41 protein-coding genes and 3 riboswitches (2 of these 44 only partly in view) are annotated in these 57,671 nt (G+C 67.5%); of the genes, 16 read left to right on the forward strand and 25 right to left on the reverse strand.

What is annotated here, in order from left to right:
• Positions 1 to 616, forward strand: partial view of an arginine--tRNA ligase gene (argS, locus tag ACWGL1_RS01370; RefSeq protein WP_452110967.1) — the end only. It extends 1,184 nt beyond the left edge of the window; the window shows 616 of its 1,800 coding nt (coding positions 1,185–1,800); its start codon lies off the left edge, out of view; it ends in the stop codon at positions 614 to 616.
• 36 nt (positions 617 to 652) lie between these two features.
• A complete protein-coding gene (locus ACWGL1_RS01375) occupies positions 653 to 1,663 on the forward strand; it encodes an adenosine deaminase (RefSeq protein ID WP_452110968.1) in 1,011 nt (336 codons plus the stop codon).
• A gap of 170 nt (positions 1,664 to 1,833) precedes the next feature.
• On the opposite strand, the gene pncA is transcribed toward ACWGL1_RS01375, so the two are convergent.
• Together pncA and ACWGL1_RS01385 are read right to left on the reverse strand one after the other, a co-directional pair.
• Complete coding sequence (pncA, locus tag ACWGL1_RS01380) at positions 1,834 to 2,466, reverse strand: bifunctional nicotinamidase/pyrazinamidase (RefSeq protein ID WP_452110969.1); 633 nt, start codon at positions 2,464 to 2,466, stop codon at positions 1,834 to 1,836.
• 4 nt (positions 2,467 to 2,470) lie between these two features.
• A complete protein-coding gene (locus ACWGL1_RS01385; protein WP_338576642.1) occupies positions 2,471 to 3,439 on the reverse strand; it encodes a class 1 fructose-bisphosphatase in 969 nt (322 codons plus the stop codon).
• Between the two features lie 114 nt (positions 3,440 to 3,553).
• Positions 3,554 to 3,650, forward strand: a riboswitch (glycine riboswitch).
• Between the two features lie 160 nt (positions 3,651 to 3,810).
• On the opposite strand from ACWGL1_RS01385, the gene gcvT reads away from it, so the two are divergent.
• The 6 genes from gcvT (at position 3,811) to ACWGL1_RS01415 (ending at position 9,641) form a co-directional block, all read left to right on the forward strand.
• Positions 3,811 to 4,920, forward strand: a complete 1,110-nt coding sequence (gcvT, locus tag ACWGL1_RS01390; RefSeq protein WP_452110970.1) for a glycine cleavage system aminomethyltransferase GcvT — start codon at positions 3,811 to 3,813, stop codon at positions 4,918 to 4,920.
• A 133-nt stretch (positions 4,921 to 5,053) separates the two neighbouring features.
• Entirely contained in the window at positions 5,054 to 5,419 is a 366-nt protein-coding gene (gcvH, locus tag ACWGL1_RS01395; protein ID WP_123155206.1) for a glycine cleavage system protein GcvH, read from the forward strand.
• A 118-nt stretch (positions 5,420 to 5,537) separates the two neighbouring features.
• Complete coding sequence (gcvPA, locus tag ACWGL1_RS01400; RefSeq protein WP_452110971.1) at positions 5,538 to 6,884, forward strand: aminomethyl-transferring glycine dehydrogenase subunit GcvPA; 1,347 nt, start codon at positions 5,538 to 5,540, stop codon at positions 6,882 to 6,884.
• Between the two features lie 15 nt (positions 6,885 to 6,899).
• Positions 6,900 to 8,477: an aminomethyl-transferring glycine dehydrogenase subunit GcvPB gene (gcvPB, locus tag ACWGL1_RS01405; RefSeq protein ID WP_291777582.1), complete on the forward strand. Its 1,578-nt coding sequence runs from the start codon at positions 6,900 to 6,902 to the stop codon at positions 8,475 to 8,477.
• A 171-nt stretch (positions 8,478 to 8,648) separates the two neighbouring features.
• The gene (locus tag ACWGL1_RS01410) at positions 8,649 to 9,053 is read left to right on the forward strand and encodes a PGPGW domain-containing protein (RefSeq protein WP_312219998.1); all 405 of its coding nucleotides are present in this window, start codon (positions 8,649 to 8,651) and stop codon (positions 9,051 to 9,053) included.
• Between the two features lie 117 nt (positions 9,054 to 9,170).
• Positions 9,171 to 9,641, forward strand: coding sequence for a DUF6789 family protein (locus ACWGL1_RS01415; protein WP_291777576.1), 471 nt, complete (start codon positions 9,171 to 9,173; stop codon positions 9,639 to 9,641).
• Positions 9,642 to 9,753: 112 nt separating this feature from the next.
• On the opposite strand, the gene ACWGL1_RS01420 is transcribed toward ACWGL1_RS01415, so the two are convergent.
• From ACWGL1_RS01420 to ACWGL1_RS01465, 10 genes are all read right to left on the reverse strand, one after another.
• Positions 9,754 to 10,269 carry a F0F1 ATP synthase subunit B gene (locus ACWGL1_RS01420; protein WP_452110972.1) on the reverse strand — a complete coding sequence of 172 codons (516 nt, stop codon included), beginning with the start codon at positions 10,267 to 10,269 and terminating at the stop codon, positions 9,754 to 9,756.
• A complete protein-coding gene (locus tag ACWGL1_RS01425; RefSeq protein WP_452110973.1) occupies positions 10,269 to 10,841 on the reverse strand; it encodes a F0F1 ATP synthase subunit B family protein in 573 nt (190 codons plus the stop codon). The genes ACWGL1_RS01420 and ACWGL1_RS01425 overlap by 1 nt, the downstream gene beginning before the upstream one ends.
• Positions 10,842 to 10,922: 81 nt before the next feature.
• A complete protein-coding gene (locus tag ACWGL1_RS01430; RefSeq protein WP_003168985.1) occupies positions 10,923 to 11,147 on the reverse strand; it encodes a F0F1 ATP synthase subunit C in 225 nt (74 codons plus the stop codon).
• Between the two features lie 58 nt (positions 11,148 to 11,205).
• Positions 11,206 to 11,994 carry a F0F1 ATP synthase subunit A gene (locus ACWGL1_RS01435; RefSeq protein ID WP_452110974.1) on the reverse strand — a complete coding sequence of 263 codons (789 nt, stop codon included), beginning with the start codon at positions 11,992 to 11,994 and terminating at the stop codon, positions 11,206 to 11,208.
• Positions 11,995 to 11,999: 5 nt separating this feature from the next.
• Positions 12,000 to 12,371, reverse strand: a complete 372-nt coding sequence (locus ACWGL1_RS01440; RefSeq protein WP_291777558.1) for an AtpZ/AtpI family protein — start codon at positions 12,369 to 12,371, stop codon at positions 12,000 to 12,002.
• A 154-nt stretch (positions 12,372 to 12,525) separates the two neighbouring features.
• Positions 12,526 to 13,200, reverse strand: coding sequence for an SMC-Scp complex subunit ScpB (gene scpB / locus ACWGL1_RS01445; RefSeq protein ID WP_452110975.1), 675 nt, complete (start codon positions 13,198 to 13,200; stop codon positions 12,526 to 12,528).
• Entirely contained in the window at positions 13,197 to 14,021 is an 825-nt protein-coding gene (locus ACWGL1_RS01450; RefSeq protein ID WP_452110976.1) for a segregation and condensation protein A, read from the reverse strand. The genes scpB and ACWGL1_RS01450 overlap by 4 nt, the downstream gene beginning before the upstream one ends.
• Positions 14,022 to 14,038: 17 nt before the next feature.
• Positions 14,039 to 15,088, reverse strand: a complete 1,050-nt coding sequence (gene nagZ, locus ACWGL1_RS01455) for a beta-N-acetylhexosaminidase (RefSeq protein ID WP_452110977.1) — start codon at positions 15,086 to 15,088, stop codon at positions 14,039 to 14,041.
• 13 nt (positions 15,089 to 15,101) lie between these two features.
• Positions 15,102 to 15,911 carry an SPOR domain-containing protein gene (locus ACWGL1_RS01460; RefSeq protein ID WP_452110978.1) on the reverse strand — a complete coding sequence of 270 codons (810 nt, stop codon included), beginning with the start codon at positions 15,909 to 15,911 and terminating at the stop codon, positions 15,102 to 15,104.
• A gap of 86 nt (positions 15,912 to 15,997) precedes the next feature.
• Positions 15,998 to 17,185 (reverse strand): deoxyguanosinetriphosphate triphosphohydrolase, encoded by a 1,188-nt coding sequence (locus ACWGL1_RS01465; protein ID WP_452110979.1) that lies wholly within the window; start codon positions 17,183 to 17,185, stop codon positions 15,998 to 16,000.
• A 108-nt stretch (positions 17,186 to 17,293) separates the two neighbouring features.
• Here ACWGL1_RS01465 and ACWGL1_RS01470 point away from each other — a divergent pair, with 108 nt between their 5' ends.
• Entirely contained in the window at positions 17,294 to 17,641 is a 348-nt protein-coding gene (locus ACWGL1_RS01470; RefSeq protein ID WP_312220022.1) for a HesB/IscA family protein, read from the forward strand.
• 23 nt (positions 17,642 to 17,664) lie between these two features.
• Here the strand turns inward: ACWGL1_RS01470 and ACWGL1_RS01475 are convergent, their stop codons facing one another.
• Positions 17,665 to 18,273: a type 1 glutamine amidotransferase domain-containing protein gene (locus tag ACWGL1_RS01475; protein ID WP_452110980.1), complete on the reverse strand. Its 609-nt coding sequence runs from the start codon at positions 18,271 to 18,273 to the stop codon at positions 17,665 to 17,667.
• Positions 18,274 to 18,388: 115 nt separating this feature from the next.
• Between ACWGL1_RS01475 and ACWGL1_RS01480 the strand changes: the two genes are divergently transcribed.
• On the forward strand, positions 18,389 to 18,784 hold the full coding sequence (locus ACWGL1_RS01480) for a hypothetical protein (protein WP_452110981.1): 396 nt from the start codon (positions 18,389 to 18,391) through the stop codon (positions 18,782 to 18,784).
• A gap of 93 nt (positions 18,785 to 18,877) precedes the next feature.
• Positions 18,878 to 19,729: a KPN_02809 family neutral zinc metallopeptidase gene (gene ypfJ / locus ACWGL1_RS01485; protein ID WP_375855305.1), complete on the forward strand. Its 852-nt coding sequence runs from the start codon at positions 18,878 to 18,880 to the stop codon at positions 19,727 to 19,729.
• A gap of 22 nt (positions 19,730 to 19,751) precedes the next feature.
• Here the strand turns inward: ypfJ and ACWGL1_RS01490 are convergent, their stop codons facing one another.
• Entirely contained in the window at positions 19,752 to 21,053 is a 1,302-nt protein-coding gene (locus tag ACWGL1_RS01490) for a DUF418 domain-containing protein (RefSeq protein WP_291777532.1), read from the reverse strand.
• Between the two features lie 65 nt (positions 21,054 to 21,118).
• On the reverse strand, positions 21,119 to 22,063 hold the full coding sequence (locus ACWGL1_RS01495) for an aspartyl protease family protein (RefSeq protein ID WP_452110982.1): 945 nt from the start codon (positions 22,061 to 22,063) through the stop codon (positions 21,119 to 21,121).
• A 177-nt stretch (positions 22,064 to 22,240) separates the two neighbouring features.
• Between ACWGL1_RS01495 and thrC the strand changes: the two genes are divergently transcribed.
• Both thrC and ACWGL1_RS01505 read left to right on the forward strand, forming a co-directional pair.
• Entirely contained in the window at positions 22,241 to 23,629 is a 1,389-nt protein-coding gene (thrC, locus tag ACWGL1_RS01500; protein ID WP_291777526.1) for a threonine synthase, read from the forward strand.
• A gap of 62 nt (positions 23,630 to 23,691) precedes the next feature.
• Entirely contained in the window at positions 23,692 to 24,438 is a 747-nt protein-coding gene (locus ACWGL1_RS01505) for a glutaredoxin family protein (protein ID WP_291777523.1), read from the forward strand.
• Between the two features lie 3 nt (positions 24,439 to 24,441).
• On the opposite strand, the gene ACWGL1_RS01510 is transcribed toward ACWGL1_RS01505, so the two are convergent.
• Positions 24,442 to 25,404, reverse strand: a complete 963-nt coding sequence (locus ACWGL1_RS01510) for a homoserine kinase (protein ID WP_452110983.1) — start codon at positions 25,402 to 25,404, stop codon at positions 24,442 to 24,444.
• A 2-nt stretch (positions 25,405 to 25,406) separates the two neighbouring features.
• Positions 25,407 to 27,143, reverse strand: coding sequence for an amino acid kinase family protein (locus ACWGL1_RS01515; protein WP_452110984.1), 1,737 nt, complete (start codon positions 27,141 to 27,143; stop codon positions 25,407 to 25,409).
• A 455-nt stretch (positions 27,144 to 27,598) separates the two neighbouring features.
• Positions 27,599 to 27,725, forward strand: a riboswitch (SAM riboswitch).
• An 82-nt stretch (positions 27,726 to 27,807) separates the two neighbouring features.
• Between ACWGL1_RS01515 and metX the strand changes: the two genes are divergently transcribed.
• Positions 27,808 to 28,872, forward strand: coding sequence for a homoserine O-succinyltransferase MetX (gene metX, locus ACWGL1_RS01520; protein ID WP_452110985.1), 1,065 nt, complete (start codon positions 27,808 to 27,810; stop codon positions 28,870 to 28,872).
• Positions 28,869 to 30,047, forward strand: a complete 1,179-nt coding sequence (metB, locus tag ACWGL1_RS01525) for a cystathionine gamma-synthase (RefSeq protein ID WP_452110986.1) — start codon at positions 28,869 to 28,871, stop codon at positions 30,045 to 30,047. Before metX ends, metB begins: the two co-directional genes overlap by 4 nt.
• A gap of 285 nt (positions 30,048 to 30,332) precedes the next feature.
• Here the strand turns inward: metB and ACWGL1_RS01530 are convergent, their stop codons facing one another.
• From ACWGL1_RS01530 to ACWGL1_RS01565, 8 genes are all read right to left on the reverse strand, one after another.
• On the reverse strand, positions 30,333 to 32,156 hold the full coding sequence (locus ACWGL1_RS01530; RefSeq protein WP_452110987.1) for a methyl-accepting chemotaxis protein: 1,824 nt from the start codon (positions 32,154 to 32,156) through the stop codon (positions 30,333 to 30,335).
• A gap of 97 nt (positions 32,157 to 32,253) precedes the next feature.
• Complete coding sequence (locus ACWGL1_RS01535) at positions 32,254 to 33,078, reverse strand: sulfite exporter TauE/SafE family protein (RefSeq protein WP_452110988.1); 825 nt, start codon at positions 33,076 to 33,078, stop codon at positions 32,254 to 32,256.
• A gap of 182 nt (positions 33,079 to 33,260) precedes the next feature.
• Positions 33,261 to 34,295 (reverse strand): tRNA dihydrouridine(20/20a) synthase DusA, encoded by a 1,035-nt coding sequence (dusA, locus tag ACWGL1_RS01540; RefSeq protein WP_452110989.1) that lies wholly within the window; start codon positions 34,293 to 34,295, stop codon positions 33,261 to 33,263.
• Positions 34,296 to 34,685: 390 nt separating this feature from the next.
• On the reverse strand, positions 34,686 to 47,132 hold the full coding sequence (locus ACWGL1_RS01545) for an autotransporter-associated beta strand repeat-containing protein (RefSeq protein ID WP_452110990.1): 12,447 nt from the start codon (positions 47,130 to 47,132) through the stop codon (positions 34,686 to 34,688).
• A gap of 168 nt (positions 47,133 to 47,300) precedes the next feature.
• A riboswitch (cyclic di-GMP riboswitch) is annotated at positions 47,301 to 47,379 on the reverse strand.
• A gap of 982 nt (positions 47,380 to 48,361) precedes the next feature.
• Positions 48,362 to 49,876 (reverse strand): CRTAC1 family protein, encoded by a 1,515-nt coding sequence (locus ACWGL1_RS01550; protein ID WP_452110991.1) that lies wholly within the window; start codon positions 49,874 to 49,876, stop codon positions 48,362 to 48,364.
• Between the two features lie 11 nt (positions 49,877 to 49,887).
• Positions 49,888 to 52,050: an acylase gene (locus tag ACWGL1_RS01555; protein ID WP_452110992.1), complete on the reverse strand. Its 2,163-nt coding sequence runs from the start codon at positions 52,048 to 52,050 to the stop codon at positions 49,888 to 49,890.
• Positions 52,051 to 52,116: 66 nt separating this feature from the next.
• Positions 52,117 to 54,627 carry a TonB-dependent receptor plug domain-containing protein gene (locus ACWGL1_RS01560; protein WP_452110993.1) on the reverse strand — a complete coding sequence of 837 codons (2,511 nt, stop codon included), beginning with the start codon at positions 54,625 to 54,627 and terminating at the stop codon, positions 52,117 to 52,119.
• Positions 54,628 to 54,739: 112 nt separating this feature from the next.
• Positions 54,740 to 56,023, reverse strand: coding sequence for an MFS transporter (locus ACWGL1_RS01565; RefSeq protein ID WP_452110994.1), 1,284 nt, complete (start codon positions 56,021 to 56,023; stop codon positions 54,740 to 54,742).
• Between the two features lie 309 nt (positions 56,024 to 56,332).
• On the opposite strand from ACWGL1_RS01565, the gene ACWGL1_RS01570 reads away from it, so the two are divergent.
• Positions 56,333 to 57,671, forward strand: the 5' portion of a protein-coding gene (locus ACWGL1_RS01570; protein WP_346485984.1) for a sensor histidine kinase. Its footprint extends 419 nt past the window's final position; 1,339 of the gene's 1,758 nt are visible here — the first part of the coding sequence; the start codon lies at positions 56,333 to 56,335; its stop codon lies beyond the right edge, outside the window.

Genomic DNA, 57,671 nt, shown 5'->3' on the forward strand with positions numbered 1-57,671 from the left:
CGGCGCGGACGGCAAGCCGTTCAAGACGCGCGCGGGCGGCGTCCTGAAGCTGCGCGACCTGATCGATCAGGCGACGGAAAAGGCGCGCGAGCGTCTGCACGAGGCCAAGCTGGGCGACGACCTGCCCGCCGAAGAGTTCGAGGACATCGCCCACAAGGTGGCGGTCGCCGCGCTGAAGTTCTCGGACCTGTCGAACAACCGCACGACCTCCTACGTCTTCGACCTCGACCGCTTCATGAGCTTCGAGGGCAAGACCGGCCCCTATCTGCTGTATCAGGCCGTGCGGGTGAAATCCCTGCTGCGCAAGGCGGCGGAACAGGGCGTGGCCCTGGCCCCCATCGTCATCGAGGAAGCCGCCGAGCGCGACCTGGCCCTGACGCTGGACGCCTTCGACGCGGCCACGGCCGACGCCTATGACAAGCGTTCGCCCAATCTGATCGCCGAGCACGCCTACCGGCTGGCTCAGAGCTTCTCGAGGTTCTACGCCGCCTGCCCGATCCTGGTCGCGCCGGACGAGGCGACCAGGGGCTCGCGCCTGGCCCTGGCCGCCGGGACCCTGCACCAGCTGGAGACGGCGCTTCGCCTGCTGGGCATCGAGACCCCCGAGCGGATGTAATGTGATAAGGGGAGGCGACCGCCAAGGAGCCCCCCCATGTCCCTCGACGCCTTCATCGCCGGCCTGCCCAAGGCCGAACTGCACCTGCACATCGAGGGCTCGCTCGAGCCCGAACTGATGTTCGAACTGGCGCAGCGCAACGGCGTCGCCATTCCCTACGACAGCGTCGAGGCCGTGCGCGCGGCCTATGACTTCTCGAACCTTCAGGACTTCCTCGACATCTATTACGCCGGCGCCGCCGTGCTGCTGACGCGTCAGGATTTCGAGGAGCTGGCCTTCGCCTATTTCCAGCGCGCCGCCGCCGACAACGTCCGCCACGCCGAAATCTTCTTCGACCCCCAGACCCACACCGACCGGGGCGTGCCCTTCGGCGTGGTGGTCGAGGGCCTGATCGCGGGCATGGACCGGGCCAAGGCGGAGCTGGGCATGACGTCGGGCCTGATCCTCAGCTTCCTGCGCCACCTGTCCGAGGACGAAGCCTTCGCCACGCTGGAGATGGCCAAGCCCTATCTGCACCACTTCATCGGCGTCGGACTGGATTCGTCCGAGGTCGGCCATCCGCCGTCGAAGTTCCAGCGCGTCTTCGCCGCCGCGCGCGAACTGGGCCTGAAGCTATGCGCCCATGCGGGCGAGGAAGGTCCCCCCGAATATGTGCGCGAAGCGCTGGACCTGCTGCACATCGACCGCATGGACCACGGCAACCGCTCGATGGAGGACGAGGCCCTGATCGCCCGTCTGGCCGCCGAACAGATGACGCTGACCGTCTGCCCCCTGTCGAACCTGAAGCTGTGCGTGGTCAGGGATCTGAAGGACCACCCGATCCCCGAGATGCTGCGTCGGGGCCTGCACGTCACCCTGAACTCGGACGATCCGTCCTACTTCGGCGGCTATGTGAACGCGAACTATATCGAACTGGCCAAGGCGGTCAGCCTGACACGCGAACAGGTCGTGCAACTGGCGAAGAACAGCTTTGAGGGCAGTTTCCTCAGCGACGCCGACAAGGCCGCACGGATCGCCGAGGTCGAGGCCTACGCGGCGACGAACTGACTCTTCCTTTCGTCATCCTCCGGCGAGCGGAGCGAGACCGGGGGACCCAGCGGCGCCCGTCAGGGCGAAAGCTCCGCGCGCCGCACCTGCCGTAAAGATCGCCTTCGGCGCCGCTGGGTCCCCCGGTCTGCACCGCTGCGCGGCTTGCCGGAGGATGACGAAGGAAGTGGTCAGCCGAGGAGCGACGCCGCCTCAATCTCCGCCAAGCCCAACGTCGCAAACCCGGCCTTGGCCGCCGCCGCCGTGTCCGGGTCGATGGCGCGGCAGGCGTCTTCGATGACCACGGCCTCAAAGCCCTCGCGCACCGCGTCCTCGGCGGTGAAGCGCACGCAGTAGTCATAGGCCAGGCCGCACAAGAAGACGCGCTTCACCCCCAGATCGCGCAGCAGGCCCGCCAGACCCGTCGCCGTCCTGTGGTCGTTCTCATAGAAGCCGGAATAGGAATCGACTGCCGGATTATAGCCCTTGCGGATCACGGCCAGCGCCTTGGTCACGGCAGGCGCCGCGTCGGGGTGGAAGTCCGCCCCCGGCGTGCCCTGCACGCAGTGATCCGGCCACAGCATCTGAGGCCCGTAGGCGACCTCGATCTGCGTGAACGGCGCCGCGCCCGCGTGGTTGGAGGCGAAGCTGATCTGGTCCGGCGTGTGCCAGTCCTGGGTGGCGATGACGGTCGTGAACCGCTCGGCCAGCCGATTGATCAGGGGCATGATCGCCGCCCCGCCCTGAACCGCCAGGGCGCCGCCCTCGCAGAAATCGTTCTGGGCGTCGATGACCAGAAGGGCGTCAGAAGCGGCGATCTGCATGGCCTCAGGCCGCCGCGATCTGGTCGACTTCGTTGGCCGAGCCGAGCACGACCGGCACCCGCTGGTGCAGCTCGGTCGGCGTCACGTCCATGATGGCCTGCTTGCCGTCGGTGGTGGACTTGCCGCCCGCCTGCTCGACCAGGAAGGACATGGGGTTGCCCTCATACATCAGGCGCAGCTTGCCTGGCTTGTTCGGTTCGCGCTTGTCCCACGGATAGAGGAAGACGCCGCCGCGCATCAGGATACGGTGCACGTCAGCCACCATGGCGGCGACCCAGCGCATGTTGAAATTCTTGCCGCGCGGGCCGTCGGCGCCCTTCAGGCAGCCGTCGACGTAGCGCTGGACGCCCTCGGCCCAGTGGCGCTGGTTCGACATGTTGATGGCGAACTCCTTCGTATCGGCCGGAATGCACACGTTCTCATGCGTCATCAGCCAGCGGCCGTCGGGCGCCAGGGTGAAGCCCGCCACCCCCTTGCCCGTGGTCAGCACCAGCATGGCCTGACCGGCGTAGACGGCGTAGAGCGCCGCGACCTGCTGACGGCCCGATTGCAGGAAGTCGGCCTCGCTCGGCTGGGCCGACGGCGCCTTCAGCACCGAGACGATGGTGCCGACCGGCGCATTGATGTCGATGTTGGACGAGCCGTCCAGCGGATCGAACAGCACCAGGTATTCGCCCGCCGCGTTCGCCGAGGCCTGCATCGTGTCCTTTTCCTCGGACGCCACGCCCGCCACGGCCGGGCAGGCCAGCAGGGCGTCGGTCAGGATGTCGTCGGCGATGACGTCGAGCTTCTTCTGCTCTTCGTCCTGCACATTGACGGCGCCCGATGCGCCCAGGGCGCCGACCAGGGCGCCGCCCGCCACCACCTGGCGGATCTCGACGCAGGCGGCGGCCGCCGTCGTCAGCGTCTCGACCAGACCCTGCGGCAGGTCGAGGGAGGCGAGGTGGGCGGCGAGATCGGTGCGGGCGGTCATGACGTCCTTCAAATCCTGTGGGCGAAGCGCGGTTCCGCCCCTCATGGCCCTTAGGATCGACGGCGGCAAGTCCGGCGCCGCTTGACTCTGCGCCGGAGTCGGGGCCTTAGGTCGAACGCTCTCGCGGGAGAGATCGGGTCCGTTCGCGGCGCCCGGAGCCGAAGGCGCAACCGCCCCGGAAACGCTCAGGCAAAAGGACCGCGAAAGCGCACGGACGCTGGAAAGTCGCCGAAGGACGGAGGGTCCCGACGCGCGCCGACGGAGCAAGGCCGAACCCTTTCGGGAACGGTCGGAATCTCTCAGGCTTCAGGACAGCGGGGGCGCAACGACGGCGGAGCTATCGCCGCAACCTGCGACCCGGAGGCGACGCCATGAGCGATCAGGCCCTTAAGACTACCCCCCTCAACGCCGCGCATCGCGCGCTTGGCGCCCGCATGGTCGGCTTCGGCGGCTATGACATGCCGGTCCAGTATGAAGGCGTGCTGGCCGAGCACCGCTGGACCCGCGAGCACGCCGGTCTGTTCGATGTCTCCCACATGGGCCAGGCGCGCATCACCGGCGCCGACGCCATCGCGCAGTTCGAGCGCTTCGTCCCCGGCGACTATGCGATCGTGAAGCCCGGCAAGCAGAAATACACCCTGCTGCTGAACGAACAGGGCGGCGTCATGGACGACCTGATGGCGGGCAAGCCGTTCGAGGACGGCCTCTACATCGTCGTCAACGCGGGCAATAAGGACGCCGACTTCGCCTTCCTGAACGCCAATCTGTCGGGCGACGCCAAGCTGGAGGTGCTGGACCGCGCCCTGCTGGCCATTCAAGGACCGGAAGCCGCCGAGGTCATGGCCGCCCATTCGGCGGAACTGGCCGACATGGGCTTCATGGACTGCCGCGCCATCCGCCTGTTCGACGAGGACTGCATCGTCTCGCGCTCGGGCTACACCGGCGAGGACGGCTATGAGATTTCAGTTCCGGCCGCCGCCGCAGAGCGCGTGTGGGGCCTGCTGCTGTCGGACGCGCGGGTGAAGCCCGTCGGTCTGGGCGCGCGCGACTCCTTGCGTCTGGAAGCCGGCCTGCCGCTGCACGGCCACGATGTCGACGCGACGATCACCCCGGTCGAGGCGGGGCTGACCTTCGCCCTGTCCAAGTCGCGCAAGGAGCGCGCCGACTTCGCCGGCGCCGAGACCATTCTGAAACAACTGGCCGACGGCCCGGCCCGCGTCCGCGTCGGTCTGCACGTCAAGGAAGGCGCCCCCGCCCGCGAAGGCGCCGAGATCGCCGACATGGACGGCGCCGTGATCGGCAAGGTCACCTCGGGTGGCCCCTCGCCGACGCTGGGACACAACATCGCCATGGGCTATGTGCCGCCGGCCTTCGCCGAGCTGGGCACGGAACTGAAGGTTCTGGTGCGCGGCCGCCCCGCCGCCGCCGAAGTCGTCGCCACGCCTTTCGTGGCGACCCGCTACTACCGCAAGCCGAAATAAGACCGTCACCCTCGGGCTTGACCCGAGGGCCGGGCGGTCCGCCGCTCGACGCTGGAAGTTCTAGACCAACCGCCCGCTCCAGGGCTCGATCCTCGGGTCAAGCCCGAGGATGACGACAAAAGGGAAGACCAAGATGAAGTTCACCAAGGATCACGAATGGGTTCGCCTCGACGGCGACGTCGCCACGGTCGGCATTTCCAAGCACGCCGCTGACGCCCTGGGCGACGTGGTGTTCGTCGAGACGCCGGAAGCCGGCAAGACCGTCTCGGTCGGCGACAGCTTCGCCGTCGTGGAATCGGTCAAGGCCGCCTCGGACGTCTACGCCCCCATCGCGGGCGAAGTGATCGAGGGCAACGCCGCCCTGGCCGACGCCCCGGAAACCGTCAACGCCGATCCGGAAGGCGAAGGCTGGTTCGCCAAGATCAAGGTGTCCGACGCCTCGGTGCTGGACGGCCTGATGGATCAGGCCGCCTACGACGCCTATCTGACCACCCTCTAAAGGTCTCCCCTCTCCGCTCATCCCCGCGGAAGCGGGGACCCAGTTCCTTGGGGTCAAGCAGCGGTGTTTGAAGCTTAAACCTGGGTCCCCGCTTCCGCGGGGATGAGCGGAATATAGAATGCGCTACCTCCCCCTGACGCCCGACGACCGTGAGGCCATGCTGGCCGCCATCGGCGCCAAATCCATCGACGACCTGTTCATCGACGTGCCGCAGGCCGCGCGCCGCGACGGCTTCGTCGACCTGCCCCGCGTGGCGGGCGAGCTGGAGGTCGAACGCGCCCTCTCGGCCATGGCGGGCAAGAACGCCACGGCGGGCGCCGTGCCCTTCTTCTGCGGCGCCGGGGCCTACAAGCACCACGTCCCGGCCACGGTCGATCACGTGATCCAGCGGTCGGAGTTCCTGACCAGCTACACCCCCTATCAGCCGGAAATCGCCCAAGGGACCCTGCAGTACCTGTACGAGTTCCAGACCCAGGTCGCGAACCTGACCGGCATGGAAGTCGCCAACGCCTCCCTCTATGACGGCTCGACCGCCATGGCCGAGGGCGTGCTGATGGCCACCCGCGTGACCCGCCGCAACAAGGCCGTCATCTCGGGCGGGGTCCACCCCCACTACGTCAAGGCGACCGAGACGGTGGTCCACGCCGTCGGCGTCGAGACTGAAGCCCTGGCGCCCGCCGTCGACGCCGAAGACGCCGTCATCGCCGCCATCGACAAGGACACGGCCTGCGTCGTCGTCCAGACCCCGAATGTCTTCGGCACCGCGACTGACGTGACCAAGATCGCCGAGGCCGCCCACGCTGCGGGCGCCCTGCTGATCGTCGTGGTCACGGAAGCCGTGTCGATGGGCCTCTTGAAATCGCCCGGCGAAATGGGCGCCGATATCGTCGCGGCCGAAGGCCAGTCGATCGGCAACGCCCTGAACTTCGGCGGCCCCTACATCGGCCTGTTCGCCACCCGCGAGAAACTGCTGCGCCAGACGCCCGGCCGCTACTGCGGCGAGACCGTCGACGCCGAGGGCCAGCGCGGCTTCGTCCTGACCCTGTCGACCCGCGAGCAGCACATCCGCCGCGATAAGGCCACGTCGAACATCTGCACCAACTCGGGCCTCTGCTGCCTGGCGTTCAGCATCCACATGAGCCTGCTGGGCGAGACGGGCCTGCGCCAGTTGGCCCTGCTGAACCACGAAAAGGCCGTCGCCACCCGCGACGCCCTCGCCGCCATTCCGGGCGTCGAAGTGCTGACCCCGCGCTTCTTCAACGAGTTCGCGGTCAAGCTGCCCAAGAACGCCGCTGACGTGGTGCAGACGATGGCCGATAACGGCGTCCTGTGCGGCGTGCCCTACAGCCGCCTGAACCCGGATGCGGGTCTCGACGACGTCCTGCTGGTCGCCGCCACCGAGACGACGCTGGACGCCGACATCAAGATCCTGGCGGGTGCGCTCGCCAAGGTTCTGGCCGCCTAAGGGGAGATTGGAACCATGAGCACCATGAACACTGTCGGCCGCCCGACCGCCCCGAACGCCGCCTCGGACGCTTCCTACAAGCCCGCCACCCTGACCGGCGGGCGCGGCCTGCTGCAGGACGAGCCGCTGATCTTCGAGGGCGAAGGCTGGGGCAAGACCGGCGTCGACCTGCCCAAGCCCGCCACGGACGGCTCGGACCTGAGCGACCTGGTCCGCAAGGATCCGATCGGCCTGCCCGGCCTGTCGGAGCCCGAGGCCATGCGCCACTATGTGCGCCTGTCGCAGAAGAACCACGCCATCGACCTGGCCATCTATCCGCTGGGTTCGTGCACGATGAAGCACAACCCGCGCCTGAACGAGAAGATGGCGCGCCTGCCGGGCTTCTCGGACATCCACCCGCTGCAGCCGCAGTCGACGGTGCAGGGCGCGCTGGAGCTGATGGACCAGTTGGCCCACTGGCTGACGACGCTGACGGGGATGCCTGCGGTGGCCCTGTCGCCCAAGGCCGGCGCCCACGGCGAACTGTGCGGCCTGATGGCCATCCGCGCCGCCCACCAGGCCAAGGGCGAGCATGAGCAGCGCCGCAAGGTGCTGGTCCCGACCTCGGCCCACGGCACCAACCCGGCCACCGCCGCCTTCGTCGGCTATTCGGTGGTCGAAGTGGCCCAGACCGACGACGGCCGCGTCGACGTGGCCGATCTGGCGTCGAAGCTGGGTCCGGACGTGGCGGCCATCATGGTCACCAACCCGAACACCTGCGGCCTGTTCGAGCGCGACATCCTGGAGATCAGCCGCCTGACCCACGAGGCGGGCGCCTATTTCTACTGCGACGGAGCCAACTTCAACGCCATCGTCGGCCGGGTGCGCCCCGGCGACCTTGGCGTCGACGCCATGCACATCAACCTGCACAAGACCTTCTCGACGCCGCACGGCGGCGGCGGTCCGGGCGCCGGTCCGGTCGTGCTGTCGGAGGCCCTGGCCCCCTTCGCCCCCGCCCCTTGGGTCGTGAACACCGGTGACGGCTACAAGCTGGTCGAGCGCGAGGAAGACGAGGCCGAACAGGCCTTCGGCCGCCTGTGCGCCTTCCAGGGCCAGATGGGCATGTATGTCCGCGCCCTCAGCTACATGATGTCCCACGGCTCCGACGGCCTGCGTCAGGTGGCCGAGGACGCCGTGCTGAACGCCAACTACATCAAGGTCCGCCTCGAAGACCTGATGAGCCCGGCCTTCCCCGACGGCCCCTGCATGCACGAGGCCCTGTTCGACGACGAATGGCTGAAGGGCACGGACATCACCACGCTCGACTTCGCCAAGGCGATGATCGACGAGGGCTTCCACCCCATGACCATGTATTTCCCTCTGGTCGTCCACGGCGCCATGCTGATCGAGCCGACCGAGACGGAGTCCAAGGCCGAACTGGACCGCTTCATCGAGGCCATGCGCCTGCTGGCGGGCGCGGCGAAGGCCGGCGACGTCGAACGCTTCAAGGGCGCGCCCTTCCATGCGCCCCTGCGGCGTCTGGACGAGACCCGCGCCGCGCGCTCGCCGCGTCTGCGCTGGGCCGCGCCGGAAGGCTCCAACCGCGCCGGCTGATCGGGTCTGCAAGCCTGAGTTCAGGGAACGCCGTGTCTTTCGGGACACGGCGTTCTGCATTTCTGGGCCGACTTACGAAAGCGTCATGGCGACGCCGCCTTTCGGCCTTGTCTCGTGCGTTTACTGATTGTCGGCCCTCCCTGGCCGAATCCTTGTTCGAGACGCCGCCCCGTGACCCTGGTCCTGCCATCGCTGCGCCCGCCTCCGCCGCCCCGTCCGGGGCTGGCGCGGCGTCTGCGTCGCCTGGCCCTGATGGCCGTGGGCTTCGTGGTCATCCTGCTGGGCGTGCTGATTGCGCCCCTGCCCGGCCCCGGCGGCGTGCCGGTCATCGCCCTGGGTCTCGTCATCGTCCTGCGCAACTCCTGGTGGGCCAAGCGTCAGTTCATCCGCGCCCAGCGCGCCCGGCCCAAATGGGTCTATCCCTTCCGCCGCCTGATGCGGAAGAAGCCCGAGATCGCTCCCGTCTTCTGGCAGCAGACCCTGCGCGCCGAGAAGATGGTGCTGCGCCGTCGTCGTCGCCCCCTGGCCCGCTTCCGCCGTCGCCTGCGCCGGGCCTGGCGCGCCTTTCGACAATAAGGCCAAGCCAAGGCAAACACGGCAATGTGAACGACGTTCACGCCGTTTCCGCCCGGAACGGCGTATGCTCCCCCTTGCGTAGTCTCGAAGTTGAAAGCGTTGGGAGGCGCTGTTCACATGATGTCACGCGTAAAAAAGGGAATCATCGCCGGCTTCGTCGCTACCGTCGCGGTTTCCGTGCTTGAGCTCGTCAATCTGTTCCTCAATCACCTGTTCGATCCCTTTCCGGGAGTCGTGGCCCAGATGTTCGGCATGCCGGGCAACATGGCCGCCGGTTGGGCCATTCACCTGGTGATGGGCACCGTCGTGCTGGGGTCGTTGTTCGGCATAGCCTATCCGCGGCTGCCGACCGCCACGCCCATCACCAAGGGCATCGTCTTCGCCGTCGGCGCCTGGGTGGCGATGATGCTGTTCATCACCATGGTCGGCGACTACCGGACCTTCACCGGCTCTTCCGGCTTCGGCACCTTCGGGTGGATGCTGGCGCTGCACATGGTCTTCGGCGCCGTCCTGGGCAATGTCTACGCCCGGCTGGTCGAGCGCGAGAAGCGCGGCGCGGCCCCGATCGGAGCCGCCCCGGCCCACTAGCCACGGCTCACCAGACGTCTCGATCCCGACAACCGGATCCGGACAAGCAAAAGGCCCCGCCGTCGCCGGCGGGGCCTGATGCTTTTCGGGGCCGACTCGACGCCAGAGGCGATCAGTTCAGCTTGCCGCCGATCTGGCCGATGGCCTGGTCGATCAGCGGGTCGGTCTTGGCGCCGGCGATGCGCGTCGCCAGAATCTGTTGCGCGGCCTTGGCGGCCAGGTCGGCGGCTGCGGCCTTGACCTCTTGGGCGGCCTCAGCCTCGGCCTGGGCGATACGGCGCTCGGCCAGGGCCTGGCGGCGAGCGGTCGATTCCTCGATCCGCGCCTTGGCGTCGGCTTCCAGGCGCTTGGCGTCGGCCTGGGCGGAGGCCAGCAGGTCCGCGGCCTGGGCCTCGGCTTCGGCCTTCTCCTGACGGATCTGGGCCAGCATGGCTTCGGCTTCGGCGCGCAGGCGGGCGGCCTCGTCCAGATCGCCCTGAATCTTGGCGGCCTTGGCGTCCAGGCTGGTCGCGACCAGCTTGGGCACCCCGGCCATCACCACGATGGCGATGAAGATCAGCAGGCCGACGGCGACCCAGAGTTCGGGATTGGCGATGTCGTAGAAATGGCTGGTCAGGAAGGCGGGCATCAGGCGGCTCCCTTGATCGCGGCCGCCAGTTCGGCGTCGGTGGCCTTGGAGCCGGTCAGACGGTCCAGCATGGAGCCGGCGGCGTCGGCCGCAATGGTCGCGACATTGGTCATGGCGGCGTCGCGCGTCTTGGCGATGGCGCTCTCGGCATCGGCGATGCGGGCGTTCACCACGGCTTCGTCCGCAGCCAGACGGGCGTTGAATTCTTCGGTGACGCGCTGCTTGGCGGCAGCGGCGGTGGCGCGGGCGTCGGCGCGGGCCTTTTCGACCTCGGCGCGGGCGGCCTCGGCCTGTTCGGCGGCTTCGGCCTGAACCGAGCGGGCGGCGGCGATGGCGCTGTCGATGGTCTGGGCGCGCTCGTCCATCACCTTGCGCAGGCGCGGCGTGAACACCTTGGCCACCAGCACATAGAGGATGACGAACAGGATCAGCAGATAGCCGATCTGGCCGGCCCAATGCTGGAATTCGAACTGGGGCAGTCCGCCCGAGGCATGTTCGGCCGCCGCCTGCGTCTCCGCATGAAGGTCGCCGTGCGCCGGGATCTGAACGTCGTGTGTGGGGGTGATGGCCATGAACCGTCTATCGCTAAGTCAGGACAACGGCGCGCAGGACTGGCCCGCGCGCCGTCTATTCTGAAAGATCGTGGGCTGGGATCAGCCGAAGATCATCAGGACGCCCAGCACGAAGGCCAGGATGCCCAGGGCTTCGGCCAGGGCCGCGCCGACGAACAGGTTGCCGACTTGCGAGGCAGCCGCCGCCGGGTTGCGCAGGGCGCCGGCCAGGAAGTTGCCGAAGATGTTGCCGACGGCCAGGGCCGAGCCGATCATGCCGAGGGTGGCCAGACCAGCGCCGATGTACTTGGCGGCTTCAGCGTCCATGATGATATTCCTAGTTCTTTGGAGCGTTGGAGGGTGGGGTTAGTGCTGAACCAGAGCCTTAATGGCCCTCGCCCAGGTTGACCACATCGTTGAGGTAGATGCAGGTCAGAACGGTGAAAACGAAGGCCTGAAGGAAGGCCACGAGGAACTCAAGCGCCGTCATGGCCACCACCATCCCCAGCGACAGGGCCGCGACGGGAATGAAGGCGTAGGCCAGGCCGCCGGTGACGATGGCCGCCGCGCCCAGTTGAACGACGAACTGGGCGAAGATCTTCAGCGCCACGTGACCGCCCAGCATGTTGCCGAACAGACGAAGGGCCAGGGTGGCCGGACGCAGGATGAAGGACGCCAGTTCAATCAGGCCGACCGCCCAGCGGATAGCGAGCGGCGCGCTTGACGGCCAGAACAGCTTCAAAATGCCGGGGCCGTTCTTGACGAAGCCGATCACGACCACAGTCAGGAAGGTCAACAGGCCCAGGGTCGCCGTCACAGCCAGTTGCGAGGTGGCGGTGAAGGTCAGGAACATGCCCAGCAGGTTCATCGACAGAACCATCAGGAATATGGTGAAGGCGAAGGGGAAATACTTCCGGCCTTCATGACCGATGATGGAGTTGGCCAGGTTGTCGACCATGCCGAACAGGCTCTCGCCCGCGGCCTGCATCCGGCCCGGCACCACCTTGGCGCCCGAGGTCGCCAGGGTCAGGAAGCCGACGACGCCCACGAAGGCGATGGTCATGGCCACGTGCGAATTGGTGATGGCGATCACCTGCTCGCCCAGGACGGGAACATTGACCGTGCCGAACTCGACGAGCGGCTTGACCTCAAATTGTTCAATCGGACCGGCCATTAAGCCTATCGTTCCCTGTTTTCTTCGTCAGCCTCGACGATGGGTTCGCCCTGTTGGGGCACGCCCGCCGCCTTGGCCTGCGCCATCAGCCGATTGGCTGTGCGGCGCGCCATATAAACCGATAAGGCGAAGCCCAGAAGGACCCCGCCCACAACGCCTATCGGCGTCGTCCCGAACAGCCGGTCGACGCCAAAACCAAGTGCGAGACCGATCAACACCCCGCCGAGCAGTTCGGCGATGATACGATAGGCCTGGCCGACGACCTTCTGCGCAGCGACCTCGACGGACTTGTCCGCCTGAACCTTCGCCTCCAGTGCGGATGCGCTTTCGTGGAGGCGTTTGATCGCCTCTTCGCGCGATTCCTTCGTCGGGGACATGGGCCTGTTCGCTCAGCGCCCGGCGCGGGGCCGGAACGGGTCTGAATTTCGGCGCGGAACCTATAGGCGAGACGGTCTCAGGTCAAGGCGGCGCGCCTTGGACTTAAGTCCATGACTTTTCGGCGCTTCTTGGGGGCGCGACGTTCCGTCCCGGTCACGGTTGCGACTCTTCGTCCTCACTGACGAAATCCTGGGCGAACTCGGGCGCGGCGTCGTCCAGCCCCGTGAGCAGGTCCTCGCCCTCCTCGTCACCCACGCGCGAAGGGTCCGGCACCTCGAAACCGACCGGCATGGACAGGTCCAGAAGGCCCGCCGCCTTCATCTCCTGCACGCCCGGCAGGTCATAGAGACCGGCCAGGCTGAAATGCTCCAGGAAGCGGTCGGTCGTGGCGTAGGTCACCGGCCGCCCCGGCGTGCGACGCCGTCCGCGCAGACGCACGAAGTCCATCTCCAGCAGCAGGTCCAGCGTCCCCTTGGACAGGGAGACGCCGCGCACGCTCTCGATCTCGGCGCGGGTGCAGGGCTGGTGATAGGCGATGATGGCCAGCGTCTCGAGCGCAGCCCTGGACAGGCGGCGCGGCTCCTCACGCTCCTCGGTCATCAGGAAGCCGAGGTCGGGCGCGGTGCGGAACCGCCAGCGCTCGGCCACGTAGTCCAGCTCGACCCCGCGTCCCTGATAGCGCGCCTGAAGCGCGGTCAGCGCCCCGCCGACGTCGGCGCCCTCGGGCAGGCGGCGCGCGATCTCGGCCAGCGACAGCGGCGCGGCGGCGGCGAACAGCAGGGCCTCGACCCGGCGTTCGATCTCGAGGTGGTCGGGGGTGAAGTTCACGGCGTCAGCTCCAGCGGCTGGCCCAGCCCTCTGCGCTTCAGCCACACCGCGTCGAATGGCCGCTCCTGGCGGATGTCCATGCCGCCCTCCTTCACCAGCTCCAGACTGGCTGACAGGGTGGAGGCGGTATAGCTGGCCTGGCTGGGGCCGTCCTGCCCGTCCGGCTTCTGCGGCGCGACGCGCTCCAGCGGCGTCCATTCAGCCAGGCGCGGCATGATCTCGCGCAGCCAGTCGCGCGCGGCCTCCAGTTGGAAGGCCTCGACCCGCTGGCCGGGGGCGTATTTGCGGCGCTCCTCGCGGCGGCGCTGGGCGACATAGGCGCTCATCAGCTCATAGAGGCTGGCGTCCACCCGGTCGGACGGGATGATAACCGTCGCCTGCGGGTCGCCGCGCGTGAAGACGTCGCGCTTCAGCTGCGGACGGCCGGTGATGGCCTCCACCGCCGTGCGCATGGCCTCCAGCTTCTGCAGGCGGAAGGCCAGGGCGGCGGCGATCTCTTCGGCCGGCGGCTCCTCCGGCTTGTCCTTCTCGTTGCGCGGGATCAGCAGGCGCGACTTCAGATAGGCCAGCCACGACGCCATCACGAGATAGTCGGCCGCCAGCGCGAAATTCCGCCGCCGCGCCTCATGCACGAAGGCCAGATACTGTTCAGCCAGACGGGTGATGGACAGCTTCAGCAGGTCCACCTTCTGCGTCCGCGCCAGGGCCAGAAGGACATGCAGAGGCCCTTCATACCCCTCCAGATCGACGACGAAGGCCTCCTGCGCCTCGACCTGTTCGACGGCGGTAAAGTCGAGATTCGGCTGGAAGGCCTCGCTCATGCGCCCTCCCCGGCCATTTAAGCCTGCGCCTCGCCGACGTCCGGCCCCTTGGCGGCGTCGAAGCGGCCGTTCAGCGCCGCCTCCAACCTGGCGCGCCCCTCGGCGACGTCCAGCGGCTCGGGCGTGCGGACGATGCGGTTCAGCGCGGCCTCGGCGCGGCGTTTGGCCTCGCCTTTCAGCTTCTTCGTTCCGTCGGCGACGGCGGCCATCTCCTTCAGGTCGCCGTTGCAGTGGAGCACCACGTCGCAGCCCGCCTTCAGCGACTGTTCCGCCCGCTCGGTCAGCGTGCCCGACAGGGCCTGCATCGACAGATCGTCCGACAGGATCAGGCCGGAGAAGCCCAGCCGCTCGCGCATCAGGCGGATCGCCTTCTTGGACGTCGTAGCCGGGCGTTTGGCGTCGACGGCGGTGAAGACGACGTGCGCCGTCATCGCCATCGGCATGTCCGACAGGGCCTTGAACGGGGCGAAGTCCCAGGCGTCCAGTTCCTCGATCGCCGTCTCGACCACCGGCAGGTCGTGGTGGCTGTCCGAGAAGGCGCGGCCGTGGCCGGGGATGTGCTTGATGATCGGCAGGACGCCGCCCGCCAGCAAGCCCTCGGCCGCAGCCCGGCCCAGCTGGGTCACGGTCGCCGGGTCCTGCGCATAGGCGCGGTCGCCGATGATGTCGTGGGCGCCCGGCACCGGCACGTCCAGCACCGGCACGCAGTCGACGGTGATGCCCAGTTCGCGCAGGTCATGGGCGATCAGCCGCGCGCCCAGACGCACCAGTTCGCGCGCCGCCGCCGGATCATTGGTCGCCTTCAGATAGGCGGCGCCGGGCGGATATTTCGGCCAGTGCGGCGGGCCGAGGCGCTGAACCCGGCCGCCTTCCTGATCGATCAGGACGGGGGCGTCGTCGCGGCCCACGCTGTCGCGCAATTCGGACACCAGCGCCTTAACCTGTTCGGGGTTGTCCACATTGCGGCGGAACAGGATGAAGCCCCAGGGCTTGGCCTCGGCGTAGAAGGCGCGCTCCTCCGCCGTCAGCCTGTGGCCGGAACAGCCGTAGATGGCGGCGGAGGTCATGCTGGCGCGATCCTTAGCGGACGATGCAGTCGCGGCCCGCAGCCTTCAGCGCATTGCAGAAGGCGACGGCGCGATCGCGGCTCATGCCGGTGAAGGTGGTGCGATACAGGGTCGAGCCGTTGGCGGCGGTGACTTCCTGCACGCGCTTCTCAGCGCCCGAGGCGTACTGGCCGAAGCGAGCGGCGACGGCGGCGTATTCACGGTCGGCGATGGCGGTCGAGGAGAAGGCGCCGATCTGCACGCCTGACGTTCCGCTGACTGCTGCCGGAGCCGGAGCGGGCGCCGGAGCCTTCGTCGCCGGAGCGGGCGTTGCGGGCGCAGGCGCGGCCGGCGCCTTGGTTGCGGGTGCGGGAGCCGGCGCGGCGGGCGGCGGGGTCGAGGTTTCAACCGGCGCGGCCGGGGTCGTCGGCGCGGGGCGCGGCAGCACCTCTTCCGGGCCGGGGGTGAAGGTCGGCGCGGCGTCGGTCGGCGCGCCGCCGTCGCGATAGACGCGGATGTCGGCTTCCGGGTCGACCGGCTGGGCGTCCAGCGGGGCCTCGACCTTCATGCTCTCGACCGGCGTGCCGACGGCGGGCGGCGCATCCGTCGAGGAGCGAACGCCCGAGCGATAGAAGACCACCACCGCCACGATCAGCAGCAACAGCACCACCGCGCTGACGATCAGGGTGATCGGCGGCGACTTGGCCGACGGGGCCCGGCGTGGGTCATAGCCGCCGCGCGTGAAGGGCAGGTCGTCGTCGGTCGGCGGGGTATAGGCGCCCCGGTCGCGGCCCGCGTTAGGCCCGGCGTTTGGATTGCCTCGGTGATCGTCGTCGTAGGACATGGGTCGCGCCTTGATGGTCGTGGGACACGCGCGCGAATCGGCGCGCGTCGGCGCTCAGTCTAACGCGCCGTGAAGCCCTTCTCGAATCACAGATCGAGGGCGAGGTCGAGGCTGAACAGCTTGCGATGCACCTCGATAGCGTAACGATCTGTCATACCGGCGATGTAGTCGCACACCGCCCGCGCCCGCGCGTACCGGTCGTCGGTCAGGGCCGAGGCCTGCCATTCGGGCGGCATCACCTCCGGCTCGGCCATGAACAGCTGGAACAGCTGGGCCAGCACCCGGCGCGCCTGACTGCGGGTGCGGTTGACGCGGTAATGGCGATACATCCGCTCGAACAGGAAGCGGCGCAGCACCGCCAGTTCCGCCATCATGCCGCTTGAGAACTGCACCAAAGTCTCGGGCGCATTGCGGACGTCCTCAACCGTTTCGATGCGATGTTTGGCCAGACGGGCCTCCGTCTCGGCCAGCACGTCGTCGACCATGACGCCGATCATGCGGCGCACGGCCTCCAGCCGCAGCATCCGCTCGTCGATGTCGGGCCAGTCGGCGCGCGCGCTGGCGATGCAGCGCCCGATCAGCGGCACATCGGCCAGATCGGACAGACTGAACAGCCCCGCCTGCACCCCGTCGTCCACGTCGTGGTTGTTATAGGCGATGTCGTCGGCGATGGCCGCGCACTGCGCCTCCAGCGAGGCGAAGGTGCCTAGGCGCAAGTCCCAGTCGGCCGCCCCGCCCGGCGCATAGGCGGCGACCGCCTTCCACGCCGGGTCCGACAGCAGATGCGCCACCGGGCCGTTGTGCTTGACCACGCCCTCGACCGTCTCCCAGCTCAGGTTCAGGCCGGTGAAGCCGGGATAGCGGGTTTCCAGTTCGGTCACGACGCGGAAGCTCTGGACGTTGTGATCAAAGCCGCCGAACGCCTTCATCTGTTCGTGCAGTTCATCCTCGCCCGCGTGGCTGAACGGCGGGTGGCCCAGGTCGTGGGCCAGGGCCACCGTCTCGGCCAGATCGTCGTCCAGCCGCAGGGCGTGGGCCAGGGAGCGGGCGATCTGCGCCACCTCCAGACTGTGCGTCAGCCGGGTGCGGTAGTGGTCGCCCTCATGCGCCACGAAGACCTGGGTCTTCTCCTTCAGGCGGCGGAAGGCGGTGGCGTGGATGATGCGGTCGCGGTCGCGAGCGAAGGCGGTGCGGGTGCGGCTGGCGGGCTCGAAAACATGGCGGCCGCGGCTTTCCGCGGGGTTTTCGGCGTAGGGGGCGCGGGTCTGGCTCAAGACGGCGGGACTTCGTGATGGCGACAGGCCTTTGCGAACGCCTGTCGGCCCCTCATATAGAGGGCTGTGAGCACCGTCCAATCCACAGAATCAGCCCGCGACCTGTCGCTGTCGGTCGCAACCCGGTCGCCCGAGGGGATCACCCTGGCCGAAAGCGGCGCGCGCCGTCTGGCCCGGCTGTCCGAGGCGGAAGGCAAACCCGTCCTGCTGCGCGTCGCCGTCGACGGCGGCGGCTGCTCGGGCTTCCAATACCGCTTCGAACTGGTGGACGGCCCCGAGGCCGACGACCTGGTGGTGCGCCGCGACGGCCAGGCCGTGGTCATCGACGCGGTCTCCGTCCCCTTCCTCAAGGATTCCGAGATCGCCTTCGTCGACGAACTGGCCGGCGCCCAGTTCGTGATCCGCAACCCCAACGCCGCCTCCAGCTGCGGCTGCGGCGTCAGCTTCTCGATCTGACGCGCTGACCTGACGGGTTAGGCCTAGTGGGCCGACGGCCGCGTCTCGCCGGACGCCGCCTTGCGTCGGCTGCGGCGCGGCGGCTGGGCGAAGGCCTCGATCATCGCCGCGTTGAAGGCGGGCAGGTCATCGGGACAGCGGCTGGTGATCAGGCCGTCGTCGACCACCACCTCCTTGTCCACCACCTCGGCGCCGGCATTGCGCAGATCGGTGCGGATGGACTTGTAGGCCGTCAGGGTCCGCCCCTCGGCGACGCCCGCCTCGATCAGAATCCAGGGCGCGTGACAGATGGCGGCCACCGGCTTGCCCGCATCGAAGAAGGCGCGGACGAACTTCAGCGCCGCCTCCTCTGTGCGCAACCGATCCGGGTTGGCCACCCCGCCCGGCAGGACCAGACCGTCATAGAGGGAGGCGTCCGTCGTCTTCAGCGTCCGGTCGACCGCGATCATCTCGTCGGGCGTCAGGTGGTCGAAACCCTGGATCCAGCCCGGTTCGAGCGAGATCACCTCGACCGTCGCGCCTTCCGCGCGCAGCGCCTTGACCGGCTCCTGAAGCTCGATCTGCTCGACGCCGTCGGCGGCCAGGACGGCGATGGTCTTTCCAGCCAGGGTCTTGTCGGCGTTGTCGGGCATGACGGGCTCCTTGAGATGAAGGGAATAGCGAGGGGCGGTCCGCCCTTAACCGCTCGTCCGACCAGAGGTTGCGGCCCCGCTTGGCGCGACGGGACGCAACGCCCATCTTCATCCCATGCGCCGTGTCCCGCTCGTTCTGTCATTGATCATCGCCCAGTGGGGCGCGGCCGGTCTGGCCCAGGCGCAGACCTGGCCGGGCTGGCCTGGCCCGCCGCCGCCCGGCTATGACCCTCACGCGGCGGCCGCCGAACAGCATCGGCAAGCGATCGAGCAGTTGCGTCTGCAGGCCGACCAGCGCCAGGCCGACGCCGCGCGGCAGCGGCTTCAGACGGACCGCGCCCTGCGCCAGCTGGAGGCCGCGCGGAGTCCGGCTCCCACGACGCCCTCCGCGACGGCCTATACGCCGCGTCCTGCGCCCCTGCCCCCGCCAGCGTCCCTTTCGCCGCCCGTCGATCAGGGCGCGGCGGGCGTGCCCGAGATCGACGCCTGGCTGAACCGACAACCGCACTGATCCCCAAGGATCAAGAGCGTTACATTTGCATCTCTTCACCTCGCCCTGCGTTTCAGCCTAGCTTGAGACGGACGGCACAGCGGAGAGCGACAGATGCGTTGGCAGGGCGGACGGCGCGGCGGCGGGGTCGAGGATCGGCGCGGCATGGGCGGAGGCGCGGTCGCGGGCGGCGGAATCGGCGTCCTGGTGCTGGCGGCCATCGGCTATTTCGTCTTCGGCATAGACCCCAACACCACCCAGCAGCTGGCCAGCCAGTTCGGCGGCGCCGGCCAGGCGGAACAGCAGGGCCAGATGGGCTCGCCCGAGGATCAGGCCGGCCAGTTCGTCGAGGTCGTCGGCTCCAACATCAACGACGTCTGGCGCACCAAGCTGAAAGGCTACACCGCGCCGACCACCGTCCTGTACGAACAGGGCACCCAGACCGGCTGCGGCTACGGCCAGGCCGCCATGGGCCCCTTCTACTGCCCGGCGGATCAGAAGGTCTATCTGGACCTCAGCTTCTGGCGCGAGATGGAGAGCAAGCTGGGCGCGTCCGGCGCCGACTTCGCCAAGGCCTATGTCATCGCCCATGAGTTCGGCCATCACGTCCAAACCCTGACCGGAGCCAGCCAGCAGGTGCAACAGGCCCAGCGGTCGGCGCGCAGCCAGGCGGAGGGTAACCGTTATTCCGTCGCCCTGGAGCTTCAGGCCGACTGCTACGCCGGGGTCTGGGCCCGCAACGCCGCCGCCGTCTCGAATGGAGAGGTGGCGCTGGAGCCAGGCGATCTGGAGGAGGGCATGAAGACCGCCCAGGCCATCGGCGACGATGCGCTGCAACGCCGCGGCGGCGGGCGCGTCTCGCCGGAAAACTTCACCCACGGCTCCTCGGCCCAGCGGGTCGAATGGCTGCAGCGCGGTTATCAGACCGGCGATCCGGCCGCCTGCGACACCTTCTCCCAGCTCTAGGCCCGGCCCTAGACCTGGGAAGTCAGGCGGCCTTGGCGCGTCTGAGGGGCGAGGGTCGCCCGTAGGCGAACCAGCGCAGCGCCCATTCCAGCGGCCCCATGTTGAAGGCTCGCAGCCAGAGCGCGCTGAAGATCATCTGGACCACCCAGATCGCCGCCGCCACGCCCCACAGGCCCCACCAGTCCAGTCTGCCCCACAGGCCCAGACCATAGAACAGCAGGCCCGCGATCGCCGACTGGCCCAGATAGTTGGTCAGGGCCATCCGGCCCAGGCTCCGCAAGGCCCGCCCCACGAAGCCGAGCATGTTCATCTTCCAAAGTGACAGCAGCAGGCCGACATGGCCCAGCGTCATGGCGCAACGCCCCAGTTCATAGCTGGTCTGCGCCGCCCAGGATTCGGACGAGAACTGGCTGTTCCACAGCATGACGGCCTGTCCGCCGTTGACCGCCAGCCCGAGGGCGTAACCGCCGCCCGCCAGGGCCACATAGAAGCCCAGCGACCGCGCCCCGCCCAGGACGCCCAGCTTGAACAACGCCATGCCCAGCAGCATGAAGGCGACCGATTCAATCACCAGGGTGATGGTGTAGCTGGAGGCGGCGTAGTCCAGCCAGGTCCGCACGCTCCATTTCAGCAGGCCCAGGGCGCTCCCCGTGCGTACGGCGGTTTCCTCGACGGCGGTCTCCGGCGACAGGCTCTGCGCCTCCTGAGCGCGGACGTAGGCTTTCAAGGCTTCGGCGTCGGCGGGCGAAAGGGCCGCGCCCGTCTCCGCCTGGCTGGCCAGATCCGCCCCTTGTCGCGCCTCCATCGCCTGATAGGCCCCGACCACCGTCGACTCGACCGTCAGCAGCAGAAGCAGGGCCGCCGACAGGGCGATCAGCGTGCGCGGCCGCGCGGTGCGGAACACGAACAGCAGGAATCCCGACAGGCCGTAGACATAGAGGATGTCCCCCGGAAACAGCAGGATGGTGGCGTTGAACACGCCTAGGGCCAGAAGCGCCATGCAGCGTCGGAAATAGACGTCCGCCGCCTGGATCGTGCCGCGTCCGTCTTCTCCCCGCAGGGTGATCAGCAGCATCCCCGCGCCGAACAGCAGGGTGAACAAGCCCCGCATCGATCCCTGTACGAACAGGTGCTGGATGATCCACGCTGACCAGTCGGGGTTGGCCAGGGTCGGCGGCAGATCCGGATGATACTGGCCCCAGAAGCCGCCCATCATCATGATGTTGACCAGCAGGATGCCGCACAGGGCGAACCCGCGCAGGAGATCCAGACTCTCCAGCCTCTGGCTAGGCGACACCGATGTCATGGACGGCAAGGCGGTCATGTCGGCCGCTTATCCCCCTTCAAGCCGCGAACGAAACGGATTCTCCCACCGGGGAGAGGACAAAACTAAACAATGGTCACATCCATCAACGGCGCGAGGTGAAGCTGTCCGTCGCTGAGATCCAGAATAACGTCCCGGCCCGCGAAAGCCGCCATGCCCAACAGGGCGTCCGGATAGTTGGGCAAGGCCTGATCGGCGTAGACGGCGGTCGTCACATCGCGCCACGTCTCGTCACCCAGGGCCACGGTCCGGGCCTGGATCATCCGCGCCCTGGCCACCCCGCCCAGGACGATGCTCGACCCGGCCCGCTCGGGCCGACCGTCCAGCAGGCCCGCCGATTGCGCGACGCCTTCGCTCAGGGCCAGCAGGGCGGACGACCCAGTGTCCACCACCGCCTTGACCCGCGCGCCCTCGACCACGGCGTGCGCGACCAGGGCGGTGCCCGAACGCCGCACCGGCAAGGGGCGATAGGCGGACGACGGCGCCCTTTGGGCCGCATCAACCAGCCTTAGGCGCCGCTGGCGCAGGTCCATCTCCAGCGCCGCCTCCATCAGCAGGTCCTGCCCCAGGATCAGGGGCGCCCCCAGCCCCTCCTCCTCCGACAGGGGCCCCAGATCCAGAATCCCGGCGCGCAGGCGACCGACGCGCGCGCCCCCCACGGCCAGATCCAGGGTCACGCCCCGCCCCATCTGGGCGCGCCCGTCCACGCCATAGGCGATCAGGGGCATGTCGAAGAGGTTGTCCAACCCCAGTTCCGCCACCAGTCGGCGGTCGATCACCGAATACTGGGCCCCGCTGTCGACCAGGGCGGTCAGATCTCGCCCCGCCAGGCGCACGCGCACCGTCGGCAACAGGGTCCGGGGAACGACGAAGCCCAGCCAGCCGCTGGTTCCATCGGCGCCGAAGGTCACCCTGGGCCGCCGCCACAGCACATGATCCTTCAGCCACAGCCCGCCGCCGACGGCGGCGGCGACGGCCCCGGCGCGAATAAGGAGGGAACGGCGGTTCATCCGTCTGACATGAACCGGGCCGCCGCGCGACGCCAGCCCCTTTTCCCGCCCCGCGCGGTCAAGGCGTGCGCCCGCCACCCGCTGAGCCAGGTTGTTGCGTCATCTCGCGAAATTTCCTTTCGCATGCGCAAAATAATCATGACGAAGCGCCGGATCGCGGCTAGAAACGACCCCGATATGACGACCTCCCCTGATCGCTACATCTCGACGCGCGGCGACGCCGCCCCGACCCGCTTCAGCGACGCCCTGCTGCGCGGCATCGCGCCGGACGGCGGCCTCTACATGCCGCAGGCCTGGCCCGCCCTGCCCGCCGACGCCACGCGTCCCGGCCGCAGCTACGCCGAGATCGCCAAGGCGGCGATGGCGCCCTTCATCGGCGACGCCCTGCCTGCGGGCGCGCTGGACCGCGCCCTGGACCGCCTGACCAAGGGCTTCGACCATCCGCTGGTGACGCCGCTGGTCGAGCTGGAGCCCGGCCTGTTCGTGCTGGAGCTGTTCCACGGCCCGACGGCGGCGTTCAAGGACCTGGCCATGCAGCTGGTCGCCGCCCTGTCGGACGAGGCCCTGGCCGCGACGGGCGAGACCCTGACCCTGCTGACCGCCACCAGCGGCGACACCGGCGCCGCCGCCGTGCGCGCCTTTGCGGGCGCCGAACGCATCAAGCTGATCGTCCTGCACCCGCTGGACCGCGTCTCTCCGGTGCAGCGCAAGCAGATGACGACGGTCGAGGCCGACAACGTCCTGAATCTGGCCGTGCGCGGCGATTTCGACGACTGCCAGCGTCTGGTGAAGGGCCTGCTGGCCGAGGAATCCTTGCGTGAACAGGGCCGCCTGTCCTCGGTCAACTCGATCAACTGGGGGCGTCTGGCGGGCCAGATTCCCTATTACGTCTCGGCCACGGCCCAACTGGGCCAAGCGGCGACCTTCGTGGTGCCGACCGGCAATTTCGGCGACGCCTTCGCCGGGATCGCCGCCCGCAAGATGAGCCTGCCCGCCGCCGGCTTCGTCGCCGCCGTCAACCAGAACGACGCCCTGGCCCGCGCCATTAACGACGGCGTCTACGCCCGCCGCCCGGCGGTCGAGAGCGGCAGCGTGTCGATGGACGTTCAGGCGCCGTCGAACTTCGAACGTCTGGTCTATGAAGCCTCCGGCCGCGACGCCGAGACGACCCGCGCCGTGTTCGAAACCTTCGCGCGCGAGGGGGCCGTCACCCTGCCCTCCGACCTGCTGGCCGCCCTACGCGCCGAGGTTTCGGCCGTATCGGTCGATGAGGCGACGACAAAGGCCGAGATCGCCCACGCCCATGCAACCTGGGGCCGCGTCGTCTGCCCGCACACGGCCGTCGCCCTGGCCGCCGCGCGCCGCCTGGACCGCAACGGCGCGCCCATCGTCGCCCTGTCCACGGCCCACCCGTCCAAGTTCGGCGCCTTCGTCTCGGACGTCATCGGCGTCGAGCCGGAACCGGCGCCCGTCATCCGCGCCCTGGGCGACCGTCCCGAGCGGCTGACGGTGATCGAGAACACGCCCGAAGCTGCCCTGGCGGCGGTGAAGGGGTTCGCCGGGTAGGGCCCCATCCCCGGAGGAGCCTGAACCGTCCTGGTTCGTTGTCATCGGTGAAGGAGACGCCGATGCCTCGCAACACACGTCCCGTCGCTGTCCTCTATCGCATGGTCATGCCCGATCATGTCTGCCCCTGGGGCCTGAGAGCGCGACACCTGCTGAAATCCAAAGGTTATCAGGTCGATGACCGTTGGCTGGAGACCCGCGAAGCGACCGACGCCTTCAAGGCCGAGCATGGGGTGAAAACCACGCCGCAGACCTTCATCGACGGGCGCCGCATCGGCGGATTCGACGACCTGCGTCGCTTTTTCGGGCTTCGGGTGCGCGACCCCGAGGCGACCAGCTATACGCCCGTTCTGGTCGTCTTCGCGGTCACGGCTCTGACGGCGCTGGCCGCCAGCCATGCCGCCTATGGCGCGCCGCTGACCGGCCGGACGATTGAGTGGTTCATCTCGTTCAGCATGTGCGTCCTGGGCATGTTGAAGCTGCAGAACCTGGACGGGTTCGCCACCATGTTCCTGAACTACGACCTTCTGGCGCGGCGCTGGGTTCCCTACGGCTGGGTCTACCCTTTCGCAGAGACGGGCGCGGGGGTGCTGATGACCGCCCACGCCCTCACCTGGCTATCCGCGCCCGTAGCCCTCTTCATCGGCGGCATCGGCGCCGCCTCGGTGTTCAAGGCCGTCTATATCGACAGGCGCGAGTTGAAGTGCGCCTGCGTCGGCGGGGACAGCAAGGTTCCGCTCGGCTTCCTGTCGTTGACCGAGAACCTGATGATGATCGCCATGGCCGTATGGATGCTGGCGCGTATGTGAGACCTACGCGGGCTCCGCCGCCTTCCAGTAGTCCAGCCGCCGGAAGAAGGGCGTCGGGTCCTTGGGCGTGACCAGGTTGGCCGGGTCGTGGAACAGCCGGTCGTGCAGGCGCGTCAGGGTGAAGCGCACCGCCGCCGCCGCGCCGAGTTCCGGCAGGGCCTGGCGCTCGGCGTCCGACAGGGGCCGCACCGACTCATAGCCCTTCTGGAAAGCGCGCAGAGCCGACGGCAGAGGCCGTCCCTCGGCGTCGAACCCCCAGGCGCTCAGCGCGATGGCCAGGTCATAGGCCAGCACGTCGACGCAGGCGAAGTAGAAGTCGATCACCCCGCCGACATCCGTCGCCCCATGCTCATTCGTCGCGAACAGGACGTTGTCGGGGAAGTAGTCGGCGTGGATCGGCCCCCGAGGCAGGGCGGGATCGTTCCAGGGCCGGGCCAGATCCGGCAGCAGGCGCTGCATCTGCTCCAGCATCCGGCGATCCTCGCCTCTGGCGACCGTATCGCAACGTGCGGCCAGGTCCGCCCAGGCGCGCGGCCCGACCGGGTTGTCGCGCACGCCGTCATAGTCGGCCGCGTCCAGATGCAGCAGGGCCAGAACCTGACCGGCGCGATACTGATCCTTGTCCGTCGGCTGGCGCTTCCAGGCGCCGGGCGTCCATTCGACGATGGCGGCGGCGCGATCGTTCAGACGGCCGATCACCTGGCCTCGATTATCCGCGACGGGCGCGGGCGTCGGAAAGCCCTGCGCCGCCAACCGCCCGGTCAGGCCCAGGCAGAACGGCAGGGCCGAGGCCTCGGTCCGCCCTTCGAACAGGGTCAGGACATAGGCGCCCTGCTCCGTGACCAGGCGATAGTTGGTGTTCTCGACCCCCTCGGCGATCGGGGTCAGTTCGACCAACCCGCCGAGAGGGTAGCGCATGAGATAGTCGTCGGCCTGTTGCGGCGTGACGGGCGTGAAGACGGCCATGACTAGACAAGCTCCGCAGCGGCGCGTCGGGCGCGCATGACGTCGGCGACATCGGCCAGGACGCTCTCGGTCGTGGCCCAGCGTCCGGCGCCGCGCCCCTTGCACGTCCACACCCGGCCGTCCTGACCATAGACCTTCAAGGCGTTGCGCTCTCCGTTCAGCGACAGGAAGAGCGCGTCCTCCAGCGCGCCGTCAAGACGGACATAGGCGTCCAGGGCGCCCTCGCGCTCGAAACAGGCTCCGATCTGGCGCACCGGCGCCTCGCCCAGCGGCGTCTCGGCGGCCAGCACGTCGCGCGGCAGGTCCTCGGGCGAGCGGCCGAAGGCCTCGAACGACAGCAGCTTGACCTTGGCCGCGGCGTCAAAGCCTTCCAGGTCCGACGAGGGGTCTTCCTCGGCGAAACCGGCGGCGCGGGCGTCGGCCAGGGCGTCGGAGAAGGTCGCCCCCTCGCCCAGACGTTGCAGCATGAAGTTGACCGTGCCGTTCAGCACCGCCTCGAAACCGACCACCGGACCCGCGGCGCGCGCGGCGCGCAGGGTCTCGATCATCGGCGAGCCGCCGCCGACCGAGGCCGACCAGGCGACGCGACAGCCGTTGACGTCGGCCAGGGCCTGAAGCCCCTTGGGATCGCGGGCCACGGCCTGCTTGTTGGCGCTGACCACGTCGCAGCCCGCCTCCAGCGCGCGGCGGATCAGGGCGTGCCCCGCCTCGCCCTCGGACAGGGCCTCCAGCACCAGGTCCGGCTTCTTGGCCAGAAGGGCTTCGACGTCATTGGTGAACAGTTCGGCGGGCGCCGATACGTCACGTTTTTTCAAGGGGTTGCGGACCAGGACGCCGACCACTTCAAAGCGGCTGTCCGGCAGCAGGCGGCTGAGCAGGCCGCCGCCGACGACGCCGCAACCCGCCACGGCGACCTTCAACGGCGCCGCCGCCTGCACCGGGCCCGGAGGCGCTCCGCGTTCGCCGACGATCGTGCCCTCGGCGCGGCCGAGCGCGGCGACTTCGATATCGACGCCGCGCGCCTCGGCCAGGTCGATGGCGTCGTGCTGGACCAGGGCGCCCCCGACCTGACGCGCCGTGTCCCAGCTGGCGCGGCGATAGCGCAGCGGCGTGCCCGTTTCCGAGGCCGGATCGCGGTCGTACAAGCCGTCGACGTCCTTCACCAGACGCACCCGATTCAGACCCAGTTCGGCGGCCAGGACCACCGCCGTCAGGTCCGATCCGCCGCGGCCCAGCAGGGCCACCCGGCCGTTCGAACGCACCGCGCCGAAGCCCGGAACCACCACCACCTCATGCTCGGCCAGGGCCTGATGCAGACGCTCGCCCTTCAGCGACACGGGGCGGGCGTGCTGGGCCGGGCCTTCCGCGACGATGCCCAGTTCGCGCACCGACAGGCCGATGGCGTCCAGCCCCACCCGGTCGCAGGCCACGGCGACCAGGGCGGCGGCCTTTTCCTCGCCCAGCACGACATAGGCGGGCAGCAGCTCGTTCTCGTGATCCAGCCCCAGGCTGCGGGCGTCGGCCAGCAGCTGATCCGTCTGCCCGGCCAGGGCCGAAACCACCGCCACAACCTTACGCCCGGCGCGGACGTGGCCGTAGATTTCGCTGGCGACGGCGGGGGCCTGGGACGCATCGCGCAGGACCGAGGAGCCGAACTTCAGCACCACCACATCGGCGGCGGGGGCAAGCGCTGCGACCGGTTTCGACTGATCGGCGACGAGGGCGAGAGAGGCGGACATGGGCGGTTTCCTGAAGGCTGGATCTGGGAGGATTTCGAGAGAAGTCGGCGGTGATCGGAGGTGGGTTCGGGCCAATAAAAAACCCGCCCGGAGGTCCGGGCGGGTGATCGGTTTTCTGCGTTGTCTCGCCTAGACGGCGCGCATCATCCGGTCCCCGCCCGCAAGGGCATGGTGGTGGTACCGGTGGTGGTAATCATGGACGCGAAGAGGCCCGTCGCCGAGGCGGCGATCGCGGTCGTCTTCATGCTGGCGAGGCGGTAAGGCACAGGCGGCGTCCGGTTGAAAATCGTGCCTTAGGGTGAGCCAGGGCGCCGCGCCGCGTCAACCCCGTATCGGAATAATTTTTCGCGACATCGCCTCAATGGGCCTATTTCACCATCACACCGGGGCGCTTTCAGTGAAACGGGGTGAAATTTTTCGCTTGACCGGCGCTCTTCGCAACCGCACCGTAAGCTCACTCATCAAGACCGGCTGAGGGATTAGGCCCTTTGACGCCGGGGCAACCATCGGGTTCCGCCCGAAACGGTGCCAACTCCTGCGGGGTTCTTCGGGCTTGCCTGATAGGACCGCGAGAGATGGGTGGAGCATCGACGAGGCGACGCTCCACAGGTCTGTCACTGCATGGGTTCCTTGGCGAGCCGTATCTGCTGAGTGACCGAGACCCATGACCCTGGCCCTGATCGACCCCGCTCCCGCTGAAGAGCCCGCCTGTCGTCCCGCTTCCGCGCGCCGTCCGTCCGAGCTGCTGCAACGCGACGGGGCCCATGACGTCGTGGTTCCGATCCCCGACGGTTTCGAGCTGGATTTCGGCGGAACCCTGACCCAGAAACAGGTCGTCGGCCGCCTGCACGGCAAGGCTGACGCCCCCCTGATCGTGGTCGCGGGCGGCATTTCCGCCGATCGCTACGTCCACCGCACCGAGACGAAGGGGCTGGGCTGGTGGTCCGGCGCCGTGGGCGTGCGCGCGCCGATCGACCTGACCCGCTTCCGCGTCCTGGCCTTTGATTTCGCACCCGAATTCGGCGAAGGCGTGAAGGAGCCGAAAACGCCGCTGACCATCACCACCCAGGATCAGGCCCGGCTGCTGGCCCTGTTGCTGGACCATCTTGGGGTGGAGAAGGTCGCCGCCTTCGTCGGCTGTTCCTACGGCGGCATGATCGCCCTGGCCTTCGGCGAGATCTTCCCCGACTGGGCCGAGCAGCTGGTGGTCGTATCCGCCGCCCATCGTCCCCACCCGCTGGCCACCGCCTGGCGCGGCATCCAGCGCCGCATCCTGCAACTGGGCCTGGAGACGGGCCGCGTGGATCAGGCCGTCGGCCTGGCGCGCGAACTGGCCATGACCACCTATCGCACCCAGGAAGAGTTCGGCGACCGCTTCGATTCCGAGGCTCCCAGCAATGCGGGCCAGGCCTATCCGGTGTGCGACTATCTGCAGGCGCGCGGCCGGGCCTATCGCGACCGCACCACCCCCGCCCGCTGGCTCAGCCTGTCGGACTCCATCGACCGCCACCGCGTCGAGCCCGAGGCGATCACCGCCCCCGTCACCCTGGTCGGCTTCACCACCGACCGCCTGTGCCCCATCGACGACATGAGGGAGCTGGCCGACCGCCTGCCCAACCTCTGGCGCTTCGAACAGCACCCCTCCGTCTACGGCCACGACGCCTTCCTGAAGGAAGACGCCCTGGTCGCCGACATCCTGACCTCCGTACTGAAGGACATCGACCAATGAGCCGCGCCCGTCCCGCCGATCCCCGCACCATCGCCGCCCGCTCGGGCGTCGATACGGACACGGCCCACGGCGCGGTCATGCCGGCGCTGTATCTGTCGTCCAACTATTCCTTCGCCGCCTTCGGCCAGCCGCGCAAATACGACTATTCGCGCTCGGGCAATCCGACCCGCGACGTCCTGGCCGAGACCCTGGCCGAGCTGGAAGGCGGCGCCGGCGCCGTGGTCACGGCCACCGGCATGGCGGCGGTCGACCTGCCCCTCAGCCTGCTGGAACCCGGCGACCTGCTGATCGCGCCGCACGACTGCTATGGCGGCACCCACCGCCTGCTGTGCGCCCGCGCCCGGAAGGGGCATTTCCGCGTCGCCTTCGTCGATCAGAACGACGGCGACGCCCTGGACGCCGCCTTGGCCGACGGCTGCAAGCTGGTGCTGGTCGAGACCCCGTCCAACCCCCTGCTGCGCGTCACCGACATCGCCGAGGTCTGTCGCCGCGCCCACGCCGTGGGGGCCAAGGTGGTGTGCGACAACACCTTCCTGTCGCCGGCCCTGCAACGGCCGTTGGAGCTGGGCGCCGACATCGTGGTCCACTCGACCACCAAATACATCAACGGCCATTCCGACGTGGTCGGCGGCGCCGTGATCGCGGCCGATCCGGCCGATCATGAACAGCTGGCCTGGTGGGCCAACTGCCTGGGCGTCACCGGCTCGCCGTTCGACGCCTATCAGACCCTGCGGGGCCTGCGCACCCTGTTCACCCGCATCGAGCGCCAGCAGGCGACGGCCGGCCTGGCCGCGGCGGTTCTGGAGCTGCACCCGGCGGTCAAGGCCGTCCACTATCCGGGCCTGACCAGCCACCCCGGCCATGATCTGGCGGCGCGCCAGCAGTCGGGGCCGGGCGCCATGCTCAGCTTCGAACTGAACGGCGGAACCGAGGCGGTGCGCCAGGTGATCGAGCGGCTGGAGGTCTTCACCCTGGCCGAATCCCTGGGCGGGGTCGAAAGCCTGGTCGCCCACCCGGCCACCATGACCCACGCCGCCATGACGCCCGAAGCGCGGGTGACGGCGGGCATCACCGACGGCCTGCTGCGCCTGTCGGTCGGGCTGGAGCATCAGGACGACATCCTGGCCGACCTGACCCAGGCGCTGGATGCGGTGTCGCTGAAGGCGGCGGCGTAAGCGCCAGGCGCGCGCTTCTCCCTCCCCTTCATGGGGAGGGTGGCTGAGCCTGGGTGGGGGCGGCGGGACGAGCGCGTCTTCTATCTTGCTGTCATTCTCGGGCTTGACCCGAGAATCCAGCAGGCATGACGGCGATCACATCGACCCTCAAGACGGTTCAGGCGTTGCGGCGCTGGATTCTCGGGTCAAGCCCGAGAATGACGGCGGGTGTCAGGATCACCTGGTCCTCCCCACCCGGCCGCTACGCGACCACCCTCCCCATGAAGGGGAGGAAGAATTCAGCGCTTAAGCCACGGCTCGCGCCAGGGCTTGCATCCGCCCGCGGGCGTCCAGATCGCGAGCGTCGTCCAGGGCGAACTGGCCCATCATGCGGTCCAACTCGACCGCGTCGGAGGCCAGGGCGTGGCTGGCGGCGGTCGACTGTTCGACCATCGCAGCATTCTGTTGCGTGACCTGATCCATCTGGTTCACGGCGATGTTGACCTGCTGCAGACCGCTGGACTGCTCCTGCGAGGAGGCGGCGATCTCTTCGGCGATGACGGTCAGGCGCTGGATCTGACCGGCGATGCGCTCCAGCGCATGGCCGGTGTCGCCGACCAGGGCGACGCCCGTCCCGACTTGGCGGCCCGACTCGTTGATCAAGGTCTTGATCTCCTTGGCCGCCGAGGCCGAACGCTGAGCCAGGGCGCGAACCTCCGACGCCACAACGGCGAAGCCGCGACCGGCGTCGCCCGCGCGGGCCGCCTCGACGCCTGCGTTCAGCGCCAGCAGATTGGTCTGGAAGGCGATCTCGTCGATCACGCCGATGATGGCCCCGATCTCGGACGAAGAGCGCTCGATCTCGCCCATGGCGGCGATGGCGCGGCCGACCACGGCCTGTCCTTCGACCGCTTCCGACTGGGCGCCGCGCACCACGCCGCCCGCCTCCGTCGCGCCCTCGGCCGAGCGCGCCACGGTGGCGGTGATCTGCTCAAGGGCGGCCGCGGTCTCTTCCAGACTGGCCGCCTGCTGTTCGGTGCGGCGCGACAGGTCGTCGGAGGCCTGTGATATCTCGCGGGCGCTGGCGCCGATGGCCGCCGCGCGTTCGACGATCACCCGCATCACGCCCTGCAGCTTGTCCATCGCCGCGTTGAAGTCGGCGCGCAGGGCTTCATATTCCGGCGCGAACGGGTCGTTGAGACGGAAGGCCAACTGGCCGTGCGACAGCTTATCCAGCCCCCTGGCCACGCCCTCGACCACGCGGGCCTGCTGGCGGGCGGCCTCGGCGTCGCGCTCGGCCTGGGCCTCGCGTTCAGCATCGGCGGCGAGGCGCGCGGCCTCGGCCTCGGCTTCCAGCCGCACCTTCTCCTCGGCGTTCTGCCTGAAGGTCAGGACGGCGTCGGCCATACGGCCGATCTCGTCGCGACGGCCGACCGCCGGGATGGCGACGTTCAGATCGCCGCCGGCCAGACGGCCCATGGCGCGGGTCATGGCCTCCACCGGGCGACTCAAGGCGCCGATCAGCCACAGGGCCGCCGTCATGGCGATGCCCAGCGCCAGCACTCCGCCGATGGCGAAGGCGACGTAGGCCTGGGTGAAGGCGGAGGCCTTGGCTTCGGCGCGCGCCTGGGCCTGAACGGCCTCCTTCTCGCGGATCGAACCGACCGCCTGTCGAATGTCGGTCAGGCGCGCCGCCGAGGCGACCTGGGCCAGGGCGGCGCCCTGGGTCGCCGGATCGCGCGCCAGGGCCATGACGTCCGAGGCGCTCTTTTCAAAGGCGGCGGCGGCGGCGATCAGGCTCTGTTGCTCGCTGGCATAAGCGCCCTCGACGTCGGACGCAGCCAGGTCCGCCATCCGCGCCTTCACATCGGCGCCGCCCTGGTTGAAGGCCTCGACGAAGCCGGGGTCGCGATTGGCGACGTAACCGCGCATGGCGTTCTGCTGCTCGACGGCGGCGGCCATCAGACGGTCCGACGCCTTCATCACCTCGCGCGAGGTCAGGTCCGCCGCATCGGCGCGCTGCAGGGACGCCACGCACCACAGGACGATCAGGGTGGCCGCCCCGCACGCCGCGATCACCGCCATGAAGGACAGGATCAGCTTCTTGGGGACGGACAGGTTCTGCAGCATGACTTCAAGGCTCGGGGAGGGAGGTTCAGCACCGCTCCTAACCTGCGCCTGTTCGCAAAGTGTTAGCGCCCGCCTGCGGGCATCTACTTAATCGCGGTCACAGCGCCTTCAGGACCACCGACAGGGCGGTCAGCAGCAGATAGACGGCGAAGGCTCGGCGCAGGATCTTGCGGTCCAGCCGGTGCGCCAGCCGCGCCCCATAGGGCGCCGTCAGCGCCGTCAGCAGCCCCATGATGACGGCCGCCGGCGCATTGACGTAGCCCAGCGACAAGGGCGGCCGCCCCGGCGCATCCCAGCCGAAGGCGGTGAAGCCAAGGGCCGCCGCCGCTCCGATGGCCAGGCCGAAGCCCGAGGCCGTCGCCACCGCCTGATGGATCGGCCGCCCGCACAGGGTCATGGTCATGCCGCCCAGACTGCCCCCGCCGACGCCCATCATGGCCGACAGCAGGCCGATGCCCGTGCCCACGCCGCGCCGCCCCCAGCCCGTGGGCAGGTCCTTTCGCAAGGTGAACCGCTCGGGCGTCAATCCCATCTGCGTCGCGACCAGCAGCAGGCAGGCGCCGTAGACGACGGCCAGCCCCTCCATCGAGGTGAAGCCGGCGATCGCCGCACCGACCAGGCCGCCGAACGCCACCCAGGGCGTCCAGGTCTTCAAGACCGTTTCGTCCACCGCCCCATGCGCGCGGTGCGTGGCCAGGGAGCGAAGCGAGGTGGCGACGATGGTCAGCAGCGAGGTGCCGATGGCGACGTGCAGATTGCTTTCGCCCCCCACGCCCAGCACCGAGAAGGCGTAGAACAGCGCCGGCACCAGCACCGTCCCGCCGCCGACGCCGAACAGGCCGCCGATCACGCCCGCGATCGCGCCGGCTCCAGCCAGGGCGGCGAGCATCAGGGCGATTTCGGACAGGGGGAGCGCGCTCATAGCTTGGGCATAGCGGTACAACCCGCCAGCGTCATCACCGGAAAGGGCCCCTGGCCTTCGTCATCCCCCGGCGAGCAGGGCGAGACCGGGGGCGCGGCGCGTGAGGGTCGCCCTCCGGGCGCCGCTAGGTTCCCCGATCAGCGCCGCTTCGCGGCTTGCCGGAAAATGACGGAAATTGAGGTTCAGGCGGCTTCGTCGGTCTCGCTCAGCCGAGCCCGACGCGCCTCGGCCTCGCGCACGGCCTCGACCGCGCGATCCACGACCTCCAGCCCCGCGCCGGGCTTCACGCCCTCGACGGTCAGGATGCGACGGAAGGCGCGCGCACCGGCCCGGCCGTGCATCAGGCCCAGCATGTGCCGGGTCATGCTCGCCAGATTGGCGCCCTCGTCCAGCCGCGCAGCCATATAGGGGCGGTAACGCTCCAGCGCCTCGAACACGTCCACGTCGGGCGTCGCCTCGCCGAAGATGCGGCGATCCACCTGCCCCATCAGCGCCGGCTCGTGGTAGGCGGCGCGGCCCAGCATGACGCCGTCCAGCTGCACCCCATCGTCGGCCTTCAGATGCGCCTCGGCCTGATCCAAATCGCCGATCCCGCCGTTGATGCAGATGGTCAGATGCGGCCGCTCGCGCTTCAACCGTCGCACCAGCGCATAGTCCAGCGGCGGCACGTCGCGGTTCTCCTTGGGCGACAGCCCCTTCAGCCACGCCTTGCGCGCGTGGACGACAAAGCTGTCGATCCCCACCGCCGCCGAGGCGTCGACCGTGGCGAACAGGCTGACCTCCGGGTCCTGATCATCGACGCCGATGCGGCATTTGACGGTGGCCGGGACGCTGACGGCTTCCCTGATCGCCGCCATGCAGTCGGCCACCAGCTCCGGCTCGCGCATCAGACAGGCGCCGAACCGGCCCGACTGCACCCGGTCCGACGGACAGCCGACGTTCAGATTGATCTCGTCATAACCATAGGCCTCGCCGATCTTCGCCGCCTCGGCCAGCTGCGCCGGGTCCGACCCGCCCAGTTGCAGCGCCACCGGATGCTCGACCGCGTCGAAGCCGAGCAGGCGGTCGCGATCGCCGTGGATCACCGCCGGCGCCGTGACCATCTCCGTATAGAGCAGGGCGCGCGCGCTCAGCGCACGATGAAACGCCCGACAATTGCGGTCGGTCCAGTCCATCATGGGCGCGACGGACAGTCTATGAGCTTGATTTATAGACATTTTTTTAGTAAGATCAAAAAGTTGGCAGGCGGCGTGTGCACTCGAATTTGCGACGTGTTGCGACGTTTTTTCCGGGTTTTCGACACCTCAGTGCACACAGAGCGCACACGAAATGGCGACGTACTCGAAACTCCCGTCAGGAACGTGGCGGGTCCAGGTGAGACGGAAGGGTCGCTATATAAGCGAGACCTTCCTCAAACGCGATGACGCGCGCCGGTGGGCCACCGAAGCCGAGAGGCGGATTGATCGCGACGAGGCCCCTCACCAAGCGATCATGCTCGCATCAACTTACTCAACATCCGCGATCCGCGGTGAGCCGCCCACAGCTTCAAAAGCGGACATTAGACGGCTTCTAGAAATGCCACACCCAGGACCAATCGACCCTCCGGGTCAGAAGGCGATTCTGACCCCTGCATTGGCCCGGAACGAGCGGCTATCTCCATCTTCAAGCGCGCTGGTGACCGCCGTTTCACCGAAGAAGGTTACGCCGGGCCTCCAGGTGGCGCTGAAGCCGATGCCCACCTCGCCCCAAAGCCGCTCGTCGGCATGCTCGATCAGCGTGCCCGAGACGTCGACGCGAGACGGGTCCATCCACTCATAGGAGATGTTGGCTACCGCATAGACATGGCCACGACCGCTTTCCCAGGCCTCGTGCTGATCAATGGACAGGCCCAGACGAGTCTTCAGACTTTCGCCGCGGTCCAGCGACACCTCGGCGTCGGCTGCATCCGCGAAGCCGTCGAACCTGACTTTGGAATAGATCAACTGCGCCTGCGGCGTGATGCTGACCTTGTCGGTGATCGGCAGGCGCCGGCCCCCTTCGACGCTGAAGGCTTCGCCTTGACCGCCATTGCCTGTGACCAATCGGCCCAGAACAGTCGATTCGAGGTCGCTCTGATACCAGCTGACCTGAGCCTGGCTGTCGAGGTAGAGACCTGTCTGTCCTTGCCACGAGAGAGTTGCGCCCACGCCATGGCCGTTCGTTTCCAGGACGCCGCTGCCGAACAGGGAGCGGATCTGGCTGTTGGCTTCGGCGTAGTGCGCCGTGACGCCGGCAATCAACCGGCCGCCCCAGGCGGCCTGGGCGACCACCTTGTCAAAACCCATCTGAACCTTCCAGCTGTTGATGTCCTGCTCAGACTGGCTAGTCGATACGGCGGCGTTGCCGCGGGTTCGAACACCTTCGATACGGCTCCATCCGCCGCCGCTTGCAGAATCAGCACCCTGCGCCCAGGTGCGGCCGCCGACACGCTGTTGAAAGGTAGGCAGGCTGTTGATCGCCTGCAGGTTGGCTCCATAGGCCTCGTAGATCGGCACGCCAGGCTGGTAGAGCGGCCCTTCAGGTTCGACCGGATTCACCGGATTCAAAAGCGACGACCGCAGATACCAGTCGCCGTCGTTCGGCGTCGAGACGCCGCCCTGATGCAGACGATAGCCATAGGCGCCGGCGATCACCGCCGCCGATCCGTCGAACTTATAATCGCCGCGCAGGGTGAAGGCTCCCGTGGAGGTCCCTCCCACCTCGATGATCTTGACGCCTTCGACGGTCTGGCCCCCCAGACCGTCGCGGTTGATCACCACCACTTCAGTCGTTCCGACAGCGTTCCCGCCGATCACTAGACGGTCGGTGGGCGAAGCGTCGCCGCCCAACGCGGTTTCGATTTCCAGAAGCCCGCCCAAGCCCTCGTACCCGCCCGTCACGGTCAGTGCGCCGAACACTCCCTCACGTCCCGGCGCGACCACGCCGGCGTTGCCGAGACTCGCCATCCGGCCGCCGCCTTCCAGTCGTGCGCCGGCTGCGACGCTGACGCCTCCACCCATGGCTCCCTGCAAGCCCAGGATGCCTTGCATCACCCGGACGCCGCCCGTGAAGCCGCGGCTGTCGCCTGTGACCTCCAGAACGCCCTCACCCGTCTTCGTCAGGATGTTCGCACCCGAGAACAGGCCGTCGAAGGTGAAGGTCGTGTCCGCGGCGGTCGAGATCGTTCCCGCCCCGGCCAGTACGATGTCGCGGCGACTGGTCATGTCGGCGCTGGTCGCCAGGGCGCCGCCGTCCAGCGTCACAGCGCCGGCCGCCTCGCCCAGGTTGACGTCGCTGGCGATCTGAACGGTGCCGCCGCTGATCAAGGTGCCGCCCGCATAGGTGTTGGCGCCGTCGAGGATCAGCCTGCCCCCGTCCGTCTTCACCAATTGCGCCGCGCCCTGGACCACGGCCTTGATCGTGGCCGTGAACTCAGCGCCCGTCGTGGTCCCGTCGCCGACGCGGATCGTCGACTGGGTCTGGCTCAGGGTCAGGGCGTCGCCCGTGATCACATAGCCGTCGACGGCGAACTGCATCCCCGTCGCCGTCACGTCGCCCAGACCGCCGTCGATCGTGACGGTCCCGCCGACCCCGCTGAAGATGGCGAAGGCGCTGTCGGCGTAGGGCGCGTTCACCACCCCGTTCTGATCGGTCCAATAGCTATTGCCGGTCCCAGCCTGCCAGACGCCGTCGCCGCCATTGACCACGCCGTCGTTCTCATATCCCGCTGCTCCGTCCCAGAAGTTGAGAGCCTGCCCGGCGCTATTGATCAGGTTGACCTGACCGAGGACCGACGTCTGAACCGAAGCATCGCCGCCCGGAAGGCTTCCCAGCGTCAGGCCGTTGTTCGTCAAGACGCCGCCGTAATCGAACAGGCGATAGACCCCGATGTCGAAGGCGCCGCCCGTCGGGACCGTCACGTCCAACACGCCGTTCAGCGTCAGGTCGCCGCCGACGACGACCTGGTCGTTCAGGGCGCCGCCCGCGACGTTCGCCTCGCCGAGGTCGAACGCCAACCGGCTTCCACCGCTCAGATACAGGTCGCCACCGATGGTCAAGGCTCCCGGCGCGCCTGCTCCCGGCGACAGGACACCTCCGTCAGCGATGGAAACGTCGCCGCCGATCACACCCTTGCCGCCCAAGGTCGCGCCCGAGGCCACGTGGCTGAGACCACCCATCGCAGAATAGTCGCCATTCACCAGAACGACGCCCGAATCGACAGTGACCCCACCGGTTCCTCCGGTCCCCGCCAGCACCAGTGTTCCCGCACCGTCCTTAACCAGACGCCCCGGTCCCGAAAGGGCGCCGGTCAGCGTCAGGGTGGTGTTCGCGGCGTTCTGGATCGAACCCGAACCCACGAAGTCGAACGCGCGGCCCGACGTCATGTCGGCCGTGACGTCCAGCACACCGCCGCTGAAGCTCAGCCCGCCAGAGGCGGCGCCGAGGTTGGCGTCGTTGGAAACCCGCACAACGCCGCCCGTGATCGTCGTGCCGCCAATGTAGGTGTTGTTCCCGTTCAGGATCAGCACGCCCATGTCGTTCTTCATCAACATGGCGCCGCCGGCGAGTTCCGCATCAATGGTCGCGGTGTAGCCGGCCCCCGCCGCGCTGCTGTCGCCGACCTGGATCGCCGCCTGCGATCCGGTCAGGGTCAGGACGTCGCCTGCAAGGACGTAGCCGTCGCTGGCGAACTGCATTCCCGAGGTTTGAACATCGCCCCCGCTGTTGTCGACCGTCACCACGCCCGGCGCCGACGAAAAGATGACGAAGCTGTCCTGGGCATAATCCGCATTGACCGTTCCGCCGGCGTCGGTCCAGTTGTTGGAGCCGCCGTCGATCCGCCAGACGCCGTCGCCGCCGTTGATGGCGTTGTCGTTCTTGGGTCCGGCCGCGCCGTCCCAGAAGTTGAGCGTCAGACCGCCGGTGTTGACCAAGTTCACCTGACCGCCGACCGATGTTTGCACCGAGAGGCTCCCGCCTGGGCTTGCGCCCAGCGCAAGGCCGTTGTCCGTCAGAATCCCGCCGTAGTTGAACACGCGATAGACGCCAGGGCCGAAGACCCCGCCCGCCGTCGTCGAAACGTTGAGCACGCCGTCCAGCGTCAGGTCGCCGCCGACGTTGACGAGATCGTTCAACGACCCGCCCGCGACATTGGCCTGGCCGAACTGGAAGTCCAGGATCGACCCGGCCTTCAACTCCAGGTCGCCGCCGATAGCCAGCGTGCCCGCCCCGTCCATACCGGCCGACAGGGTGGCGCCGTTGGCGATCAGGACATCGCCGCCGATGACCCCGTCCCCGCCCAGCAAGGCGCCGGCTCCGACACGGATTGATCCCGTCGCCAGCGACTGGTCGCCTCGAACGAACAGGCTTCCGGCTTCAACCTCAACGGCTCCGTCATAGGTATTGGCGCCCGTCAGGATCAGGTCGCCCGCCCCCTTCTTGGTGAAGCCGCCGAGGCCCGAAATCACGCCGTTCAACGTCAGGCTCGTCGCAGCGTCGGTGTCGAAGGTCCCCGCGTCGATCAGATCGACCAAGCGGTCCGACACCATGTCGGCGGTGGTGTTCAGCGTGCCGCCATTGAAGCGAAGCTCGCCTGAGGCGGCCCCCAGGTTGGCGTCGTCGGAAACCTGAAGAACGCCGCCCGTGATCGTCGTGCCGCCAGCATAGGTGTTGACAGCGGTCAGGATCAGCCTGCCCAGATCGGACTTAATCAGGCCCGAAGCGCCCGCCAGTTCGGCTTCGAGCCGGGCCGTGGCGCCCGCTCCGTCGGTCGTACCGTCGCCGACACGGATCACGGCGTCGGAGGCGCCTGCCAGGTTGATGACGTCGCCCGTGACGACGTAGCCGTCCGTGACGAACTGCATCCCGGAAACGTTGACGGCGCCCTTGCTGTCGTCGGCCGTGACCTTGCCCGCCGTTCCCGCGAAAACAGCAAAGGCGGCGTTCTGGAACGGAGCGTTGGTCGTGCCGTCCTCGGTCCAATTGTCCTCGCCATTGTCGGGCGATGCGCCGAAGGCCTGCCAAACGCCGTCTCCGCCGTCGATCACGCCGTCGTTCTTGGATCCAGCCGCGCCGTCCCAGAAACGCAAGGCCAGTCCCGAGGTGTTGACCAGGTTCACCTGGTTCGCCACCGATATCTGGACATAGAAGTCCGCCGAAGGAAGGTTGGCCAGCAAGCCGTTGTCCGTCAGCGCGCCCTTGTAGTTGAAGACACGATAGACGCCCGGATCCAGAGTCCCGCTCCCAGCGGCGTCGACATTGAGCGTGCCGGCGAGCGTCAGATCGCCGCCGACATTGATCAGATCGTTCAGCGGACCGCCCGGCACATTGGCCTGACCAAAGCTGAAGTTGAGCGCCGAGCCGTTCGAGAGACTGAGGTCGCCGGCGATGCTCAGCGTGCCGGGCGAAGTTCCGGCGCCGCCAGGGTTGAGCGCGCCGCCGTCGGCGACGACGACATCGCCGCCGATGACGCCAACACCGCCCAGTGCAGCGCCGATGTTGACGCTGGTCAGTCCGGTCGCGGCCGATTGGTCGCCGTTGATGAACAGGCTCCCGGCGTTGACCATCGTCCCGCCGGCATAGCTGTTCATGCCGGTCAGCATCGTCACGCCGGAACCATTGTGGATGAGGCCGCCCAGGCCGGAGATCGCTGACGAGAAGCGGTAGTCGGCGTCGACGTGGTTGAAGTTGATGCGGTTGCCCGCCGACGCCATGGTGACGACGCCGACATCCAACGTACCGGCGGCGCGCGCTGCAGCGCCTTCGGCGCCGCCGATATTCAGGGCCGCATCCCCCGGGCCCATGGCGAGCGAACCGGCCCTGACAACCCCGCCATCCGCGATGGTGATCGCCCCGCGCGAGGCCGGCGAGTTGGTGTTGGTGATGAGCAGTGCGCCCGCCACATCAAGGCGTGAGCCCGCCCCTTCGACCAACAGATCGGCATCGGGACGGCTGGGGCCGATACCGGCATAATAGCCGACGGCCGCTGTATCGGCCGTGACACGGCCGCCATTGGAAACCGTCAGCGAACCACGACGCAGGCCGAGATTTTGGACCACTTCCCATTCCGAGCCCGCGCCCGACACCGTAACGAAACCGCTGCTTTGCGACGACAACTGCCCGCCGACCAGCATACTGCTCCGCGTGGTCAGCTTAGCCCTGTCCAGAACGTTGACCGTCGCATTGCCCATCACGCCAAGGCCGGCATGGCCGTTCACGTCCACGTGCGATCCTGCACCCGTGACGATCAAGCTACCGGCGCTGTTCAGCCCCGTGGCCATCCGCAGATCGGCGAAGGACGTCGTACCGCCATTCTGGACAACCAGATTGCCGTTCTGGTTCGCGGAACTGCCGATCTGAGAAACGCCCGTCGCCGCCGTTTGCAGACGCGAGCCCGCGCCGTCGACCGCAAACAGGCCGCCGCGGTCAATGTTCAAGCCCGATGTCCCGGTGATCTGCCCCCCGTTGGTCAGCAGAATTGCGCCATTCTGAACCGAGCTCGCGCCCATATAGTTGTGGTTGCCGGTCAGGTTCAGCGTACCGGCGCCGATCTGCGACAGGCTGCCGCTGCCGGAAATATTGTCGGCATAGACCAGCACATTCGAACGGTTGAACACCAGCGCGCTGTTGTTCAGCACATGGCCGTTCAGGCTGCCAAGCGTGCCGCCATCGCCGATCTGCAGCGTGCCCTCGGCGATCGTGGCGCCGCCGGTATGGATCGCATCGCCGAGCAGCGTCAGCGTACCGGCGCCGCTCTTGTACAAGGCGCCCGCGCCGCTGACCGTGCCGAGTTGCGTCATGGTCGTGTTGGCGTTGATCCGCCAATCGCCGCCGCCATCCAGAAGGACGTCATTGCTCAGAGCCAGGTTCGCCGTTGTATTCAGCGTACCGCCGTCAAACCGGACCGCGCCCGTGCCCAGGGCGTCGCCGTGGGCGATCTGCACCGTACCGGCATTGAGCGACGTGCCTCCCGCATAGGTGTTCAGCCCATTCAGGATCAGCGTACCGGCATCGGTTTTCACCAACTGTCCGACGCCGGCGATGGCGGAATGGATCGTCGCGGTGAAACCGGCCCCGGCCCACGTACCATCGCCCACACGAATGATGGACTGCGGATCAGTCAGCACCAGCGGACCGCCCGCCATGATATAGCCATCGGTCGCAAACTGCATGCCCTTGGCCGTCACCTGGCCCAGGCCGTTGTCGATAATGACGATTCCAGCCGCACCGGCGAAGATGGCGAAGGCGCCGTCATCGAAGGCGGCGTTCAGATTGCCCGTGGCTTCGGTCCAGTTGTTGTTGCCGGCGTTGTTCTGCCACAGACCCGAGCCGCCGCTGACGACGCCGTCGAACTTGGGTCCCGCGTCGCCGTCCCAGAAGCTGAAATCCGACCCGCCCGCCAACAGGTTGACCTGACCGGCGACCGCCGTCTGAATGACGCCCGTGCCGCTGGGCAGGGCGCCGAGGTTGAGGCCGTTGTCGATCAGGGAGCCGGTGTAGTCGATGATGCGATAGACGCCGGGACCAAAGGCGCCGCCAACCGTCTCGGCCACGTTCAACACGCCGTCCAGGGTCACATTGCCGTTGACGACAATCAGGTCGTTCAGCCCTCCGCCCGCCGTTCCCGCCTGACCGAACTGCATGGCCAGGGTAGAGTTCGCGCCGAGCAGAAGATTCCCATTGATCGTCAAGGCGCCGGCCGCGCCGACTTCACCCGGCGCCAGGGTTCCGCTGCCGACGCTCACGTCGCCGCCGATAATCCCCCTGCCCCCCAGGGTCGCGCCCGAGGCCACTGTCGTCAGCCCCGTAGCCGCCGACTGGTCGCCATTGATGATCAAGGCGCCGCCATCGACGAAGGTCGATCCGGTATAGCTGTTGTTCGCGGTCAGGGTGGTGACGCCGGAGCCGATCTGCCTCACTGCGCCCGAACCCGAGATCAGCCCATTGTAGCTGTAGGCGTCGGAGCGATTGAAGCCCAAGCCGCCAGCGCCCGAAATGAAGCTATCCCCGAGGATCGAACCTGCTGTTCCGCCATTGCCGATCTTCAGCAGGCCCGCGTTGATCACGGTATTGCCGCTATAGGTGTTGGTCCCGGTCAGCACCCATGTGCCGGCGTCGTTCTTGGCCAGGCTCGTCCTGCCGGTTCCGGCGTCGCCGATCGAGCCGGCCAGGGTGTTGTCGCCCGTGTTCGAGCCACCGAGCGCGATGGTGCGCGCCTGATTATTGCCCGCCAGCGTGACAGGCCCCGTGTCTGTAAAGACGATGGCGCCCGAGCCCGCGGATTCAAGGAAGGTCACACCCGCCGACAGCGTGAACAGCCGGTTGGTGATGTCGCCGGCGCCGGTGTAGCGCAGGGTCGATCCATTGCCGATGACGAGGTTCGAAGCCGCTGACGAAGAAGCGCCGAGGCTGGACGCCAGCCCGCCGTCAGCGAGCTTGTCCACGCCTAGCACCCCGCCGCTGATGGTGGTGGCGCCGGTGTAGGTGCTGCCCGCGTTGCTCAGAATCCAGGTCCCGGCGCCGGTCTTGTTGAGCGAGGTCACGCCCGCGCCGTTGTTGGTCAGCTGCGCGGCCAGCGTGTTGTCGCCGGTGTTGACGCCCGTCAGCGTCAGGGTCTGCGCGGTGTCGGGCGCGGCGAATGTCACAGCCCCATTGTAGGTGAAGTTGATCGCGCCAGAGCCCGAGGCGTCGAGCGCGTTCCCCCCGGATGCGCCGAGCGTGAACTGACGGTTGGCGTCGCCGCCGGCGCCGACATAGCGCAGCGTACCGCCATTGATGACGAGATTGCTGGCCGCCGAGCCGGAAATCCCTATCGAACTGGCGACGCCGCCGTCCTCAAGGCAGGACACGACGAGTACGCCGCCGTTGATGGTCGTGCCGCCGGTATAGGTGCTGTTGCAGCCGTTCAGCACCTGCGTGTAGGAACCTCCCTTGATCAGCGCGCCGGCGCCGCTAATGGCGCCGCCGTAGGTCCCGGTTCCGGAACCGCCGGTCGTAAGCGAGAGCGTGGCTCCGCCCAACGCCACATCCCCGCCGAGCGCACCGCCCCCCGCCAGATGCCCGATGGTGGTGTTGAAACCATTGAGGTCCACCAGGACCCCCGCCAGATTTGACAGCGTCAGGGCGCCGGAATTGCCAAAAGCACTGGCCGAATTGACCCGCAGGACGCCATCGTAAACAGTGGTCCCGCCCGCGTAAGTATTGGCGCCCGACAGGACCAGCGTGCCTGCGCCCGACTTCGTTAGCGCTCCGGCGCCGACGACTTGGCCCGTGAAGTCCAGGGTCGTGACGGCGTCAACGACGTTGATGCCGCCGGCTCCCTGAAGCGTGAACCCACGATCCGTGGTGACGCTGGCCCCAGTATAGGCGAGCATGCCGCTGTTGAAGACCAGGTTGGCCGAACTGCTGCCGGACGCGCCAATACCGCTCGCCACGCCGCCATTGGCGAGACAATTGATGCTGAGCGTGCCGCTGCCGGCGATCGTGGTCCTGCCGGTATAGTCATTGGCGCAGCCGCTCAGGGTCTGAGTCCAGCTGCCGGTGCGCGTGAAGCCGCCTGCACCCGTGATCTTGCCGGTAAAGCCGTTGGCCGAAAGGCCGCTCGAAGTCAGCGTATGGCCGCCAAGATCGACCAGTCCCCCGCCCAACAGGCCGCCAATGGTTATGTCGTAGCCGCCCAACTCCAACCGGGCGCCGGCGTCGACGGTCATGAAGCTCGACGGACTGCCGAAAGCCTGAGCCGAACCGGCTCTCAAGGTTCCGCCTTTGACTTGGGTGCCGCCGCTATAGCTGTTGGCCCCGGTCAACAGCAGCGTGCCGTCGCCCTCCTTGCTCAGGCGACCGCCGCCGACCGCCGCTCCGCTCAGGGTCAGCGTCGTGCTGGCGCTATTGACGCCGATGCCGCCTCCGCCAGCGTTAAGGGTGAAGCCACGATCGCCGCTCGTCGTCGCGCCGAGATAGTCCAGCGTCCCGCCCGCCAGCACGAGATTGGCGGAATCGCTGCCCGCCATGCCGATGCTGCTGGCCTCACCGCCGTTCGTGAGCGTCGTCACCGCCAGCACGCCGCCGTTCACCGTGGTTGCACCGACATAGTCATTGGCGCTGTTTGCAAGCGTCAAAGTGCCGGCGCCCGCCTTGATGAACCCGGAATCGTCAGGGCTGGTGACCAGACCTCCGAAGACCAGGTTGGCCCCGCCGTTGACGACCTCGATCGTGCGCGTCGCCCCTCCGTTGACCAGAGTGAAGCCCCGGTCGGTCGTATCGCCCGTTCCGGTGTAGCTCAGCGTGCCGCCTTCCAGCACCAGATTGGCGGCGTCCGCGCTCGCCATGCCCAGGCTGCTCGCCTGACCGCCATTGGCGAGGCTATTGATCGCCAGGACGCCGCCGCTCAGCGTCGTCGCGCCGGTATAGGTGTTGGCGCCGGTCAGGGTCGCGCGCCCGTTCCCGCCCTTGGTGAAGCCGATCGCCCCGCCATTGTCGGTGATGGTCGAGGCGATGGTGAAGTTGCCGCCGCTGTTTTGCTGAAGGCCCAGCACGCCGCCGCCGATGCTGCCCGTCAATGCGCCGCCGGTGATGAGCTGATTGTTGTTCAGGACGCTGGGCGCGACGATGATCGTTCCGTCGGTGCCCAGCGTCTGCCCTCCCGCGATCCTGACCGTCGTGGCGACGGCTTGCGTATAGCGCAGACCGCCGAGCTGCGTGCTGGAGCCGACCGTGCCGTGGAATCCGGCCACATCCGAAATGATGTCGCCGTCCAGCCAGGCGGCGGCGTCGTCCTTGTCGTTATAGTCCGTTTCCTCGAAGGCGGTGATGATCCCGCCGACGACCTTGGCGTAGTCCGATTGGTTCACCGTCGCCCAGCCGCCCAGGGCCGCGCTGGCGGTGGTGAAGACGGCGCCGGACGGTATGGTGAAGTCAATCAGGCCGCCGGTCCGGTTGATGGCGCCGAAGTTCACGAACACGTCGCCGCCGACACCAGGGGCCGCCACGACCCGGTTGTTGCCGGCGGAAACGTTCAGGCCGTCAAAGGCCTGACTGTTGGCGGCGCCGGCTCCCCCCACGATCCGCACCGAACTGCCGGCCAGGTTCAGGGTCGTACCGGCCGAAAGGATGTTGTCCGTCGGCGCCCCCGCTGCGGAGAAGTCCAGCGTCAGCCCGCCGCCGTTGAGGGTCGTGTCGCCGCTGTAGGTGTTGGCTCCGGTGAGGGTCAGTATCCCCGCTCCTGCCTTCGTCAGCCCGCCGCTGCCTGCGATCCTGCCGGCGAAGGTCGTGCTGGCGGTGCTGCCCAGGGACAGGGTCGCATTGCCGAGCTCGACGACCCCGCCCGTGCCTGCGAGCGTCGTCGTCGCCAGGTCGAAGCCGTTCAGGTCGAGCGTGCCGTCATTGACGGTGACGTCCGTGGTCGTGCCGAACGCCGAGGCGCTGCCGGCGCGGAGCGTCCCGCCGTCCACCACAATCGCGCCCGTGCGCGTGTTGGCGCCCGACAGCTCCCAGGTCCCCGCACCGCTGCTGACCAGCGCCCCATTGCCCGAGATGACGCCGGACAGGGTGTTGACGCCCGCATAATCGCCGCCCAGCCGAAGCCCGCCGACGCGCCCAGAAGCGAAGTCTACGGCGCCGCTGAGGTCGAGCGCCCCCGTGCCGTCATTCGAAATCTTGCCGCCCATGCCGCCTGCGGCCAGGGCCGGGCCGATCGTCCAGGCGCGGTTGCTGCTCGCGCCCGTCCCGATGTAGCTCAGGACGCTGTCGGAATAGATGCTGACGCCGCCCGCCGTACCCGTTCCGAACGAACTGACAACCCCGGCGTCCGCCAGAAGCCCCGCGCGCAGCGTGACCGCGCCGCTTGCGCCGATAACGGTGCCTCCGGCATAAACGTTAGCGTCGCCCAGGGTGATCGTACGCTCGACCCCGCCGCCCCGGAAGTTGATGTTGCGGTCGCCTAGGCTACTGATCTCTCCCAGCAGTTCCAGGTCCGCCTTCTGGGCGACGAAGGACATGCCCGTGCTCACCGCTCCAATGGCGGCGATTGCCCCGCTCAGCGTCAACGTGCCTGTGCCGTCATTGACAAAGACGGCCCCCGACGTGCCGCCGCTCGTGGCAAACTCCCAATCCCGGTTGGAGCTGTCGCCGCTGCCTATGTAGTAAAGCCAGTCCTGATACTGGTTGGTGGCGGTGAAACGGATCTTATCGCCGGCTCCCAGTGAACTGGCCTCGCCGACATCTCCAACCGAGGTGAAGGAAGCAGCCCCGTTCACCGAGAAATTGATCTGGCCGGTGAAGTCGCTCGCGTCGTTGTTCAGCACGACGCCTTGAACAACCCGCAGCCCGCCGGCGCCGGTGAACCGGGCAGAGCCCACGCCGGCGCCGCCGATGCTGGTCATGCCGCTGGCCAGTTCAATGACGCGGTTCGCGTCAAGCGCGCCTGCCGCCGTAATCACTGTGCCGCCCGATGCCACCACGCGGTTTGCCGCTGCGCCTAAGGCAGCATCACCATTGACGTTCAGCGTGCCGGCCAGCAGGTTGATCGTGCCGGTAAAGGTATTGACGCCATTAAGCGTGAGCGCCCCGGCCTTATCCTTCGTAAGGCCGTCCGTTCCGGCGACGATCGAGTTGATGGTGGCACCGACGGAGCTTCCGATGATCGAAATCGTCGGGTCGGCGCCTGCCAGGGTCAATGTCCCGCCATTCAGGACATAGCCGCCCGTTTCGAATGTCATACCGCCGACCGTGATCGGCGCGCCCAGCGTCACCGTGCCGGACGTCGCGCCGCCGAAGACGGCGTTGTCGAGCGCCGGATTGTTCCAAGAGGAATAGGGTCCGCTGACCCCGTCATTGCTCTGGCTCCAGAAGCCCGACGTGGTGTTCCAGACGCCAGAACCGCCGCTGCCGACCGCCGTGGCGTTCGCGTCCCAGTATCGATCGACCCCCGCCGAAGCCTGTGAAGGCAGGCCAAGTAGAGCCGCCGCCGACACGCCGCACAGCAGCACCGCCGCGCTACGATTGCTCAGCGCGCGCGCCCGGAATCCGACCATGTTCATGCTCCAACCTTGGCGGCAGGCTCGTATGAGGAGCTCCGCGTTATCGGTGATTTTGCTATATTGAACCGCTGGCCCTTGGCCCGCGTCCCGAGGCTGCCGACGCAGGCCACGGCCCGTGCTTTCGCGGCAGCCGCGCGTAATGAAACTCGCGTCAATCCATGCTTCCCCACCGGCGGCCCCGCTACCTCCGCGAGGGAGGCCGGAGGCTTTGCGTCCCGCCGTCGCCGGCGGTTTGCCCTTTACGAGGCGCCTTGCCCCACATTCGATGACCGCCCTGTAAGGACGACCATCGACACGCTGTTCTTCGAATTTCGCGAGCGCGCCCAACTCCGCCTGACGGCGTCATCCGAACGCGAACTTACAAAGCGCCGGTACATTAGACAAATCTTCTCGTCAAGCGGCAAGAAATTTCAATTTCAAGGTCATCATTCACACCGCTGCGCAAAACAGCAGGGAGTGTTGCAAAATTTTACGATCAGAAATAAAACAAAAATATTCGCTCTATATAAGAACTACTCAAATATACATAACGTACTTAGTAATTACTGAATGTATATCAGGCATCCCGCCCCTTCACCGCAGGGCTTCCACACACAATCGCTTGAGTTTTCGGCTTGCATCAGTAGCGCAGTTTGGCGCGCCACGGCGGGCTTCGGTGCAGACGCGTCCGGAACGATTCGAACACATCTCAATCTCGCTGCGAGCGAGGCCGCCAGCTTGGCGCTAGCGAGCGCAAAAGCCACTCGTTTGACGCGCCGGGCCATAAAGATCATGTCGCCAGACTGATTTCTCAGCCCCTCGCACGTGACAGCGCGCAAAAGGGCTTAGCGCGAAGAACGGACACCGTTGAAGAGCCCAATCGCGCCTGATCGCGCGGGAACGAAAAGTAGACCAACGTGTGCAAATTTTGCACACGTAGACCAAGAACTTACTGATTGTGCTGCACAATCAACACCGTCCATCATGGGCGCGACAGATAGCCTATGCGGTTGTTTTATCGTTATTTATCTAGAAAGATCAAAACACTGGCGCACACGGAGCGCACGCGAAACGACGACGTCCTCGAAACTCCCGTCAGGAACGTGGCCGATCCGCACGACACGGAAGGGTCGCTATATAGGCAGACCTTCCGCAAACGCGATGACGCGCGTGCGACCAAGGCCGAGGGCCGATCTCGGCGACGGCGAAGGGGGGCGCTTATCAGCCGCTTCGTGATCGCGACGGCAGGCCTATGGCTGCTTCAGCAGGCCCGCCGGCGTCACGGCCAATCGCCGGCCGGTGAAGGCTTGAGGATCGACATCTTCGATCACGACCCGCTTGCCGCCCATATAGCTGACCTCGACCCGAACCGGCTGCATCCTGGCCAGGCCGAAATGCACGGGACCGGCGCTTTGGGCGTTATAGCCGCCCCCCGTCGAGACCTGCCGGGTTCCGAGAATTTGGCCCTCCCGGTCAAACAGCCGCACTTCCGCGCCTGGCGGAATACGCTTTCCGCCCTCGTCCAGGACCAGAACGCTGAGGCTGCGTGAGCGCGCCGGCTCAGCCAGATCGTTATGGAAAAGGAAGTGGCCGCCCTCGTCGCCGTATCCGTCGGTCAGCGAAAGGTCCAATGCGCCGTCGTTGTCGTAGTCGATCCATTCGACGCCGTGATCGCCGGCGTTCAACAGGCTCTCGCGGGTCAGGACCTGTTCAAACCGGCCGTCGCCGAGATTGCGGTAGAGCAGATTGACGGGAATCTGCTTGCCCGGCTCGCCTTCATAATGGGTGACGAAGAGGTCCAGCCAGCCGTCATTGTCGTAGTCGCCCCAGGCCGCCGCCACGGCGTGGCCGCCGTGGTCCAGCCCGGCCTGAGCCGCGACTTCGGAAAACGTCCCGTCGCCGTTATTGCGGTACAGCAGGTCCGCGCCATAGACGGCGACGAAGAGGTCGAGGTTCCCGTCGTTGTCATAGTCGCCGACCGCGCAACCGACGCCGCCCGTGCTGCGATCCCGCCCGGCCTGATCCATGCCCAGGGCCGGCGCCACATCGACGAAGCCGCCGCCGTCATTGCGCCACAAGGCGTCGGTGGAGCCGGACTGGTTGGCCAGGAACAGGTCCAGGTCGCCGTCGCGGTCATAGTCCAGCCAACAGGCCCCGACGGTGGCGCGAACGTCGTTGACGCCGCCCTCCCCCATCACCGGAACGAAACGGCCGTCCTGATTGCGAAAGAGCTGGTTCGGCCCTGCGCGGTCCGCCGCATAGAAGTCCAGCGCGCCGTCGTTGTCGTAGTCGATCCAGTTGGCCTGGCGGCTCATCCGCCCCGGCACGACAAGGCCCAGCGTCTCGGCCTGCTCCACAAAACGCAGACCGCCTTCGTTGCGCCAGACGAAGGAGCGATTGGCCGCGCGATCGCCCATGACGTTCGATCCGCCCATCAGGTCGACGAACCCGTCGCCGTCGAAGTCGCCCCAGCTCAGCCCGCGAATCTCGATGCCCGAGGTCGGCAGGCCCATCTCCGGGCCGATGTTGACGAAAGCGCCGCCGTCGTTGCGATAGAGGCGAACTTCGCCGCTCTTCCAGGAGACGGCCAGGTCCAGGTCGCCGTCGTTGTCGAAGTCGGCCCAGGCGTTCGACAGCGCGCCCGGAACCGAAAAGCCCTCGACCTGAACCGAGGTGAAGGCCGGCTCGCCCGCCGCCGCTCCAGAGGCGGCGACCATCAGCGCCAGCGACGCCGCGCCCGCCGAATACCCAATCCGTCGTGTCATGGTCAGGCCTTTCATGGCTTGAAGTTGAAGGGCGTGCGTTCCTGGACGGCGGCCTCGACCTGCTCTCGCCGCAGCAACAGTTCGCGGAAGTCGGCGCGCGACACGCGTTCGATCTGATCGCTGTAGTGCGTCGTGCCCGGCTGGCGAGAGTTGCCGTAGCTCATCAGGCCATAGGCCCGCACCGGCGTGGAGAACTCGATCATCGCCACCCACGTCTCGCCGTGGACGGGCGTGCGAATCCCGTTTTCGTCAGGATCGGACCAGGTGAAGACCCGGAAGGAGCCCAGGTTGCCGTAGCCGGCGGCGCCCGGAACATTCACGTCGTTCAGGATCATGCGCGAGGCGTCGCCGAACGGCCGGTCGATCGCGCCGTATTTGCGCTTGGTGTTGGCGATGGCGGTCCGCAGTTGATCGACGGCGGCCTTGGGGTCGCGAACGCCGTAGGGCGTGCTGACCGGCTTATCCAGCGACCAGGGCGTGGCGAATCCCGCCTGGCCGGCGAAAGACTGACCGGCGAACAGACGCGCCCATTCCTCGAACAGCAGGGCGGCGCGGCTGTCGCTGGTGAACTCGCGATCCCACGCCGCCAGCAGGCGCGCCGCCGCCTGGACCTCGGGATCGGGGTCGATCAGGGCGGCCGGGATCAGGTCCGGCAAGGTGCGGTCGGCCATGACGGCGCGATGGCTCAGCTGCAGCGCCATGAAGCGCTCCAGCGTCAGGTCGTCGTTCTCGGACATCAGACGCACGCTTTGCTGAGCGCGCAGGGAGTGCGGCGTCTGGGGCGCCAGATAGGAGGGGAAGTCCCTGGGCGTGTAGGTGACGGGCCAGGTCGGCGTCCACGGCGGATCATTAGAGTTCTGCACGAAGCCGCCCGGCGGATTGGTGACGCGCGGCAGATCGTCCAGCGGGTGTGTCTCGGTCCACAGGTAACGCGAGGAATCGCCCGGCACGAGCCCCTGCCAGAAGGCGATGTCGCCCTCGGCCCGTTTGGGCGCCACGCCGTTGAAGCTGTAGTTGATGGTCCCTTCGCGGTCGGCGTAGACGATGTTGAAGGTCGGCACCTGCATCCGCGCCATAGCGGCTTCGTAGTCGTCGAAGCTGTCCGCCGTGATCATGTCGAAATACTGCTCGAGCATGCCCGGCCGGTCCAGACCGGCGACCCGAACGGCGACGGCCGTGCCGTCCGCGCGCTCGAAGACCGGGCCATGGACGCTGGAGCGGATCTCCAACGGCTTGTCGACCGTCGTCCCGTCCGCCTGACGCAGGCGATACGAGGCCTGACGCCGCTCGAACGGCCGCACCTGGCCGTCATACAGATAGCCGCCGTCCTGAAGCGTCAGCCGATAGTTGGTGGCCCCCACCATGCCGTTGACGGTGTTGGTGATGCCCATCCGCTGATTGAAGGCGAAGCGGATGACCGGCAGGCCGATCTGGGTCGCGCCATAGATTTCGAAGTCCGGCGTGACGAGATGCGCCTCGTAGTAGGTGAAGTAGTCCGTCGTCCAGGACAGGTGCGGGTTCTGCAGCAGCAGGGCGTTCCCGTTCGCCGTCTTGCCCGGCGCCACAGCCCAGGAGTTGGATCCCTGATCGGCCAGGTCCGGCGGGTCGCCCTCGCCCAGGGTGCGGCCGGGCGACGCGACATAGAGGAAGTTCATCAGGCGATGGGCGTGGGCCACCACGTCGGCGCCGGAGACCGGCAGCACCCGCCGCACCTCGGGCGAGATGTCATCGGGATTCTGCTGCGCATAGGCGTTGATGCCCGCCGCGAAGGCGTCGAGGTTGGCGCGGAAATCAGGCGACTGCTGCGCATACCACTGCTGGGCGCGCTCCGGCACGCCGTTGGTCAGCAGCCAGACGGTCGTCTGTTCGTAATCCGGGCCCCAGTATTCGGCCCCCTTGCCCCGCGCTTCTCCATACAGGCGCAGGATATTGTCGCCGTGGCTGCGCGCCTGGGCCCAGCCGTAGCCGTAGAAGGCTGAGGGCGCGTCGACGCCGTAGATGTGCGGGACGCCGTAGCCGTCCCACAGGATCTCATTGCTTCTCGGTTTATAGGCCGCAATCGGCGCCTGCGGCGTCGAGGTCGGCTCGGCCAGCGCAAGGGCGACGGCGGGCGCAAGGCCGATCGCAGTCGCCATAACCAGGGCGGACGTCGCCCGGTGCAGAACTCTCAGCATGGATTTCCCCTCTCACCCAGATCCGGAGACGCCGTTGCAGCGACGCCTCCGGAACGTTCCCCTAGATCACCACTTGTAGGCGGCGCGTACGAACCAGGATCCGCCGGTGAAGCCGAACGGCGCAAGCCCGCTGTACATCCCATTGCCCAGGTCGGCCGACGGCTCCTGAATCTTGGTCGGGTAGACGTTGAAGATGTTGTTGGCGCCCAGCGTCAGGCGAACGGCGTCCGTCACGTCGTAGTTGACCTGAAGATCGGTGATCCAGGCGGCTTCGATCTCGCGGTCCAATGCCGGATTGGACGAGTGTCGCGTGGTGTATTCGCCGAACCGCGTCAGACGCAGGTTGGCGCTGAGCCGATCCAGCGTCCAGCCGCCGTTGAGCGATATCTTGGATTTCGGCAAGGATTCCGTCAGCGCCGCCTGCTTGCTGCGGTCGAAGATGACGATATCGCCCAGCGCCGCCAGCTCCGGCGGATTGTCGATGATGCCGGTGATCTCGGTTTCGTTCTGATTGTAGCCGAAGCTGAAATCGAAATCGCCGAAACCGACCGTGCCGTATTTGTAGGTCGCGACGACGTCGAAGCCGCGCGTCCGCGTGTCGATGGCGTTGGTGTAGTACTGACCGCTGACATCCGGCGACAGGCCGTTGGCCACCATGATGGCCTGAAGCTGTTCGCCGATGGTCGTCACCCCGTCCGCCGACAGACGCGTATCGATCGGCGAGAAGGTCGTCGTGACGGCGATGCGATCCGCGACGTCGATCTGATAGGCGTCAAACGTCAGGACGAAGTTCGAGAAGGGCGTCAGGGTGAAGCCCACGCTCAGGTTCTCCGACATTTCCGGCGTCAGCGGCTTGGCGCCCAGGGCGATCGCCTCCGGCGAGTTGACCTGGAAGTTCTTCAACCGCAGGGACTCGGCCACCCCAGTGCCCCGGATGTCGCGCAACTGGCTGGTGGTGGCGGAATAGGCCTGCTGCGCCAGGCTGGGAGCGCGGAAGCCCGTGTTGAACGAAGCCCGCAGCGCGGCCCAGTCGTTCAACTCATACCGGCTGCTGATCTTGTAGATGGTGGTGTCGCCGGCGGAATCGTCGAAATTCTCGTAGCGCACGGCCCCGCCGAGATAGAACCGCTCGGTCGGATTCCAGCCCAGTTCGCCATAGACGCTGTAGTTGTTGCGGCTGACATCGGCCTCGTCTTCAGGCCGGAACCCCGGCGTGGACTGCGTGCCGGGAGGCAGGGGCTGGCCCGCGAACGGCTGGCCCGGCGGACGGACGTAATCGCCCTGGATCCAGCTCGCCTCGTCCCCCTGCTCGATCGTGTAGTTCTCCCAGCGGTGTTGCAGGCCGAAGGACACCTGCAACTCGCCGGCGTTCTCGAGCGTGAAGCCGCGCGTCACATCCAGCGCATTGACCCACTCGGCCGACGCCAATTGTCCGATGTAGAAATGACGCGGACTGCTCGGCCCAAGGCTGGCGTTCAGGCTGTAGTTCTCCCAGTCCGAAACGTTCGAGCCGTAGCCCGTCGACAGGTCCCAATCCCAGCCGGCCAGAGCGCCACGGGCGCCGACGACCGCCTCATAGTCCTTGTCCTTGATGACGGTCAGGGTGCGCAGGCCGTCCGGCGCGATCTCGGGCAGGACGGTGATGTTGGTGGGCGGCCGCCACGTCCAGCTCAGGTCGGACTTGCGCTGACCGTAGGTGCCGAAGGCGTAGAGTTCGAGATCGTTGCTGACCGTATAGGCCGCATTCGCCCCGAAGACGTTGGAGACCTGAGGCATGGTGCCGTAGTTGGTCGTCACCATCCGGTCGATGATCGCTTCGCGCGGGTCGAGCGAACCGTCGGGCAACAGCGGATACAGGCGCACGGAATCGGCGATGCGCTCCGCCCGGTTCGACGCGCCGCGATCCATGAAGCTGTACGACAGGTTCAGGAAGCCGTCCTCGCCCAGCGCCAGACCGAGGTTGGCGTCCAGGTTCACATAGCGGCCGTCATTGCGGTCGAAGTTTCGACCATGGGCGACCGAGACGCTGCCGCCCTGGGCGCTGGAGTTCAGCATCACGTTGATGACGCCCGCCACGGCGTCCGAGCCGTACTGGGCGGCCGCCCCGTCGCGGAGCACCTCGACCCGGGCGATGGCGCTGGACGGGATCATGTTCAGGTCGACCCCGACCGAGCCGTTGTAGAGCGTCGAAACCGAGTTGATCAGCGCCGTCCGGTGACGACGCTTCCCATTGACCAGCACCAGCGTCTGGTCCGGGTTCAGGCCTCGCAGCGCCCCGGTGGCGATGACGGTGGAGCTGCCGCCGCCTGATCGCGCCGGCAGGTTGAAGGACGGCACCAGGTAACGCACCGACTCGAACACGCCGGTCTGAGCCCCCTGCTGCAACTGTTCGGCGTTGAACACGTCGATGGGCGTCGGGCTCTCGATCGCCGTGCGCGGCGCTCCGCGCACGCCGGTGACGATGATGTCGTCCACCCGCGCGGCCTCGGCGGCTTCAGGCTGCGCTCGTTCCTGAGCGAACGCCGTCCCCGCCGTCAGGCTGAGCAGACTGGCTGACGCCAGGCTCGCCGCTTTCAAGCCAACTTCACTGAAATCCCTAATCATCGCTCAGTCCCTCCCACTCCAGACCTGCGTTACAGCCCCTCGCTGCGCAGCCGGGTTTTTGTGATTACGCTCGCTAATACTGATTTCAATCGTGAGTAATCATGCTCTTATGTTTAGTATCTCTCATGAAAACAAAAACGATGAGCGATATGCCGATCATGACCGTCACGTACCAAAAGTAGGTGCTCTCGTTATTCTGTGACTTGAACCACAGAGCGGCGTACTCGGCCGTGCCGCCGAACAGGGCGTTGGCGATGGCGTAAGGCAGGGCCACGCCCAGGGCCCGCACATGCGCCGGGAACAGTTCGGCCTTCACCACGGCGTTGATGGCGGTGTAGCCGGACACGATCACGAGGGCCGCAAGAGCCAGGGCGAAGGCCGCCGGCGCGCTGTTCACCGTGGCCAGGGCCGACATGATCGGCACGGTGAAGAGCACGCCCAGCACGCCGAAGGCGATCATCACCGGACGCCGCCCGATCCGGTCCGACAAGGCTCCGACGACGGGCTGCAGCAGCATGAAGACCAGAAGGGCCGCAGCGCTGATCTGGGTGGCCGCGTCCTTGGAAAAGCCCGACGTGTTGACCAGGAATTTCTGCAGATAGGTGGTGTAGGTATAGAAGGCGAGCGTGCCGCCGGCCGTCAGCCCCATCACCAGAAGCGCTTCCTTCGGGTGCTTGAGGATCAGCAGCATGGCGCTGGATTTCGGCGCGGCGCGGGTGTCTTCCGCCTTAAAGGCGTTGGTCTCGTCCAGACCCCGGCGCAGCCAGAACACCACCACGGCCAGGCCCGCCCCGACGAAGAAGGGAATGCGCCAGCCCCAGGCGCTCAGCGCCTCATCCGTCATCGTCGCCTGCAGGACGATGAGCAACAGCAGGGCCAGAAGCTGGCCCGAGATCAGGGTCACATACTGGAAACTGGACCAGAAGCCGCGGTTCTTGGCCGTCGCCATCTCGGACAGGTAGGTGGCCGAAGAACCGTATTCTCCGCCGACGCTGATGCCCTGCAACAGCCGGGCGACCAGCAGCAGGGCCGGCGCGGCGATGCCGATCTGGGCGTACCCCGGCGTGCAGCCGATCAGCAGGGAGCCGGCGCACATCAGGGTGACCGACAAGGTCAGGCCGGCCTTGCGGCCTCGTCTGTCGGCGTAGACGCCCATGATCCAGGCGCCGATGGGCCGCATCAGGAAACCGACCGCAAAAACGGCCGCGGCGCCTAGAAGTTGGGCCGTTCCATCCTCACTCGGGAAAAAGATCGGCGCAAAATAAAGCGCGAACGCAGCATAGGCATACCAGTCAAACCACTCGACTAGATTGCCTGTTGATCCGCCTATGATGTTCTTGAGGCGGCGCGCGTTAGTCATTGAAGACATATCACCGACTCCGGGAGAATCTATTCTTGCAATCGAAGTGATCCCGGCTCATCAAATCTGACATATCCGCGCCCCCAATCCCTTAAACCGCTCTGCGACGGCTCGATGAAGAATGATAGTCATGGGGATGATCGGGGCGGCAACGCAGTCGCGCGAAAACTTCACAACACGATGTTTTTCTTCATTTTAACGCCTGTCTCGTCCCGATCCCGCGCCGCTCCGGCGTGCCGAAAACCGCCCATGTGAGACCGCCTTTTGTCCCGCAAACCACACAGTTCCATGCGAAACGCCCTGCAGCCGCGACACCGCATGCTGACGCTGGTGGCGGTCAGCCTCATCCTGGGCTGCGGACTGGCGGTCTGGAGCGGCGCCTACTGGGCTGCGCGCCAGGCCCGGTTGGCGACGGACGCCGCCGCCGCCGAGCAGGCGGACAAGCGCGCGCGCCAACTGGCCGGCGCCCTCCAGAAGTTCCGCCTCCTTCCCTTGGTGCTGAGCGAATACCCCGACGTCCACGCCGTGCTCAGCGACGCCCGTCCCGATTCCGTGGCGCGCCTGAACGGCAAGCTGGAGCTGCTGGCGGAGCGGACCGACGCGGCCGCCATCTATGTCATCGCGCCGAACGGCCTGACGCTGGCGGCGAACAACTGGAACGAGCCCGGCAGCTTCGTCGGACAGAATTTCAGCTATCGCCCCTACTTCCTCAACGCCATGGCCCATGGGGAGGCCGAACTCTTTGCGGTCGGCTCGGTCACCGGGCGTCCAGGCTTCTTCATCGCCCGCAGGATCGACGACGGCGCTCGAACCCTGGGCGTCATCGTCGTCAAAATCGATTTCGCCGATCTGGAAGCGCAATGGAGCGGAACGGCCGAGCACACCCTGGTCGTCGATCCTCGCGGCGTCGTCATCATCACCGACCACGACCCCTGGCGATTTCGCGCCACACGCCCGCTGACGCCTGAAGATCATCAGGGCATCCGCAGCGCCCTTCAGTTCGCCTCCCTGCCGCTGTCGCCGCTCCGGTTCATGCAGAATAGAGACGGGGACCTGAGCATGGCCGATGCGGAAGGCCGCTTTCGTTCGTCGAGAACGGCTGCCGCCATCGAAGGCGCATCCCTGCTGCATGTGGCTTCGCTGGAGCCGGCCTACAGGAGCGCCAACCTCCAGGCCCGCCTGGTCGTCTTCGCCGTCCTGGCCGCCGCCGTCATGGCCTTCGCCGCCTATTGGCGCATCCACATGGGCCGCCTGGCCCAGGTTCGCGCCCGTCAGGCCCTGGAGGAGGAAGTGGATGCGCGCACCAGCGAGTTGCGCGACGCCAATCGCCGCCTGCGCGAGGAATCACAAGGGCGCCTGGCGGCCGACCGTCGGTGGCGCGCCGCCAGCGAAGAACTGGCCCAGGCCAACCGCCTCGGCCTGATCGGCCAGGTCACGGCCGGCGTCGCCCACGAGATCAACCAGCCGATCGCCGCGATCCGCGCCTTCGCCGAAAACGGCGCGCGCTATCTGCAGCGCGGCAGCATCGCCAAGGTTCAGGACGATCTGGCGTCCATTGTCGACCTGACCGACCGCGTCGCGCGGATCACGACGGAGCTGCGCTCCTTTTCACGTAAGCGGACCCCGCTGGTGGACGAAGTCAGCCTGAACGAGGCGC

Source organism: Brevundimonas sp. NPDC055812 (assembly GCF_053616535.1).

Excerpts from the sequence above, each read along its gene's own strand:
- ACWGL1_RS01375 (WP_452110968.1), top strand. The coding sequence starts at position 653 with ATGTCCCTCGACGCCTTCATCGCCGGCCTGCCCAAGGCCGAACTGCAC.
- pncA (WP_452110969.1), bottom strand. The coding sequence starts at position 2,466 with ATGCAGATCGCCGCTTCTGACGCCCTTCTGGTCATCGACGCCCAGAAC.
- ACWGL1_RS01385 (WP_338576642.1), bottom strand. The coding sequence starts at position 3,439 with ATGACCGCCCGCACCGATCTCGCCGCCCACCTCGCCTCCCTCGACCTG.
- gcvT (WP_452110970.1), top strand. The coding sequence starts at position 3,811 with ATGAGCGATCAGGCCCTTAAGACTACCCCCCTCAACGCCGCGCATCGC.
- gcvH (WP_123155206.1), top strand. The coding sequence starts at position 5,054 with ATGAAGTTCACCAAGGATCACGAATGGGTTCGCCTCGACGGCGACGTC.
- gcvPA (WP_452110971.1), top strand. The coding sequence starts at position 5,538 with ATGCGCTACCTCCCCCTGACGCCCGACGACCGTGAGGCCATGCTGGCC.
- gcvPB (WP_291777582.1), top strand. The coding sequence starts at position 6,900 with ATGAGCACCATGAACACTGTCGGCCGCCCGACCGCCCCGAACGCCGCC.
- ACWGL1_RS01415 (WP_291777576.1), top strand. The coding sequence starts at position 9,171 with ATGATGTCACGCGTAAAAAAGGGAATCATCGCCGGCTTCGTCGCTACC.
- ACWGL1_RS01420 (WP_452110972.1), bottom strand. The coding sequence starts at position 10,269 with ATGCCCGCCTTCCTGACCAGCCATTTCTACGACATCGCCAATCCCGAA.
- ACWGL1_RS01425 (WP_452110973.1), bottom strand. The coding sequence starts at position 10,841 with ATGGCCATCACCCCCACACACGACGTTCAGATCCCGGCGCACGGCGAC.
- ACWGL1_RS01430 (WP_003168985.1), bottom strand. The coding sequence starts at position 11,147 with ATGGACGCTGAAGCCGCCAAGTACATCGGCGCTGGTCTGGCCACCCTC.
- ACWGL1_RS01435 (WP_452110974.1), bottom strand. The coding sequence starts at position 11,994 with ATGGCCGGTCCGATTGAACAATTTGAGGTCAAGCCGCTCGTCGAGTTC.
- ACWGL1_RS01440 (WP_291777558.1), bottom strand. The coding sequence starts at position 12,371 with ATGTCCCCGACGAAGGAATCGCGCGAAGAGGCGATCAAACGCCTCCAC.
- ACWGL1_RS01450 (WP_452110976.1), bottom strand. The coding sequence starts at position 14,021 with ATGAGCGAGGCCTTCCAGCCGAATCTCGACTTTACCGCCGTCGAACAG.
- nagZ (WP_452110977.1), bottom strand. The coding sequence starts at position 15,088 with ATGACCTCCGCCGCCATCTACGGCTGTTCCGGCCACAGGCTGACGGCG.
- ACWGL1_RS01460 (WP_452110978.1), bottom strand. The coding sequence starts at position 15,911 with ATGTCCTACGACGACGATCACCGAGGCAATCCAAACGCCGGGCCTAAC.
- ACWGL1_RS01475 (WP_452110980.1), bottom strand. The coding sequence starts at position 18,273 with ATGCCCGACAACGCCGACAAGACCCTGGCTGGAAAGACCATCGCCGTC.
- ACWGL1_RS01480 (WP_452110981.1), top strand. The coding sequence starts at position 18,389 with ATGCGCCGTGTCCCGCTCGTTCTGTCATTGATCATCGCCCAGTGGGGC.
- ypfJ (WP_375855305.1), top strand. The coding sequence starts at position 18,878 with ATGCGTTGGCAGGGCGGACGGCGCGGCGGCGGGGTCGAGGATCGGCGC.
- ACWGL1_RS01490 (WP_291777532.1), bottom strand. The coding sequence starts at position 21,053 with ATGACCGCCTTGCCGTCCATGACATCGGTGTCGCCTAGCCAGAGGCTG.
- ACWGL1_RS01495 (WP_452110982.1), bottom strand. The coding sequence starts at position 22,063 with ATGAACCGCCGTTCCCTCCTTATTCGCGCCGGGGCCGTCGCCGCCGCC.
- thrC (WP_291777526.1), top strand. The coding sequence starts at position 22,241 with ATGACGACCTCCCCTGATCGCTACATCTCGACGCGCGGCGACGCCGCC.
- ACWGL1_RS01505 (WP_291777523.1), top strand. The coding sequence starts at position 23,692 with ATGCCTCGCAACACACGTCCCGTCGCTGTCCTCTATCGCATGGTCATG.
- ACWGL1_RS01510 (WP_452110983.1), bottom strand. The coding sequence starts at position 25,404 with ATGGCCGTCTTCACGCCCGTCACGCCGCAACAGGCCGACGACTATCTC.
- ACWGL1_RS01515 (WP_452110984.1), bottom strand. The coding sequence starts at position 27,143 with ATGTCCGCCTCTCTCGCCCTCGTCGCCGATCAGTCGAAACCGGTCGCA.
- metX (WP_452110985.1), top strand. The coding sequence starts at position 27,808 with ATGACCCTGGCCCTGATCGACCCCGCTCCCGCTGAAGAGCCCGCCTGT.
- metB (WP_452110986.1), top strand. The coding sequence starts at position 28,869 with ATGAGCCGCGCCCGTCCCGCCGATCCCCGCACCATCGCCGCCCGCTCG.
- ACWGL1_RS01530 (WP_452110987.1), bottom strand. The coding sequence starts at position 32,156 with ATGCTGCAGAACCTGTCCGTCCCCAAGAAGCTGATCCTGTCCTTCATG.
- ACWGL1_RS01535 (WP_452110988.1), bottom strand. The coding sequence starts at position 33,078 with ATGAGCGCGCTCCCCCTGTCCGAAATCGCCCTGATGCTCGCCGCCCTG.
- dusA (WP_452110989.1), bottom strand. The coding sequence starts at position 34,295 with ATGTCTATAAATCAAGCTCATAGACTGTCCGTCGCGCCCATGATGGAC.
- ACWGL1_RS01545 (WP_452110990.1), bottom strand. The coding sequence starts at position 47,132 with ATGAACATGGTCGGATTCCGGGCGCGCGCGCTGAGCAATCGTAGCGCG.
- ACWGL1_RS01550 (WP_452110991.1), bottom strand. The coding sequence starts at position 49,876 with ATGACACGACGGATTGGGTATTCGGCGGGCGCGGCGTCGCTGGCGCTG.
- ACWGL1_RS01555 (WP_452110992.1), bottom strand. The coding sequence starts at position 52,050 with ATGCTGAGAGTTCTGCACCGGGCGACGTCCGCCCTGGTTATGGCGACT.
- ACWGL1_RS01565 (WP_452110994.1), bottom strand. The coding sequence starts at position 56,023 with ATGTCTTCAATGACTAACGCGCGCCGCCTCAAGAACATCATAGGCGGA.